The sequence below is a fragment of the Pararhodobacter sp. CCB-MM2 genome (genome assembly GCF_001691415.1).
Lineage (GTDB): Bacteria > Pseudomonadota > Alphaproteobacteria > Rhodobacterales > Rhodobacteraceae > Pararhodobacter.
The window spans coordinates 1-55,874 of the sequence record NZ_LRRR01000027.1; the positions used below are offsets into that span (position 1 = coordinate 1).

Here is a 55,874-nt window from a genome sequence, read left to right on the forward strand (position 1 = left end):
GCTCACCCACGACCTCATCCTCTTTGCCGTCCCCGCCCTTTTCTCATCTTTGCTCTGAAAATATCCCGGGGGCGGCGCACAGCGCCGGCGGGGGCAGCGCCCCCGAGGCGAGAGGTCGGGGCTCAATGCCCCGGACGCTCGCCCCCTTCCCTCCGGAAAAAATCCCTGCCAGACAGACGCCAACACAGGAGGCCACCATGCATTGGGTCTATCTTCTCACCGCGATTTTCTTCGAAACCATCGGCACCACGGCCCTGAAAGCCTCGGAGGGGTTCACCAAGCTGGGCCCCTCGGCACTGGTGGTGGTGTCCTACGCCGCTTCGTTCTGGCTGCTGGCGATGGTGCTGAAGATCATTCCCGTGGGCATCGCCTATGCCATCTGGTCGGGCGCGGGCATCTGCCTGATCGCAGGCATCGGTTATGTCGCCTTCGGGCAGCGGCTGGACCTGCCGGCCATCGCCGGGATCGCGCTGATCATGCTGGGGATCCTCGTCATCAACCTGTTCTCCAACACCACCGCGCATTGATCCGATGAGCCAGACGACCACCGAACCGACCCAACCCGGCAGCGGCCGCCACAGCGCCATTGAGGATGCCCAAGGCATCGCCTTCGGCGCCATCATGGCCGCTTTCGGCATCGCCATCCTGACGCATCTGGGTCTGATCACCGGTCAGACGGCGGGGCTGGCGGTGCTGATCTCGTATCTAACGGGCTGGCCCTTCGGCGTCGTGTTCTTCGTGGTCAACCTGCCCTTCTACGGCTTCGGGCTGAAGCGTTTCGGCTGGACCTTCACGCTGAAGACCTTCGCCGCCGTTGCGCTGCTGTCGGGCCTGAACCTTGTGATGCCGGAGCTGCTGCGCTTCGACTATCTCTCGACCGGCGCGGGCGCCGTGCTGTTCGGGCTGGTCTCCGGCGCAGGCCTGTTGGCGCTGTTTAGACACGGCGCCAGCCTCGGCGGTGTCGGCATCGTCGCGCTTTTCCTGCAAGACCGGCTGGGATGGCGCGCAGGCTGGGTGCAACTCGGCTTTGATGCCGTGCTGTTCGTCGTGGCCCTGCTGGTGCTGGGCGACTGGCGGTTGGTCGCGTGGTCGGCGCTTGGGGCGCTGGTGGTCAACGGGGTGATCGCCATCAACCACCGCCGCGACCGTTATATCGCTACCTGAGGCCCCTTCCCCAGCGGTGCCATTCCCTCTTTGCATGGCGCCCCTTCGCAATCCGCATTGGACAGGCATGCTGCGGCGCGGCACAATAAGGTCATGATTGCTGACCCATCGCCCGACCGCCACTACACCCGCTTCGAGGACATCCAGGGCCTCGTCATCGCCTCGGCGCAAGCCGCGCTGGGGATCCACCTGCTGCGCGCTGCGGGGCTTGTGACAGGCGGCACGGCGGGCTTCGCGCTGATCCTCGCCTATGTCATGGGCTGGAACTTCTCGCTGGTATTCTTCGCGATGAACATCCCGTTCTTCGCGCTGGCCTGGCATGTCCGCGGCCCGGTGTTCTGCGCGAAAAGCCTCGGCACGGTCACGCTGGTCTCGCTCCTCGCCGAAGCGCTGAAGCCCGTCCTGCATGTCGACGCCATCCACCCCGCCGCTGCAGCCCTGCTGTTCGGCGTCTCGGCCGGCGTGGGTCTGCTGGGGCTCTTCCGCCATTCCGGCAGCTTGGGCGGCGTCTCGATCATCGCGCTGATCCTGCAGGACCGCTTCGGCATCCGCGCGGGTGTCACGCAGCTCACCCACGACCTCATCCTCTTTGCCGTCGCCGCCACCCTCTTCCCGCTGGACCGCATCCTGTGGTCGCTTCTGGGCGCCGTGGTGCTGAATGCCGTCATCGCCTTCAATCACAGGCGTGACTGGTATGTCGTAACCTGACTCGCCAAAGACACAAACCTCGTGTATGCGCGGCGGCGCAGCAGACAGGACAGCCCCATGGACCTTCGCAATATCGCGATCATCGCGCACGTCGACCACGGCAAAACCACGCTCGTCGACGAGCTTCTCAAACAATCCGGCGTTTATCGCGAGGGTCAGGCCACGACTGAACGGGCCATGGATTCGAACGATCTGGAACGCGAACGCGGCATCACCATCCTCGCCAAGGCCACCTCGGTGGAATGGAAAGGCTCGCGCATCAACATCGTCGACACGCCCGGCCACGCCGATTTCGGCGGTGAGGTCGAGCGCATCCTGTCGATGGTGGACGGCGTCTGCCTTCTGGTCGATGCGGCCGAGGGCCCGATGCCCCAGACGAAATTCGTGACCTCGAAGGCGCTGGCCCTTGGCCTGAAGCCGATCGTGGTGCTGAACAAGGTCGACAAACCCGCCGCCGAGCCTGACCGCGCGCTGAACGAGGTGTTCGACCTGTTCGCCAACCTCGGCGCCAATGACGAGCAGCTGGACTTCCCGGTCCTCTATGCCTCGGGCATCAACGGCTGGGCCGACAACGAGCTGGATGGCCCGCGCAAGGACATGTCGGCCCTGTTCGAGCTGGTCATGAAGCACGTCGAGGCCCCCAAGCAGACCGCGCAGGCCTCCGAGCCTTTCCGCATGCTGGCCACCACGTTGGGCGCAGACCCCTTCATCGGCCGTCTGCTGACCGGCCGTGTCGAGGCCGGCACGCTGAAAGTCGGCACCACGCTGAAGGCGCTGTCGCGCACCGGCGACCGGGTCGAGCAGTTCCGCGTCACCAAGATCCTCGCCTTCCGCGGCCTGTCGCAGCAGCCGATCGACGAAGCCGTCGCCGGTGACATCGTCTCGCTCGCCGGCATGACCAAGGCGACCGTGGCCGATACGCTGTGTGACCTCTCGGTCGAGACCCCGATCGACGCGCAGCCGATCGATCCGCCGACCATCTCGGTGACCTTCGGCATCAACGACAGCCCGCTGGCCGGCAAGGACGGCAACAAGGTACAGTCGCGCGTGATCCGCGAGCGCCTGATGAAGGAAGCGGAATCGAACGTCGCCATCAAGATCGAAGACACCCCGGGTGGCGAGGCTTTCATCGTCTCGGGCCGTGGCGAACTTCAGATGGGCGTTCTGATCGAGAACATGCGCCGCGAGGGCTTCGAGCTGTCGATCTCGCGTCCGCGCGTGATCTTCCGTGACGAAGGCGGCCAGCGCATGGAGCCGATCGAGGAAGCGATCATCGACGTCGATGACGAATTCTCGGGCGCCGTGATCGAGAAGCTTACCGGCGCACGCAAGGGCGATCTGGTCGAGATGAAACCGGCCGGCGCGGGCAAGACCCGTATCGTCGCCCATGTGCCGTCGCGGGGCCTGATCGGCTATCAGGGCGAGTTCATGACCGACACGCGCGGCACCGGCGTTCTGAACCGCATCTTCCACGAATGGGCGCCCTACAAGGGCCCGATCCAGGGCCGTCGTCAGGGCGTGCTGATCTCGATGGAGAACGGCGTCTCGGTCGCTTACGCGCTGTGGAACCTCGAAGATCGCGGCAAGATGTTCATCGGCGCGCAGGAGCAGGTCTATCAGGGCATGATCATCGGCGAGCACAGCCGTGACAACGACCTCGAAGTGAACCCGCTGAAGGGCAAGAAGCTGACCAACGTCCGCGCCTCGGGCACCGACGAAGCCGTCCGCCTGACGCCCCCGGTAGTGATGTCGCTGGAGCAATCGATCGCCTATATCGACGATGACGAGCTGGTCGAAGTGACGCCGAAGTCGATCCGTCTGCGCAAGCGCTACCTCGATCCGCACGAGCGCAAGCGCATGGCGAAGGTCGAGGGCTGAGGCGCATCGACTCTGGTCTTCGCTCGGGCGGCTAGGTCGCTTGAGTATTTGAGACAAGGTGAGAAGGCGGGGGTTTTGCCCTCGCCTTTTTCGTTGCGCTTTGGCATCAACAAGGGGTGTTAGCGGGAACGGAGGGCGCGCATGCGGTGGGGAATTCTGGGGGCGGCGAAGATCGCCCGCGAACATCTGGCCCCGGCCATCCAACTGGCGCAGGGCGCCGAACTGGCCGCACTGGCGACCTCCTCGGCCGAGAAGGCGGCGCCGTTCTTGTCGCGCCAGCCCAGCCTGCTGGTGCATGACAATTACGAGGCGCTGCTCGCCGATCCCGGCATCGACGCGGTCTACATCCCCTTGCCCAACCATCTGCATGTCGACTGGAGTCTCAAGGCACTGGCAGCCGGCAAGCATGTGCTGTGCGAAAAGCCGCTGGCGCTGAAGGCCGCCCAGATCGACCCGTTGATCGCGGCCCGCGATGCCTCGGGCTTGTTGTGCGCCGAGGGCTTCATGGTCTGCCACCATCCGCAATGGCACCGGGTGCGCCAATTGCTGGCCGATGAGGCAATCGGCACCTTGCGCCATGTCGATGCGGCCTTCGCCTTCAACAACCCCGATCCCGGCAATATCCGCAACCGGCCCGAAACCGGCGGCGGCGCGGTCTATGACATCGGGGTCTATCCCTCTGTCACCACGCGCTTTGCCACCGGGCTGGAGCCGAGGAACATCACTGCCAAGCTGGACCTTGAGAACGGGGTCGACGTCTTCGCGCAGGTCGAGGCCGATTTCGGCGACTTCGGCCTGTCGTTCTATTGTTCGACCCGGATGGCCGGGTATCAGCGCATCACCTTCCACGGATCGACAGGTGTGATCGAACTGCGCGCGCCATGGAATGCGGGCGTCGCGGGGCCGGCCCAGCTGGTCATCACCCGAGGCTACGACGACACAAGGATCGAGCGTTACGAGCCTGTCAACCAATACGCGCTGATGATCGAGGCCTTCGAGCGCAGCGCACGCGAGGGGGTCGCGTTCGACTGTCCGCTGGAATTCTCGCGCGGGAATGCGGTGATGATCGACGCCATCCTCGCCGCTGGCGGTTTGTAAGCTGTCGCAGACAGGCATGGGCACAGGCGGAAGGACGCGCTAGGCTGACACCAAGCTGACACCAATCAGACCTTGGGAGCTGCCCGATGCGCATATACGTCCTTCTTGCCGGCCTCGCCCTGCCCCTCGCGGCGCAGGCTCAGGAACGCGGCATCGCCTTCGTGCAGGCGCCGGAACAATCCTCGGGCATGGCCGTCGGCGCCACGGCCGAAGAAGCCTTTGCCGCCGCCACAGCGCAATGCGTCGAGGGCGGCGCGATGGCCCAGGATTGTTTGCAAACCAACTGGTGTTTGCCGGCCGGATGGTCGATCGACGTATTCGTCCAGCATCAGGAAGGCTTGCATTGGCACGAAACCCTGTGCGGCCTGCCCTCCCGAGAGACCGCGCAGGAGGTGGCCGAGGTGCTCTGCAACCGCAGCGCGCGGCCCTATCTCATCGAATGCGAACTCGTCCAAGTCTTCGACCCGATGGGGACGCCGCAAATCGAATATTGAGCAAAGTTCCGACTTTGCACAATTTCGCACCTTGCAATGTAACAAAACCTTGCAATTTCCTCGCCGCACTGCAGAAATCGGTCTGAAATCCTGACCGGTCAAGGGAGAGACTACGTCATGCCCGCCTTCAAGAAGATCCTCATCGCGAACCGCGGCGAGATCGCGATCCGCATCATGCGCGCCGCGAACGAGCTGGGGAAAAAGACGGTTGCCGTCTATGCCGAGGAGGACAAGCTGGGCCTGCACCGCTTCAAGGCCGACGAGGCTTACCGCATCGGTGAAGGTCTGGGCCCGGTCGCGGCCTATCTCTCGATCCCCGAGATCATCCGCGTGGCCAAGAAGGCCGGCGCCGATGCGATCCATCCGGGCTATGGCCTGCTGTCGGAAAACCCCGCGCTGGTCGACGCCTGCGTCGAGGCCGGCATCACCTTCATCGGCCCCAAGGCCGAGACGATGCGGGCCTTGGGGGACAAGGCCTCGGCCCGCCGCGTGGCGATTGCGGCCGATGTGCCGGTGATCCCCGCGACCGAGGTTCTGGGCGACGACATGGCCGAGGTGAAGCGCATGGCCGAGGCCGTGGGCTATCCCCTCATGCTGAAGGCCTCGCACGGTGGCGGTGGTCGCGGCATGCGGCCGATCATGGGCCCTGACGAGCTGGAGGCGAAGGTGCGCGAGGGCCGCCGCGAGGCCGAAGCCGCCTTCGGCAATGGCGAGGGCTATCTGGAAAAGATGATCCTGCGCGCGCGCCATGTCGAGGTGCAGCTTCTGGGCGACACGTTCGGCAATCTCTACCACCTCTATGAGCGCGACTGCACCGTGCAGCGCCGCAACCAGAAGGTCGTCGAGCGCGCCCCTGCCCCCTATCTGACCGACGCACAGCGCGAGGAAGTCTGCGCGCTGGCACTGAAGATCGGCCAATCGGTCGGCTATCAATGCGCGGGCACCGTCGAATTCCTGATGGATATGGATTCGGGCAAGTTCTACTTCATCGAGGTGAACCCCCGCGTGCAGGTGGAGCACACCGTCACCGAGGAAGTGACCGGCATCGACATCGTCAAGGCGCAGATCCGCGTCTGCGAGGGCGAAACGCTGGCCGAGGCGACCGGCACCCCCTCGCAGGAGGCCGTCACCCTCTCGGGCAACGCACTGCAGTGCCGGATCACCACCGAGGACCCGCTCAACAACTTCATCCCGGATTACGGCCGCCTGACCGCCTATCGTTCGGCGACCGGCATGGGCATCCGCCTCGACGGCGGCACGGCCTATGCGGGCGGGGTCATCACCCGCTACTACGATTCGCTGTTGGTGAAGGTGACGGCTTGGGCCCCCACGCCCTCGGAAGCCATCGCCCGCATGGACCGGGCGCTGCGCGAGTTCCGGATCCGGGGCGTCAGCACCAACATTGCCTTCGTCGAGAACCTGCTGAAGCACCCGACCTTCCTCGCCGATCAGGCGACGACGAAGTTCATCGACACGACGCCCGAGCTCTTCAACTTCGAGACGCGCCGCGACCGTGGCACCAAGGTGCTGACCTATCTCGCCGACATCACGGTTAATGGCCACCCTGAGACCGCCGGTCGCGCCAAGCCCGCCGCCCAGCCGCGCGCGCCCATCGCGCCGCAGATGGTGGTCGCGAACCCGCCCGCCGGGACGAAGACGCTGCTCGACCAGAAGGGCGCGAAGGCCGTCGCGGATTGGATGAAGGATCAGAAAAAGCTCCTGATCACCGACACCACGATGCGCGACGCGCACCAATCGCTGCTGGCCACCCGCATGCGCTCCATCGACATGATCCGCGTGGCCCCGGCCTATGCCGCGAACCTGCCCGAGCTTTTCTCGGTTGAATGCTGGGGCGGTGCCACCTTCGACGTGGCCTATCGCTTCTTGCAGGAATGCCCGTGGCAGCGTCTGCGCGATCTGCGCAAGGCCATGCCGAACCTGCTGACCCAGATGCTGCTGCGCGCCTCCAACGGCGTCGGCTACACCAACTACCCGGACAATGTGGTGCAGGCCTTCGTCAAACAGGCGGCCGAGACCGGGGTCGACGTGTTCCGCGTCTTCGACAGCCTCAACTGGGTCGAGAACATGCGCGTCGCGATGGATGCGGTGATCGAATCCGGCAAGATCTGCGAGGGCACGATCTGCTATACCTCGGACCTTCTGGACCCGGGCCAGCAGAAATACACCGTTGATTACTATGTGAAAATGGCCAAGGCGCTGGAAGCGGCCGGCGCGCAGGTGCTGGGCGTTAAGGACATGGCGGGCGTGTTGAAGGCGCCTGCCGCGAAGGTGCTGTTCTCGGCCCTGAAGGACGCGGTCGACCTGCCGATCCACTTCCACACGCATGACACTTCGGGCGCGGCCATCGCCACGCTGATCGCCGCCGCCGATGCGGGCGTCGATTGCGTCGATGCGGCGATGGACGCCTTCTCGGGCAATACCTCGCAGCCGACCCTCGGCTCGGTCGTCGAGGCCTTCCGCCACACCGACCGCGACACCGGCCTCAGCATGGAGCGGGTGCGCGAGATCTCGGATTACTGGGAGCAGGTTCGCGCCCATTATGGCGCCTTCGAGACCGGCCAGCAGGCGCCCTCGTCCGAGGTCTATCTGCACGAGATGCCGGGCGGTCAGTTCACCAACCTCAAGGCGCAGGCGCGCTCGCTGGGCTTGGAAGAACGCTGGCCGGAAGTGGCCCGCGCCTATGCCGATGCGAACCAGATCTTCGGCGATATCGTCAAGGTGACGCCCTCGTCCAAGGTCGTCGGCGACATGGCGCTGATGATGGTCAGCCAAGGTCTGACCCGCGCCGATGTCGAGGACCCCAAGCGCGACATGTCCTTCCCCGAGTCGGTGATCGACATGCTGAAGGGCAACCTCGGCCAACCCGAGGGCGGCTGGCCCGAGGGCATCACCGCGAAGGCGCTGAAGGGCGAGAAGCCGTCGGTCGAGCGTCCGGGCAAGCATCTGAAGCCCGTCGATCTGGAGGAAATCCGCACGAAGGTCTCGGAACTCTTCGACGGCATGACCATCGATGACGAGGACCTGAACGGCTACCTCATGTATCCCAAGGTCTTCACCGACTACATGGAGCGCCACAACACCTACGGTCCCGTGCGCACGCTGCCGACTTGGAACTTCTTCTACGGCATGGAGCCGGGCGAGGAGATCTCGGCCGAGATCGATCCGGGCAAGACGCTGGAGATCCGCCTGATCGCCACCGGCGAGACGCAGGAGGACGGCGAGGTTCGGGTGTTCTTCGAGCTCAACGGCCAGCCGCGCACGATCCGCGTCCCCAACCGCAAGGCCAAGGCGACGCTGGCGGTCCGGCCCAAGGCGCAGGATGGCAACGAAAGCCATATCGGCGCGCCGATGCCGGGGTCCGTGGCCTCGGTCGGCGTCTCGGTCGGGCAGAAGGTGAACTCGGGCGACCTGTTGCTGACCATCGAGGCGATGAAGATGGAGACCGGCCTGCACGCCGAGCGCGCGGGCACCGTGAAAGCGGTCCATGTCCAGCCCGGCGCCCAGATCGAGGCGCATGACCTGCTGATCGAGCTGGAGTAATCCCGCCGCGACGACACGAAAAAGGGGGCGCCTAGGCGCCCCCTACTCGTATTCTGTTACCTCTTACGGAACTCGTACGAAACTGTCTGCGTCTGATCAGTACTTCGACCAGAAGCGATCCACTTCGGCCTCGGCCTCGTCCTTGGACTTGCCGTAGCGCTCCTGGATCTTGCCGGCCAGCTTGTCCTTGTGGCCCGCGACGACGTCCAGGTCGTCATCGGTGAGCTTGCCCCACTGGATCTTGGCTTCGCCTTTGAGTTGCTTCCATTTGCCTTCGATGGTGTCGCTGTTCATGGAATAGCTCCTTTCGATATTCTCGCGTCTGGTCCGACCGTTCGAACCCGCGATTTGACGAGACAACGTCCGTCCTCGCGCCCCGGTTCCGCCTTCTGGCGAATTTCGCCGAAACGTCGCGGAAAGCCGCCCATCCGACGGAAGGCGGCGATGGCCACCGGACAATCCATCACGATTTCAAGGAATTAAGGGGTTTCGCCGCGCCGCGTCACAAAATTGCAGCCCGGGGTGTTTTTTCCTCTTGCGGGCCGCGCGCGCTTCCCTTAGATCACCGCTTACCGAAACGGAACGCGGGCGTAGCTCAGGGGTAGAGCATAACCTTGCCAAGGTTAGGGTCGTGAGTTCGAATCTCATCGCCCGCTCCATTCGGACCAGAAACGGCGGCCCTCGGGCCGCCGTTCTTGTTTTCCAGCCAAGGCGTTGTCAGGCCAGTTGAAGCTGCCGCCGGCGCTGCCAGAGTTCCAGCACGATCAGGTTGAGCACCCAGCTGCCCCAGGCGGTGATCTCGTAGGTTTCGGTGATCGACCATCCCGAGGCCATCAGCGGCGCCATGATGATCCGCAGGGTCACCGCCGCAAAGGTCAGCGCGATGGAGCGCAGCATCCAGCGGCGATGCGCCGTCAGATCTCCTGCCCGTGCCCGGGCGATGCCCAAGGCGGTGGTTGCGATCCACAGAACGGCCAGCACCCCGAATCCCAACTGCGCGAACCGGCTCCCCTCGAAATGCGGCAGCATGACCAGCGAGGCCAGACCCGCCATCAGGATCGACAGGCCATAGACCCTCCCCATCCAGCGATGCAGCGCGGGACGGCGGCGACGAAGCCCCTGCCATAGCTGGAACGGCGCAAGGCCCAAGGCCAGCGGGCCGCCGATGATATGCGCCCAGGCGGCAAGGCTGACGTCCGGGAAATAGGGCAGCATGGCCGGCATGGCGTCGGCGATCGGTGCGAAGAACACCCGCCATGACATGACAGCTACGCCCAGCGCGCTGAGCCAGAAGAAGACGGTGAACGGGCGGGTCATCGGAGCCTCCTTGACAGTGTAAAGCATGCCGCACCATAGCGGTCAGCTTTACACTGTCAAGCTGCAACTTGACACTGTCAGGGCCGCACGTCACAACGGCGCATGACCCGTGACACACCAAGCACCCGCGACGCCCTGATCGAGGCCGGTCTTTCGCTCCTCATCGAGGGCGGGCCGGAAGGCCTGACCCTGCGCCGCGCCGCCGCGCGCGCCGGCGTCTCGCACGCCGCCCCCGCCCATCATTTCAACGGCTTGCCGGGCTTGCAGACGGCCATCGCCACCCGCGCCTTCGCGCTGTTCACCGAAACGATGATCCGCCACCGCGACGCGGCCGAGCCCACGCCCTTCGCCCGGCTTCTGGCGATCTGCGACGGCTACCTCGATTTCGCCGCCCAGCGCGCGGGGCTGTTCCATGTGATGTTCAATTGCCCCGACCTCGACCATACCGACGCCGCCTTGCAGAGCGAATCCGCCAAGGCCTATGGCGTCCTGCGCGAGGGATGCCTGCCCTTCAGCGGCGGCCCGGATCTGGTGACCGAGGGGCTGGTCTGGTCGAGTGTGCACGGCTACGCGATGCTCGATTTCAAGCAGGACGGCCGGCAAATGGGCGAGGTCCCTCCGCCGTTTCGGAGCCTCCTCGCCCGCCTTGTGGATCCGACGCTCAGCGCGGACCGGTAACCGCGAACCACGCGCCCTGCGGGTCGGTGGCCTGTGCGATGAAGGCACCGCCCGGAACCTCGGCCGGGCCATGCTTGACCTCGCCGCCCGCGCCGGTGATCGCCGCAATCGCCGCATCGACCGAGGGGACGGTGAAATACGGCAGCCAGAACGAGGGCATGCCGGGGATCGGTTGGCGCATCAGCCCGCCCAGCTCGGTCCCGTCAACGGCAAGGATGCGGTAGCTGCCCATCGGCCCCATATCCATCGCCCGCGATTCGGTCAGGCCGAGGTGCTTGGCATAGAACAGGGCCGCGGCATCGGGATCGGTGCTCATCAGCTCATGCCAGGCGCCATGGCCGGCGGTTTGCGGCGCATAGGCCCCGCCGGTCCCGTCCGGCAGCGGTTGCAGCAGCCCGAAATGGCCACCGGCCGGGTCCTGAAGGATCGCGAAGCGTCCGGTGCCGGGAATGTCAGCGGGCCCGGCGACGATCTGTGCGCCGTCCTCCTGCATGCCCGCGACCGAGGCATCGCAATCGGTGACGGCAAAGTAGATCATCCAGTTGGGCGGGATGCCAGGTGCCTGCGGAGCGACCATGCCCGAAACCATCACCTCGCCCATGCTCCCGAGGAAATAGTCAAACCCCTCCATCGGCGCCCGGTTGCAGCTCCAGCCGATGACCGTGCCATAGAAGTCCCCCGCCGCGACAGGATCGGGGGTGGTCAGTTCGTACCAACAGGGAAAGCCGTGAAAATCGCCCATGAGAATGCTCCGTCCAGAAAGGATTGATCCGAATCGTCTTCCGGGATGCTCGCCGCCATGCTTGCAAAAAGCAACTGTGCAATTGTAAGAAGCAAGTGACAGAGCGGGTTGGGAATGGCACGCAAGGGATATGACGAGGGCTGTCTCGCGGCGCATGCGCTGGACCTGATCGGTGACCGGTGGGCACTGCTGGTCCTGCGCGAGCTGATGCTGGGACCCAAGCGTTTCGGCCTGATCCGCGCGGGCTTGCCGGGTATCGCCACCAATGTGCTAACCCAGCGGCTTGAGGATCTGCAGGCCGCCGGACTGCTGCAGCGTCAGGTCCTGCCCCCGCCCTCTCAAGCTGCGGTCTATGCGCTGACCCCGGCCGGCGCCGCAACGCGCCCGATTCTGGCCGCGCTGTGCCTTTGGGGCGTGCAGCAACCCGGCCACGACCCGCGCAAATTCATCTCGCCGACCGCGCTGATGCTGTCGATGAGCTTCCTCGCCCGCGCGAACGAGGCCGCCCCGATCGACGTCGCCTTCACCCTGGGTGTCGAGCCCTTCCTCGCCCGCTTGGGTGCCGACGGTTTCACCCCGGTCAGCACCCCTGCCCCCGTCGCGCCCCTGCATTTCCGGGGTGATGGCAACGGCCTTGCCGCGGTGATCTACGGGCCGGCGCCTTTGGCGATGATGGTGCAATCGGGGATGGTTCAGGTCGACGGGGATCTGACCCTCGGCCAGCGCTTCGTCGATCATTTCGCGCTGCGGTGATTTTTCCGCGCGGGCCCTCTTGCGGGCCCCGAAACCCGGTGCTAAACGGCGCGCATAGAGCGGGCGTAGCTCAGGGGTAGAGCATAACCTTGCCAAGGTTAGGGTCGTGAGTTCGAATCTCATCGCCCGCTCCATAACAAAAAGGCCGGATCCTTCGGGGTCCGGCCTTTTTGCTTTGTCAGCTGGTCAGGACGGCGTTCAGGCTGAAATCCTCGGCCAGATGCACCAGCTCCGCCCGTGCGCCGGGAGCAATGACGCCGCGATCCGTCAGGCCCAGCGCCTTCGCAGGCCGCGACGTCGTCATCGCCAGCGCGATCTCGGGTGCGATGCCCGCCTCCTGCACCATCCAGCGCAGCGCCTCGGGCATCGAGACATCTGCGCCGGCCAACGTGCCGTCTGCGAGGGTCAGGCGCCCGTCGCGCCGGTGGATCTCGCGGTCGTTGAGTGTAAATCGGGTGAGCTCCGTGCCTGCGACGGCCATGGCGTCGGTGACCGCGAAGAGGCGCTCTCCGGCTCCGGCCAGCGCGACGCGAAAGGCCGTGCGCGCGACATGCACGCCATCGGGGATGATGCCGACCGCCACCGAGGCGTCCATGGCGGCCCCGGCCAGCCCCGGCGCGCGATGGGTGAGGGGCGACATGGCGTTGTAGAGATGGGTCACCGCCCCGGCCCCGGCCGCGAAGGCGCCGCGCGCCTCGCCCTCGGTGCAGTCGCTATGGCCGAGCGAGACAAGCACGCCCGCCCCCGCCAGCGCCGCGATCTGCACCGCTGTCGCCGATTCGGGCGCGAGGGTGACCATGAGACGGGGCAACGCGCGCGCCGCCAGCAGCAGGTTCGAAAAATCCGCATCAGTCATCGGCCGGATCAAGGCCGGATCATGTGCCCCCTGCCGCCGAGGATCGAGATGCGGCCCCTCCAGATGCAGCCCGAGGAAGCCCGGCAATCCAGCCTCAGCCGCCCTGACCCCCGCCGCGATCACGGCCTCCGTCGTCCCCGGATCCGCCGTGATCAGTGTCGGCAGCAGCCCCGTGGTCCCGAGCCGCTCATGCGCCTCGCAGATCAGCCGCAGGGCAAGGTCCGGATCGCCCTGCCCCAACAGGACCCCGCCGCCGCCATTCACCTGCAGGTCGATGAAACCCGGCGCGAGGATACCGCCTCCAAGGTCCTCGCCCTCGCCCCGATCCTCGAGCAGCGCTGTGATGCGCCCGTCCTCGCAGACAACCGCCAGACCATCCTGCAACCGCTGGCCGTCAAACACCCGCGCCCCGCGCCAGATCTGCTGCATGTCCGTCTCCTGTCCGTCCGGCGCAGAAGATCACAGCAGAGGGGGAATGTCACAGGGAAGACGCCCGGCCTTGGCGCAGGCGGGAAGCAGATTTGAGTATTTGTGACAAGGTGATGGGGCAATTTGAGTCAAATTGTTCACAACCCTGCGCCGCCCTGCCCTCTCACCTTGTTCCAAATACTCAAGCGACAGCGCCAACCACCCCCCCGCCGGGCCAACTCACACCGTCATCCAGCGGCGCAGCTCGGCCTCGTTGGCGTCGATATCGGACTTCTCGCCGGCCATCACCACCTCGCCCCGGTCGAGGACGACATAGCGGTCGGCCAGGGCCTTCGCGAAGTCGAAATACTGCTCGACCAACACCACGGCCATGCCGAACTGGTCACGCAGATATTCGATGGCGCGGCCGATATCCTTGATGATCGAGGGCTGGATCCCCTCGGTCGGCTCATCAAGAACCAGAAGCCGCGGCTGCATGACCATGGCGCGGCCGATGGCGAGTTGCTGCTGCTGGCCGCCCGAGAGGTCGCCGCCGCGACGGTTCATCATCTGCAACAGCACCGGGAACAGCTCGAACACGGCGTCGGGCGTCTTGCGCTGGCCGCGCGGGAGGGTGGCATAGGCGGCCTCGAGATTCTCGCGCACCGTCAGCAGCGGGAAGATCTCGCGCCCCTGAGGGACATAGGCGATGCCGCGTTTCGCGCGCTCGGGCGGGGTCAGTTTGGCGATATCCTCGCCCAGCCAGATCAGCGAGCCACCCGAGGCCGGGTGCCGCCCGACGATGGCGCGCATGAGCGAGGTCTTTCCGACCCCGTTGCGCCCCAGCACCGTGGTGATCTTGCCTTCCTCGGCCACCAGCGACACGCCCTTCAGCGCCTGCGCGGCGCCGTAATGGAGCGTGAGATCCTTGATTTCCAACATGTCTCAGCGCCCCAGATAGACTTCGATGACATCCTCGCGGGCCGAGACATGGTCCAAGGACCCCTCGGCCAGCACGGAGCCCTGATGCAGGACCGTGACCCGGCAATCGAGCGCGCGGACGAAATCCATGTCGTGCTCGACGACGATCACCGTGCGCTCGCCGGCGATGCTTTTCAGCAATTCGGCGGTCTCCATTGTCTCGGCATCGGTCATGCCGGCGGCGGGTTCGTCGACCAGCAGCAGCTGCGGCTCCTGCGCCAGCAGCATGCCGATCTCTAGCCATTGCTTCTGGCCATGGCTGAGATTGGCGGCTTGCTCGGTACGTAGATGGGTGAGGCGGATGCGGTCCAGAAGCGCCGTGACCTTGGCCTCCTCCGCGACCGACGAGCGGTAGAACAGCGAGGCGAACACCCCGCGCGGGGCTTTCAGCGCGAGGCGGATATTGTCCTCGACCGAATGCGTCTCGAAGACCGTGGGTTTCTGGAACTTGCGGCCGATGCCGAGATTGGCGACCGAGGCCTCGTCCATCCGGGTGAGGTCCGTGGCCATGTTCCACAACACCTCGCCGCCATCGGGCCGCGTCTTCCCGGTGATGATGTCCATCATCGTCGTCTTGCCCGCACCGTTGGGGCCGATCACCGCGCGCAGCTCGCCCTTGTCCACCGACAAGGACAGGCCGTTGATCGCCTTGAAGCCGTCGAAGCTGCGGGTCACCCCGTCGAGATAAAGCTGTGCGGTCATGCGGTTGCCTCCTGCGCGGGTTTCGCCCGGCGCGGCTTGAAGCGGTCGAGAAGGCCCAAGAGGCCATTGGGCAAGGCCAGCGTCACGAGGATGAAGAGCCCGCCCAGCGCGAAGAGCCACAGGTCGGGGAAGGTCGCGGTGAGCCAGGATTTCAGCGCCACGACGACCAGCGCGCCGATGGCCGCGCCGACCAGCGTGCCGCGCCCGCCGAGGGCCACCCAGACGACGATTTCGATGGAGTTGGCCGGGGCAAATTCGCCGGGGTTGATGATGCCGACCTGCGGGACGTAAAGCGCCCCCGCCAGCCCCGCCATCATCGCCGAGACGGTGAAGACGAAGACCGAATAGCTCTCGACCCGGTAGCCCATGAAGCGCGTGCGGCTCTCGGCGTCGCGCACGGCGACCAGCACCTTGCCGGCCTTCGACACGGTGATCGCCTTGGCGATGAGCAGGCAGGCGGCGAGCGAGATTGCCGTCAACACGAAGAGCGCGATGCGGGTCGAGGGGGCCGACAGCGAGAAGCCCAGCACGTCGCGGAAATCGGTGAGGCCGTTATTGCCGCCAAAGCCCATCTCGTTGCGGAAGAAGGCGAGCAGCAGCGCGAAGGTCAGGGCCTGCGTGATGATCGACAGATAGACGCCCGAGACGCGGCTGCGGAAGGCGAACCAGCCGAACACGAAGGCCAAGAGCCCCGGCACCAGCAGCGCCATCACGGCGGCGAAGGGGAAGGAGGAGAAGCCGTACCAGAACCACGGCAGCTCGTCCCAGCCAAGGAAGACCATGAAATCCGGCAGTTCAGGGTTCGCATAGACGCCCCGCGCGCCGATCTCGCGCATCAGGTGCATGCCCATCGCGTAGCCGCCCAGCGCGAAGAAGGCGCCGTGGCCCAGCGACAGGATGCCCGCATAGCCCCAGCAGAGGTCCAGTGCGACGGCGAGCAGCGCGTAGCACAGATACTTGCCCAGCAGCGGGATCAGGTAGCTCGGCATCGCGAAGGTGGAGCCGGCCTGCAGGGTCGAGGCGACGGGCGCCAGCACGGTGACGAGGAACAGCGCAGCGAGGAACAGGCCCATGCGCAGGTCGATGAGTTTTCGCATGGGTCAGCCCTCGGCGGCGCGGCCGCGTTGCGGGAACAGCCCGCGCGGACGCTTCTGGATGAAGAGGATGATGAAGATCAGGATCAGGATCTTGCCCAGCACGGCCCCGGCCCAGGGCTCGAGGAACTTGTTGGCGATGCCCAGTCCCATCGCGGCGGCGAGCGTGCCCCAGAGGTTGCCGACGCCCCCAAAGACCACGACGAGGAAGCTGTCGATGATGTAGCCCTGCCCGAGGTTCGGCGAGACGTTGTCGATCTGGCTGAGCGCCACCCCCGCCAGCCCGGCGATACCGGCGCCGAGGCCGAAGGTCAGCGCATCGACCCGGCCGGTGCGGATGCCGAGATTGGCGGCCATCGGGCGGTTCTGCGTCACCGCGCGCATCTGCAACCCGAAGGCCGAATAGCGCATGGCCAGCAGGAGCCCGAAGAACACGGTCAGCGAGAAGATCACGATGGCGACGCGGGGCCAGGTCACGGTCATCTCACCGAGTTGGAAGGCGCCCGACATCCAGTCCGGCGTGCCGACCTCGCGGTTCGTCGGACCAAAGGCCGTGCGCACCGCCTGCTGCAGGATCAGGCTCACGCCCCAGGTCGCCAGGAGCGTCTCCAAGGGACGGCCGTAGAGATGGCGGACGATGCCGCGCTCGATGGCGACCCCGACGGCCCCGACAAACAGGAAGGCCAGCGGCACGGCGATGGCGAGGGACCATCCGAAATACTCGGGCGCGTTGGTGCGCAGCCATTGCTGGACCACGTAGGTCGTGTAGGCGCCCAGCATCACCAGCTCACCATGCGCGAGGTTGATGACGCCCATCACCCCGAAGGTGATGGCGAGGCCGATGGCGGCGAGCAGCAGCACTGAACCCAGCGACAGGCCGAACCACAGGTTCTGCGCCTGCCCCCACATTGCCTGACGGCGCTCGGCATCGGCGATGGTGTCGGCGACGGCCTCGGCCAAGGCCGGGTCTTCGACGTTGCGATAGGCGTTGAGGGTAGCTTGCACGACCAGCGCCGGGGCCTCGCCGACCACCGCGACGGCGGCGAGTTTGGCTTCGGTCTCGGCGTCCGAGGCGAGGACGGCGGCGGCATGCGCCAGCGCCTGTGCTTGCCGGATGGAAGCGACCTGCTCGGCCGCCATCGCGGCGGCGAGGGCCTCGACCTGCTCGGCATCGGGGGCGCGGAGGGCGGCCTCGGCCGCGGCAAGGCGGCGCGCGGGATCGGGGTCGCGCAGGGTCATCACGCCCATGGCCGAACGGATGGAGCGGCGCAGGCCGTTGTTGACACGGATGGAGGTGGTCGATCGGCGGGCAACGGCGCCCAGATCCTCGCCGGTCAGCACGTCGGTGGCGACCTGATTCGAGCGCGAGCCGGTGACGATGACGATGCGCCCGTCGGCGTTGCGTTCCTCAAGATCGCCTTCGAGAAGGGCCTCGAGCACGGCCAGCGCGCGGGGATCGCCGGTGGCGGCGATCTGGTTCACCACCTCGGCGCGGTCGTTGAAATTGCCGTCGGGCAGCCGTGCGACCAGCTCTTCAAGCGTTTGGGCATGGGCGAGGCTGGGCAGCATCAAGGCCAGGCACAGCGTCAGAAGGCGCAGAAGCATGGGGCCCTCGGGTCTGGGAGTAATCGCCACTCGGGCGAGGAAGGGCAGACGCGCGAGACCCGCGCGCCGCCTCGTTCTCAGTCAGGAAAATCGGGGGGCCGGGAAGGCCGCCCCCCGTTGCCGCAAGCTCACTCCGAGCCGCCGCAGGTCCCGGTTTCGGTGTTGAAGTTGCCGCACGACAGCGGCGCACGCCAATCCGAGATCAGCGGAGCCGAGTCGGCCACAAAATCCGACCATTCGTCGCCCAGCACGAGGCCGGCGGTCTCCCAGACGACTTCGAACTGGCCGTCTTCCTGGATCTCGCCGATCAGCACCGGCTTGGTGATGTGGTGGTTCGCCCCCATCGAGCTGATGCCGCCCGTCAGGTTCGGGACGGCCACACCAACCAGCGCGTCTATGACCGCGTCCGCATCGGTGGTGCCGGCGGCCTCGACGGCTTCGACCCACATGTTGAAGCCGATGTAATGGGCCTCCATCGGGTCGTTGGTCACGCGGTCTTCGCTGCCGATATAGGCGTGCCAGGCGTCGATGAAATCGGCGTTCTCGTCGGTGTCGACCGACATGAAGTAGTTCCACGCGGCAAGGTGACCGACCAGCGGGCCGGTGTCGATGCCGGCGAGTTCCTCTTCACCCACCGAGAAGGCGATGACGGGGATATCCTCGGCCGAGATGCCCTGTGCGGCCAGCTCGTTGTAGAAGGGCACGTTGGCGTCGCCATTGATCGTCGAGACGACGGCGGCCGGACGGCCGGTCGAGCCGAATTCGCGGATCTCCGACACGATCGTCTGCCAGTCGGAATGACCGAAGGGCGTGTAGTTGACGATGATATCCTCGGGCGCGACGCCCTGAGCCTGCAAATAGGCCTCGAGGATCTGGTTCGTGGTGCGCGGGTACACATAGTCGGTGCCGGCGAGGTAGAAACGCTCAACGCCGTTCTCGAGCAGGTAGTCCACCGCCGGGATCGCCTGCTGGTTCGGGGCGGCGCCGGTATAGAACACGTTACGCTGCGATTCCTGACCCTCGTACTGGACCGGGTAGAACAGGATCGAGTTCAGCTCTTCGAAGACCGGCAGCACGGATTTGCGCGACACCGAGGTCCAGCAACCGAACACGGCGGCCACGCCGTCGCCTTCGATCAGCTCGCGCGCCAATTCGGCGAAGCGCGGCCAGTCCGAGGCCGGGTCGACGACCACGGCTTCCAGCGGACGGCCCAGCACGCCGCCGGCTTCGTTCTGCTGTTCGATCAGCATCAGCATCGCGTCGCGCAGCGTGGTCTCCGAGATCGCCATCGTACCCGAGAGCGAGTGCAGGATGCCCACGCGGATCGGCTCGCCTTCCTGCGCCAAGGCGCCGGTCGCGGCGGCCGCGCAGAAGGCGGTCGAGAGCAACAGTTTCTTCATGGAAATTCCCCCTGTCTTCTTTGACATCCGGCGCCTGTCCCCGTCCCGTCTGTCTTGTGCAGAGGATCGAGCGGCGGCGCGGTCTGGCCTTGGGGCGCATCAACTCGCCCCTCTGCACGCTAGGATCGGCTGGGGTCGGAAGACGCGAAAGAAGCGTCGTTTCGCGTCTGTGAACCGCATTTCGCTGCCTAATTAGGCGGCATTTGCGCTGCAATGCAGCAAATACGGGCGCGTGATGCATCTTCACGACGCCGTGTTCCCCGCTGCGACCGGGCCAACAGGGCCACGGATGTCAGAATCATGACGCCCGACGCGCGCCTCTGGCCCCCTTGTCGCCGCCCGCGCTTTGCCCCAGTCTGCGCCGGTCATGAGCCGCGCCTTCACCTTCCTGCATTCCGCCGATCTTCATCTCGGGCGCCGCTTCGGCAACCTGCCCGAGGAGCTGCGCGGCCGCCTCGTCGAGGCCCGCCACCAAGCCATCGCCGGGTTGGCCAAGGCCGCGCGCGACGCGGGCGCTGCCGATATCCTGCTGGCCGGCGACACCTTCGACAGCGAGACCCCGGCCGATGCCGTCTGGCGGCAGGCGTTGCACGCGATGGCCGACGATCCCGCGCTGCGCTGGTGGATCCTGCCCGGCAACCACGATTCGCTGGGGGCCGAGGCGCTGTGGGACAACCTCGGCCGGCATGCCCCTGCCAACGTCACCCTGCTGACCGAGCCGCGCCCGCATCGCATCGCCCCCGGCGTGACGCTGCTGCCCGCCCCCCTGCCCCGCCGCCACGCGGGCTATGACCTGACCGAATGGATGGCGCAGGCGCCCAGCGCCGAAGGGGATCTGCGCCTCGGGCTGGCCCATGGCGGCGTGCAAAGCTTCACCGAGGATGCCCGCGACGAAGGCATCATCCCGCCCGACCGTGCGCAGACGGCGGGGCTGGCCTATCTGGCGCTGGGGGATTGGCACGGGCAGAAGCAGATCGGTCCGCGCACCGCCTATGCCGGCACGCCCGAGTTCGAGGAATTCCGCCATGCCGGACGCGGCGCCTGTCTGGCCGTGACCCTCACGCCCGAGGCCCCGCAGATGACGCGGGTGGAGACCGGGCGCTTCCACTGGTCCGAGCTGTCGCTGTCGCTGGTCCCCGACCAAAGCGCCGCCGACGCCTTCGATGCCCTGCTGCCCGCCGCCGGATCAGGCCGCCGCGATCACCTGCTGCGCATCCGCGCTTCGGGCCGGGCTACTTTGGCCGAACAGCAGGCTCTGCGCGATGCCGCTGCCCGCGCCCTGCCCGATTTCGCCCATTTCCGGCTGCTTGATGCGGCGCTGGAGACCGAGATCGACGCCGCCGATCTGGAGATGCTGGACCATGGCGGCGCGCTGCGTGTCGCGGCCGAGGCCTTGGCGCAGGAGGCCGGTGATCCCACGCGAAGCGAAGACAGCCGTCGCATTGCGGCCGGCGCGCTGAACCGCCTCTATGCCTATCTCAGCGAGGATGCGCGATGAAGCTGCGCGCGGTCACGCTCAAAGACGTCCGGCAATTCACCGACCCCGTGCGCGTGGGCGGCATCGGCGAGGGCGTCAACGTCCTCAGCGCCGCGAATGAAAGCGGCAAGTCGACCCTGTTCGACGCCATCCACTACGCGCTGTTCGTCAAGCATACGACCCGTCCGGGCAACAAGAGCTTCACCCTGACCCCCGATATTGGCGGCAACCCCGAGGTGACGCTGGAACTGGAAGCCGACGGCGCGCAGCTGGAGATCCGCAAGCGTTGGGGCCGGCAGGCCCATGCCGAGGTCTGGCGCGACGGGCGGCTGGTGGCCAAGGCCGACGAGGCCGAAGCGATGATCGCCGCGCTGACCACGCCCCCCGATGAGGGCGGCCCCGCCGGGCTCCTTTGGGTGCGGCAGGGGCTGGTGGAATTCCCCGACAAGGACCCGGCCGGGCAGAAATCGCGCGCCGATCTGATGTCCTCGGTCGGTGCGGAATTCGAGGCCTTGACCAGCGGCAAGCGCATGGACCGGGCGCTGGCCCGCGCGCAGGAGGAACGCGGGGTGCTGATGACCTCGCGCGGGGCTCGTGCCGGCGGTCCGTTGGAGGCCGCGATCCGCGATTGCACCACCCTGTCCGACCGGGTGACCGAGCTGTCGGCCCGCGCCGGCCAGTTGCATACCGCTCTGGAGGCCCGGCGGGCCAAGCGGCGCCAGTTGGATGAGTTGCAGGACCCTGAGGAAGTCGCGCTGCGCAAGGAGGGCCTCGCCCGCGCGCAGGCGGCTTTCGACGCCGCCGACCGCCATGCTGCCCGCCTGCAGGCCGCGGCCGCCAATCGGGACAAGGCCGCGCTGACGCTGGCGCAAATCACCCGCGAGGTCGAAGAGCGTCAACGTACCGAAGCCGCGGTCGCGACCCTCGGCCAGAAAGTGCAGGACGCGCGTGCGCAGGCGGATCAGCGCGCCGACAAGGCCCGCGAGGCCGCCGAGGGACTGGCACAGGCCGAAGCCGCGCTGACCGAGGCGAAGACGCAGACCCAAGCGGCGCAGCAGGCGCTCGAAACGGCCCTTGCCGCCGAGGCTCGGCGCGGCGAGGTCGAGCGACGGGCGCAACTGGCCGTCGCCCTAGAGCAGGCCGAGGCGCTTGCCGCCACCCTGCCCGAGCTGCGCCGCAAGGCCGAAACGGGCCCCGAACCCGCGCAGCTTGATGCGATCGACAAGGCCGCGCGCGATCTGTCCGTGGCCGAGGAACTGGCCGCCTCCGCCGCGCCGCATCTGTCGCTCGACGCGCTGCCGGACGCGCCGCCGGTGTTGCTGGCGGGCACGCCCCTCGACCCCACCCCGCGCGCGGTGCCTGAGGCCGTGACGCTGGACTTGCCCGGCCTTGGCCGCCTGCACCTGACGCCGGGCGCGGGCGACACCGCCCCCCGCCTCACGCAGGCCCGCGCCGCGTTGACACAGGCCCTCGCCCGCGCCGGTGCCGACGCCCCGGAGACCGCCCGCGCCGCCGCCCGTGCCCGGATCGACGCCGGCCAAGCCCTGCGCGAGGCCCTCGACACCTTGCGCCGCCTCGCACCCGAAGGGATCGACGCGCTGAAAGCCGAGCTGTCGCGTCTGGCCGAGGCCGCGCCGCTCGCCGCCCCCGCCCTGCCCGATGCGCAGACCGCCCTGTCCGCCGCCCGCAGCGCCGAGGCCGAGACCGAGGCCCGCCTCAGCGGCCTGCGTGCCACCGCGACCACCACGCGTGAGGCCGCGCTCGGCGCGCGCCACGACGCGCAATCCCTCGGCCAACGGCTGGAGGAAGCGCAGGCCCGCCTGACCGAATTGCGCCCCGCCGAAACCCTGACGACCGCCCGCACCGAAGCCGAAGCCACCCACACCGCCGCCCGTGCCGAGCATGACGCGCTGGCCGAGGCCGCCCCCGATCTCGACGCCTGCCGTGCCGCCCTGTCGCGCGCGCAATCCGTCGCCCGCGGGGCCGAGGACGAGATCAACGCCCTGAAGATCGCGCTGGGTGGGCTGGATGCGACCGTCGCCAACCTCTCGGGCGAGGGCGTGGAGGAAGAGCTGGCTGATGCCCGTGCCCGCCTCGCCCGGGCCGAGGAAACCCGCACGGCGCTGGAGCGCGAGGTCGCCGTGCTGGACCGGCTGATCGCTGCCCTGTCCGAGGCCCAGAAGGCCGCCCGCGACCGTTATTTCGAACCGGTCCTGACCGAATTGCGGCCGATGCTGCGACTGCTCTGGCCCGGCGCCGAGCTCAGCTTCGACGGCGACAGCCTGCTGCCCGACGCCCTGACCCGCGACGGCAAGACCGAGGCAATCGGCAGCCTATCCGGCGGCACCCGCGAGCAGATCTCTCTGCTGGTGCGGCTGGCCTTTGCCCGGCTCTTGGCGAAGTCCGGGCGGCATGCGCCGGTGATCCTCGACGATGCGCTGGTCTATACCGACGACGCTCGGATGGAGACGATGTTCAACGCCTTGCATCAGCAGGCGGGCGATCTGCAGATCATCGTGCTCTCCTGCCGCAACCGCGCCCTGCGCCAGCTGGGGGGCAACAAGCTGGCCATCGAGAGCCTCGCTGCGCCCGCATAAACCCTTGCTACACTGCAAAAAATCAGACCACCCGCTGCAACGGGCTTGACTTGGCATGGCAATTCGGCTGATTTTAATCAGGCGATTAATTAAGGGAGGATCGCGTGACCGGCGCTGCCCGATCCGAGGCCAGAGCAGACCCGCGCCCCGAACGCGGCGAGGCGCAGGAGGCGATCCTGAACGCCGCCGAACTGGTCTTCGCCGAGAACGGCTTCCACGGCGCCACCACCCGCGCCATCGCCGAACGCGCGCAGGCCAATGCCGCGCTGATCCACTATTACTTCGGCTCGAAAGAGGCGCTCTACGAGGCGGTCATCGCCCGCCGCTCGGGCGCGATCAATGACGAGCGCCGCGCCCGCGTGGCCGAACTGCACGCCTCGGGCGCGATGACGCTGGAAACCCTGCTCGACGCGCTCCTGCGCCCGACGATCACCTTGGGTCGTGATGCTTCGGGCGGTGGCGCGGCCTATGCCCGGCTTCTGGGCCATGCGGCGGCGGGCACGGATGAACGCTCGCACCGCGTGACCTCCAGCTATTACGACGCCATCGCCCGGCTGTTCATCTCTGAGCTCGCCGCCGTCGTCCCCGGCCTAAGCCGCAACGACGCGGTGCGCGGCTACATGAACGCGATCAGCATCGGCATCTCGCTCATGGCCCCCACCGGCCGCATCAACGACCTGTCGGACGGGCAAATCGCCGATGATGATCTGGAGGAGATCATCATCGGTGCCGTTCGCTTCATCGCCGCGGGCATCCGTGCCCTCGGAGACAGCAACCCCCGTCACGGGGCGTAAGTGACACCCCGGCGGGAGGCCGGGCCAACGAGGAGGAAAGACATGACCAGCACGATCCGCCGGCTTCTGGCCGGGACTGCCCTTGCGACCGCGCTCGCCGCCCCGGCCATGGCCGAGGTGATCCCGGTGACCGTGGTGAACGGCCACCCGCCGATCTTCCTGTGGGTGAAGCACCTGACCGAGACCTTCATCCCGACCGTCAACGCGGCGCTCGAAGGCACCGATTACAGCATCGACTGGACCGAGGCCTATGGCGGCTCGCTGGCCGCGGTGGGCGGTGAGCTTGACGCCATCGAGGACGGCTTGGCCGAGGTCGGCGTGGTGCCAACCGTGTTCCTGCCGACCAAGCTGATCTTGCAGAACGTCACCTACAACACGCCCTTCGGCCCCTCGGATCCGCAGCAGGTCATGGACGCGATGGAGACGCTTTACGCGACCATCCCCGGCATGGGCGAAAGCTGGAATGAATATGATGCCGAATATCTCGGCGGCGGCTTCGCGCTGGACAACTACCTCTTGATGACCAACTTCCCGGTCAACTCGATCGACGATCTGGCCGGCCACCGCATCGCCGCCCCGGGGCCGGCGGTGAACTGGCTGGAAGGCACGGGCGCCGTGGGCGTCGCGGGCAACCTGACGACCTACTACAACGACCTGCAGACGGGTGTGTTCGACGGCGTCATCGTCTTCCCGACCGCCGCCGCCCCGGCCCGCCTGCACGAGGTCGCGCCCTATGTCACGGTGACCAATTTCGGTGCGCAATCGGCGGGCGGCGTGATCGCCAACCAGACCTGGCTGCATGACCAGCCGCAAGAGGTGCAGGACGCCCTTCGTGCCGGCGCCGTGGCGTACCAAGAGGCCTATATCGCCGAGCAATCGCAGCGCGTGGCCGCCGCCATGGCCACCATCGCCCCCGATGCCGATCACCTGACCGAACTGTCGGCAGAAGAGCGTCAGCGTTGGGCCGCCGCCCTGCCCGACATCGCCGGGACCTGGGCTGCTGCGGCCGATGAGGCAGGCCTTGCCGGGACCGAGGTTCTGAACGCCTATGTCCACGCCCTGCAGGAAGCGGGTGCGGATCTGGGTCGCGACTGGACCATGCGCTGACGCCCAAACGGGGACCGGTCCGCCGGTCCCCAACCTTCCCTGAGAGCTTCCGATGATCCGAACCGGCCTTGCCCCTTTCGATGCCGTCACACGCCTTGTCGACCGGCTGACAGCGCTGATGTCGGCGCTGGGAACCGCGCTGATCCTTGGTGTGATGGCGCTGATCTCGGTCGATGTGATCGGGCGCTTCTTCTTCGCCCATCCCATCGCCGGCGTGCCCGAAATGGTGGCCATGTCGATCCTCGCCATCGTCTTCCTGCAGGTCGCGAACACGCTGGCGCAGGGGAAACTCACCCGCTCGGACGCCCTGCTCGGCGCCCTTCGCAACCGCAGCCCGAGGCTGGGTGACGCGCTCGACGCACTGCTGCACCTCGCCGGGATGCTGCTGCTGGGCGCGCTGGTCTCGGCCTTCTACCCACAATTCCTGCGCAGCTATGGGCGGGGCGAGATGGTTGGCACGGTCGGCCAGTTCCTCGCGCCGATCTGGCCGGTGCATGGCATCGTGCTGCTGGGCGCCGCGACGATGACGCTGGTCTTCGCCCTGCGCGCGCTGGCGCTGGCGATCCGTGCGATCCGGGGGGCACAGGCATGAGCGGCGTCGAGATCGGGCTCTGGTCCCTCGTCGGCATTCTGGGCCTGATCTGGCTGGGGATGCATGTCTCGATCGCGCTGGCGCTGACCTCTTTCGTCGGCATCTGGGCGCTGAGGGACAACCCGCAATACGCCTCGCGCATGCTGTCCTTGGCGACGCGCGAGAGCATCTCGTCCTACCTCTTCGGCGTCGTGCCGCTCTTCGTGCTGATGGGCCTCGTTGTCTCCCGCGCGGACATTGGCCGCGACACGTTCGACGTGGCGAACCGGGCCTTGGGACGCCTCAAGGGGGGCCTCGGCATGGCCACGGTGGGGGCGAATGCGATCTTCGCGGCGATCACCGGCATCTCCATCGCCTCGGCCGCCGTCTTCACCAAGGTCGCCGTGCCCGAGATGATGCGCATCGGCCATACCGCGCGCTTCGCGACCGGGGTCGTCGCGGGCTCGTCCGTGCTGGGGATGCTGATCCCGCCGTCCTTGCTGCTCATCCTCTACGGCATTATCGCCGAGCAATCCGTGGGCCTGCTGTTCGTTGCCGGCATCGGGCCGGGGATCGTGCTGACCGTGGCCTATATCGTCGGCATTGCCCTGATGGTGCGCTTCTGGCCCAGCTTCACCGGCACACCGCAACCCGCCCCCGAAATCACCTATGAGGGCTCGCTCGCCCGTGACACGGCCTCGAAACTCGCCCCCATCGCCGCGCTGATCGCGCTGGTGCTGGGCGGGATCTACGGCGGGGTCTTCACCCCGACCGAGGCCGGGGCCATCGGCGCGCTCGGCGCCATCGTCATCGCCGCCGCCAAACGCCGGATCGGCTGGCGGGTCCTGTGGCAGGTGACGCTGGAGACCGGGCATATCACCGCCTCGATCTGCTTCCTGATCGTCGCTGCCACGATGTATTCGCGCTTCCTGTCGCTCTCGGGCCTGCCCGGCTTCGTCACCGAATGGGCCATCGCGCAGGACCTCGGGCCTACCGGCTTCATCCTGCTCTTCTGCCTGATCTTGATCGTGTTGGGGACGATCCTCGATTCATCGTCCATCCTGCTGATCACCCTCCCCCTCGTGCTGCCCATCGCCGAGGCAATGCAGATCAACCTCATCTGGTTCGGCATCATCACCGTGCTCGCGGTCGAGATCGGCCTGCTGACGCCGCCGCTCGGCCTCTCGGTCTATGTGATCAAGGGCTCGCTCGACGATCCCTCGATCACCTTGGGCGACGTGTTCAAGGGCGCGCTGCCCTTCGCCGCGATCATGGTGCTGGTGCTGCTTCTCCTCATCTTCCTGCCCGGCCTCTCCATCGGCCTCCTCTGAAAGGACCTCCCATGCGGATCATCGACCTCTCGGTTGCGCTTGAAACCGGCATTGCCTCGGACCCGCCGATGATGGAGCCGAAGATCCAGTATCAGGGCCATAAGGACACGCAGGAGCAGATCACCGGCTTCTTCCCCGGAATGACGAACGACGACCTGCCGGACGGCGATGGCTGGGCGGTGGAATGGGTGCAACTGTCGACGCATAACGGCACCCATCTCGACGCGCCCTATCACCACCATTCCACCATGGACCGCGCACTGGTCCCCGGTGGACGGCCCGCGATCACTATTGACGAGGTGCCGCTGGAATGGTGCTTCCAGCCCGGCGTGAAGCTGGATTTCCGGCATTTCCCTGATGGTTATGTCGTCACGCCCGAGGATGTCGAGGCCGAGCTTGCCCGCATCGGCCACACGCTCAGCCCGTTGGAGATCGTCGTCGTCAACACTTCGGCTGGAGCGGCCTATGGGCGGCCGGACTATGTCGCCAAGGGCTGCGGTATGGGCAAGGCCGCGACGCTGTATCTGCTGGAGCGCGGCGTACGGGTGACCGGCACCGATTCCTGGTCCTGGGACGCGCCCTTCATCCACACAGCGCAGAAATACGCCGAGACCCATGACGCGGGCCTGATCTGGGAAGGGCACCGCGCCTCGATGGAGATCGGCTATTGCCATATGGAGAAGCTGGCGAACTTGGACCAGTTGCCGGCCACGGGCTTCAAGGTCTCGTGCTTCCCGTTCAAGATCAAGAAGGCCTCGGCGGGCTTTACCCGCTGCGTGGCGATTTTGGACTGATGGAACAGGCCATCGTCCAGTTCAACGCCGAGGGCACAGCCACCGGCAAGATGCGCAACGATCTGAGCATCTCAATGTCCCAACCCTTTGCCGAGGGGCCCTGGGAGATGGCGACCGACGAGGGCAGCTTCCACGGCGGCGACGGCTCGGCCCCGCCCCCCCTGGCGCTGTTCGTGGGCGGGCTCACCGGCTGCATCATGACCCAGATCCGCGCCTTCGCGAAACGGATGGGCGTCAGCCTGAGCGACCTGAGGGTCGAGACCCGCGTGCAATGGAACTGGGAGGCCAAGGGCCGCGTCTACGAGACGGCGCCCAAGTCCTTCGAGATTGACGTGCTGATGGAGAGCCCCAATTCGAAAGCCGAGGTCACAGCCCTGATCGAGGCCGCGAAGAAGGGCTGTTTCATCGAACAGACATTGGGCCGGGGCAATACGATCCGGCACCGCTTGAAAACACCCGAGGGTTGGGTGGACGTCTGAGCCCCCGGGCTCGGACCGGCTCCGGGGCGCAGGAGGGGCGCACCGGAGCCGCTAATCACAGGGGGAGTTGCCATGCGCAATCCGATTGACGGCTTCACTGTCTCGCGCGAGGACCTGTTCTTCGTCGGCGAGGATCTGCAACGTCCGGAATGCATTCTGGCCGAGCCCGACGGCTCGCTCTGGTCCGCCGATGCGCGGGGCGGCGTGGTGCATATCCGCCCGGACGGCACGCAGGAACTGATCGCGCAGGCGCTCGACACCCGCTTCGGCGCCACGATGGACGAGGCCGACCGTTTCACCCAAGGTACCCTGCCGAACGGGCTGGCGTTTGATGTGGACGGCTCGATCCTGATCTCCAATTTCGGCACCGACCGGCTGGAGCGGATGACCCGCGAGGGGCGCACGACGGTGATGCTGGACACGATCGACGGCACGCCCATCGGCAAGGTGAATTTCGTCCTGCGGGACTCGAAGGGCCGGATCTGGCTGACGATTTCCACCAAGATCACCAATTGGATGGCCGCCGTCAGCCCGAATATCGCGGACGGCTACGTCGCCGTGCTGGATGACAACGGCGCGCGCATCGTCGCTGACGGCTTCATGTTCACCAACGAAATCCGCTTCGACGCCGCCGAGGAATGGCTCTATGTCGTCGAGACCTCGGGCCGTCGGGTGACGCGCCTGCGGATCGACGAGAACACGCAGGTCACCGCCCGCGAGGTCTTCGGCCCTGCGGATACCGGCGGCTTCATCGACGGCATTGCCTTCGACAGCTTCGGCAACCTCTGGGGCACGCATGTGATGTCGGACCGGATCTTCGCGATCACCCCGGACGGCGATTTCCGGGTGATCCTCGATGACGACAACCCCGAACCCTCGCGCGCGCTGTATGAAGCCTTCGCGCGGGACGCCGTCACCCCCAACCACATGCTGGCCTGCGGCGGCACCATCGCGCCGTGGTTTGCCTCGGTCACCTTCGGGGCTGCGGACCTGAAGACGGTCTATATCGGCTCGCTGCGCGGCACCCGCATCCCCGCCTTCCGCAGCCCCGTCGCGGGCCTGCCAATGGCCCATTGGCGCTAAGATCAGCGCACAGGCAGCATCGGAAATCCGTGATTTTTCAACGCGCAGGGAAGAAAGTTTCCTTGCGCACCAAGGGGTTTCGCCGCGCTGCGGCGAAAAGGGTTGAAGCCCCGGCCGTGAACGCTAACCTCTAAGGCAATCCTGCGGTTGGCCTTTTGCCGCCTGCTTCACCTGCGCGCGACGCCCCCTGTGCGGCGTCTATCGCCCTGCCCTTCGCCGCCTTCATGGCGGACCCTTCCGGGCGCGCGTGACCTGACAATGCGTTCTGACACCCGAACTTCCAAGGGAGTTCCCGATGAAGGATACTGTGCCTCACACCGCCCCCTCCACCCCGTATCACCGCCTCGCCGTGCTGGGCGCCGGCAGCTGGGGCACCGCCCTTGCCACCGTGCTCGCCCGCAACGGCCGCTCCGTTCGCCTCTGGGCCCGCCGGCCCGATCAGGCCGAGCGCATCAATGCCTCGGGCGAGAATGCCGACTACCTGCCCGGCGTCATGCTGCCCGGGGGCTTGAGTGCCACGGCGGACCTTGCCTCGGCCTTGAAGGACGTGGAGGCGGTGCTGATCGTCACGCCGTCTTCCACCCTGCGCCAGATGTGCCGCGCGATGGCGCCGCATCTGCCCGCCGGCGTGCCCATCGCGCTGGCCTGTAAAGGGGTGGAGCGCGACACCGGCTACCTGTTGTCCGAGGTTGTGGCCGAAGAACTGCCCGGCCATGTCGTCGGCGCCGTCTCAGGCCCGACCTTCGCGCGGGAGACCGCGCTCGACCATCCGACCGCCGCGACCGTGGCATTTCCCTTCGGCTACAAGGACCGCCTCAATCCCGGCACCAGCCCCGCCGCGCGATTGGCGCTGTCGCTCTCGGGCGGCGGGTTCCGGCCCTACGTCTCGGATGACCTCGTGGGCGTCGAGGTCGGCGGCGCGGTGAAGAACGTGATCGCCATCGCCTGCGGAATGATGTCGGGCGCGGGCTTTGCCGAGAATACGCGCGCCGCCCTCATCACCCGCGGCATCGACGAGATGAAGCTGCTCGCCCAGACCCTCGGCGGGCGTCGCGAGACGGTCACCGGGCTGTCCGGCGCGGGCGATCTGACGCTGACCTGCTCGTCCACCACCTCGCGCAACATGAGCCTTGGGCATCAGCTGGGTCAGGGTATCCCCCGCCCCTCGTGTTTCGAAGGCCGGCCTGTCGTCGTCGAGGGCGAGGTCAACGCGGTCTCTGTGACCGATCTGGCCCATCGCATCCGCGTGCCGATGCCGATCTGCGAGACGGTGAACGCCGTCCTGCACAAGGGCGCCAACCTGCAGGAGGCGTTCAACGCCCTCTGGGCCCGCCCGATCGAAGCCGAACCCTTCGCGCTGGACCTGTCGCTGGACCACCCCGCGCCCGATACCCGTCTGCAATTCGCCAGTCTCGATGGAGGCCTGACCGCATGAACGTGCACGCCACCCCCCGCCCCGCCATTGCCGCCCGCCGCTTCACGCTGGCGACCGACCTTGACGGCACCTTCCTCGGCGGCACGGACAAAGACCGCGCCCGCCTGTATGGCTGGATCGAGGAGAACCGCGACTCTATCGGCCTGATCTTCGTCACCGGCCGCGATCCTGAGTTCATCATGCAGATGTGCCGCGAACGGGGCCTGCCGTGGCCCGAGTACGTCGTCGGCGATGTTGGCACCACGATTGCCGAGGTCCTGCCCGACGGCTCCATCGCGCCCATCGTGCCCCTTGAGGACGACATCGCCCGGCGCTGGGACGACAAAGGGGCTGCGGTGCGCGCGGCGCTGGACGGCCATCCCGGCCTGCAGCTGCAGCCCACGCCCTTCCGCTACCGCGTGAGCTACGACCTGACGCCGACGTCGTATGACGCGACCGCCGAGGCACGGGTCGAGGCGCTGGGTCTCGATTGGCTGATCTCGGACAACCGCTTCTTCGACGTCTTGCCCGCGGGCGTCTCCAAGGGCCCGTCGATCCGCCGCCTCGTCGAGCATCTGGGCATCGCGCCCGAGCGCGTGCTCTGCGCGGGCGACACGCTGAACGATTTGTCGATGCTGGCCTCGGGCCTGCCCGCCGTGGCCGTCGGCAATTCCGAACCGCTCCTCACGCACCAGCTTGAGGGCATCGAGACGGTCTACCACGCCCGCGCCCATGGCGCGGCGGGGATCCTCGAAGCCATCGCCGCGTTGGAGCTTCACACCATTCCGCAGGAGGCCTGAGCCCATGCCGTCCAATCTGGTCATCGTCTATCACCGCCAACCCTATGAAGAGGTCGAGATCGACGGGAAGATCGAGTTCCGCGAGAACCGCAGCCCGAACGGCATCGTCCCCACGCTGAAAAGCTTCTTCGGCCGCGTCGACAAGGGCGCGTGGATTGCGTGGAAACATGCCGACGATCCCTCGAACCCGGATTTCGAACGGGTCGTTGAGATCGACGATCAATACGGAAAATACACCGTCTCGCGCCTGCCGCTGACGCCCGAACAGGTCACCAGCTTCTACCATATCTCCTCGAAAGAGGCCTTCTGGCCGATCCTGCACGGCTTCAAGGAGCGCTACAATTACGACCCCGTCGACTGGCCGACCTTCCGCGAAGTGAACTGGGCCTTCGCCGAGGCTGCCGCCGCCGAAGCCGCCGAGGGCGCCGTGGTCTGGGTGCATGACTACAACCTGTGGCTGGTGCCCGGCTATCTGCGCACCCTGCGACCCGATGTGAAGATCAGCTTCTTCCACCACACGCCCTTCCCGAACGCCGACCTGTTCAACGTCCTGCCTTGGCGCAAGGAGATCCTGGAAAGCCTGCTCTCTTGCGATGTCGTGGGCTTCCATATCCCGCGCTATGCCAACAACTTCGTCTCCGCCGCGCGCTCGCTTCTGGAGGTGGACACGCTGAAGCGTGAGAAGGTGCATGACGAACTCTCGGCGCAAACCACCGCGCTGTCCGAGCAATCGGTCGTCACCCATGTCGGCTATGACGGGCGGGTGATCCGGCTGCAGGCCAGCCCGGTCGGCGTGGACGTGGGCTTCATCGAGGAGGTCGCGGCCCGCCCGGAAACCGCCGAGAAGCTCGCGCATATCAAGGAGGAGCTGGGCGACCGGAAGCTCATCCTCTCGGTCGGGCGCACGGATTACACCAAGGGCGGCATCGAGCAGCTGCAAAGCTTCGAGCGTATTCTGGAAAGCCGTCCCGACCTGCGCGGCAAGGTGCGCCTGATGCATGTTTCGGCCGCCGCGAATTCGAACATGACCGCCTATGAGGAGATCCAGCAGCAGCTGGAACAGCTCGCCGGCAAGATCAACGGGCGCTATGGCAGCTTCGATTGGCAGCCGATCTCTCTGATCTCGCGGCCCGTGCCGTTCGCCGAACTGGTGGCCTATTACCAAGCGGCGCATGTCGCGTGGATCACGCCGCTCGCGGACGGGATGAACCTTGTGTGCAAGGAATATTGCGCGGCACGGTCGGATAACGACGGGGTGCTGGTGCTGTCCGAATTCGCCGGCGCGGCGGTGGAGCTGGGCTTTTCCGTCCACACCAACCCCTTCTCGCACAAGTCGATGGATCAGGCGATCCAATACGCCCTGTCCCTGCCCGAGACCGAACGCCACGGCCGCATGAAGGCCAACCGCGAGGTCGTCCGGCGCCATGACATCCGCTATTGGGCCGAGGACCAGATGCAGGCCTTCGGCAGCGAGACCTTGGCCGGATTATCCTCTGAACCCGTCTGACGTCTTGCCTGACGCCCTGAGAAGAACAAAACGCCCCGGCCTTTCGGTCGGGGCGCTTTTCTTTGGCTTGGGCCGGGATCAGCCGATACGGCCGGTGATATAGGCCTCGGTCTGCTTTTCCTTCGGGTTGACGAAGATCTGCTCCGTCTCGCCGTATTCGATCAGCTTGCCCAGATGGAAGAAGGCGGTCTTCTGGCTGACGCGCGCCGCCTGCTGCATCGAGTGGGTCACGATGATGATCGTGTACTGCTCTTTCAGCTCGTGGATCAGGTCCTCGACAATCGAGGTCGCGATCGGGTCCAGCGCCGAGCAAGGCTCGTCCATCAAGATGACCTCGGGGCCGGTGGCGATGGTGCGCGCGATGCACAGACGCTGCTGCTGGCCGCCCGAGAGGCCGGTGCCCGGCGCGTCGAGACGGTCGTGCACTTCCTTCCACAGACCCGCCTTCTTCAGCGAGCTTTCGACCAGCTCATCGGTCTCGGCCTTGTTCTTCACGAGGCCATGGATGCGCGGGCCATAGGCGATGTTGTCGTAGATCGACTTGGGGAACGGGTTCGGCTTCTGGAACACCATGCCGACGCGGGCGCGCAGCTCCACCACGTCCAGCGAGGGGTCATAGATATCCTCGCCGTCGATGGTGATCTTGCCGCCGACCTTGCAGCCCTCGATGGTGTCGTTCATGCGGTTGAAGCAACGCAGGAAGGTCGACTTGCCGCAGCCCGAGGGGCCGATGAAGGCGGTGACCGACTTCTCGGGCACTTCCATCGACACGCCGAAGATCGCCTGCTTCTCGCCGTAATGGACGGTCACGTCCTTGGCCGAGATGCGGCTGACCGCGCTGGCGGCCGAGGCGGGGGCCGAGGGGACGATACGGTTGCCGCCCATCGGGCCGCTGTTGTTGGTCGCGTTCATCTCAAGCTTTCCTTTCCAGGCGGCTACGCAGCCAGATGGCCAGCGCGTTGAGCAGGATCATCAGCGCCAGAAGGACGATGATGGCCGCGAAGGTGCGTTCTTCAAAGAAGTTCCGGTTCTCGTTGCCCTGCCACAGATAGATCTGCACGGGCAAGGCGGCGGATTGGTCAAGCGGCGTGGCCGGGATGTTGGCCACGAAGGCGTTCATGCCGATCAGAAGCAGCGGCGCGGTCTCGCCCAAAGCCTGCGCGACGCCGAGGATCGAGGCCGTCAGGATGCCCGGATAGGTGACCGGCAGGACGTGGTGGAAGACCATCTGCGTCTTCGAGGCGCCGATCCCCAGCGCAGCCTGCCGCAAGGACGGCGGGACGGCGCGCAGCGACGAGCGGGTGGCGATGATCACCGTGGGCAGCGTCATCAGGGTCAGCACCAGACCGCCCACCAGAGGCGCGGACAGCGGCAGGTGGAAGATGTTGATGAAGACCGCAGCGCCGAGCAGACCGAACACGATTGAGGGCACGGCCGCGAGGTTGTTGATGTTCACCTCGATCAGGTCGGTCACGCGGTTTTTCGGCGCGAATTCCTCAAGGTAGATGGCCGAAGCCACACCGATCGGCACCGCCAGCAGAAGCACCACCAACATCATGTAGAACGAGCCCATGAAGGCCCCCGCAAGGCCGGCCGAGGCGGGCGACGAGCGGCTGTCGACATTGGTGAAGATGTGCCAGGCGAAGCTGCGGTGGACCGAGCCGCTTTCCATCAGCGCATCGATCACGTCGCGGGCCGGGCGGCTGAGCTGCTGACGCTCGTCCGGCAGGTTGCGTGACAACTTTTCCTTGGCCCAGTTGTCGCCATCGGCCGACAAGAGCAGGTTCAGGCGGCGGGTCTGACCGATGATCGAGGGATCGGCGATGACCATGTCACGCAGCACGAAGCGCGCGCCCGAGTCGATGATCGATTGCGCCGAGCGGGCGTCGATCTCGGTGGTGACACCGTCCTCGGCCATGGCGCTTTCGACGCCGGCGATCAGCAGGCGGTTCCAGTTGACCATCGCCAGACGGCGCTGCCAGCCCAGCATCTCGGCCTGATAATCGGCATCCGATTGGCCGGCCTGACGGACCGGGCGGTCGGGGACGTTGATGACCTCGGGGTCGAAGGTGATCTCCGTTTCCAGCGTGAATTGCCAGAAGGCCGGCAGACCGTTCGAGAGGATGTTGCCGAACAGGATCGCTACGAAGGCCATCGCCGCCAGCACCGAGCCGAGGCCCAGCATCTTGAAACGGGTTTCCGCGCGGTTGCGGCGGGCCAGCGAGCGACGCACCTGGGCGCGGCGGCGGGCATTGGCCTCGGCCTCGTTGGCGGGGGCGCCGGTAGCGGTTTGCGCCAGATCGGTCATTCGTATTGCTCCCGGTATTTCCGCACGATCGCCAGCGCGCCGATGTTGAGCAGCAGCGTGATGACGAACAGGGTCAGGCCCAGCGCAAAGGCGACGAGCGATTGCGGCGAGGCGAAATCGGCGTCCCCGGTCAGGGCGGTGACGATGGTCACGGTGAAGGTCGAAGTCGGCTCGGTCGGATCAAAGCGCAGGATCGGCGCGTTGCCGGCGGCCAGCACCACGATCATCGTCTCGCCGATGGCCCGGCTGACGGCCAGCAGGATGGCGCCGACGATGCCCGGCAGCGCGGCGGGGACGATGACCATGCGGATCGTCTCGGCCTTGGTGGCGCCGAGGCCCAAGGAGCCGTCGCGCATCGTGCGCGGCACCTGGCGGATGATGTCATCGCTGAGCGAGCTGATGAAGGGGATGATCATGATCCCCATGACGATGCCCGCGGTCAGCGCCGAGGTGGCGTTGATGCCGAAGCCCAGCACATCGCCCAGACCCGACAGGGCCGGACCCACGGTCACGAGGGCGAAGAAGCCGTAGACGATGGTCGGGATCCCCGCGAGGATCTCGATCACCGGCTTGATCGCGTTGCGCAGCTTGGGGTTGGCGTATTGCGTCAGCCAGATTGCCGACATCAGACCGACCGGCAAAGCGACCAGCATCGCGATGAGCGAGATCATCACTGTGCCGACCAGCAGCGGCAGCATGCCGTAGCTGCCCGAAGCCTCGTTCGAGGTGGTCGAATAGCCGGGGTTCCAGACGGTGCCGAAGAAGAACTCGAAGGGCGAGACGAAGGTGAAGAAGCGCACGGTCTCGGTGACCAGCGAGACGACGATGCCGACGGTGGTCAGGATCGCCACGACCGAGCAGAAGATCAGCGCGGCCTTGATGAAGGCCTCGACATGATTGCGCGCGCGGGTGCGGGCGGTCAGGCGGCTGCGCATGTACAGCATGCCCACGACCCCCAGCACCGCGCCCAGCGCGACGATGGCCAGCATCAGCACGGTGTTGAACTGCGCCAGCGCGGCACCGGCGGTAGCTTCCCACTCGGCGGCTTCGCCGGCAACGCCGAAGCCCGAGGCGATGTTGCGCAGGCGGGCGGCGGCCGAGGCGTATTCCGTGGTGCCCGGCAGGATCTCGACCGGCAGCTGGCTGGCGATGTACCAGTCCTGCGCCATGCCCGAGGCCAGAAGCCAGACGAGAAGAAGAACGAGGAGCGGCAGAACAGCCCAAAGGGCCACCAGCGCACCGTGGTATTGGGGCCGGCTGTGCAGGCGGGTCTGCCCGGCCAGCAGGCGGCTGCGCGAGACGCCCTGGCTATAGGCGATACCCAACAAGGCCAGGACGAGGACGGCAATCAGGACGCTGGTCATGCGCGCGGCTTCATCTTTGAGACATGGGTGTGGCGCCCCGGTGGATCCGGAGCGCCACGATCTTTTTCAGCGGATTACTGAGCGACGCTCACGCCGTTGGTGAAGTTCTCCAGAACTTCGGCGCGCTCGGCGTCCGGCGCCGGGATCAGGCCGGCTTCTTCCAGACGGCCGCCCATGCCGGTCATCATGTCCGACATGAAGAACTGGACGTATTCTTCGATGCCCGGGATGACGCCGATGTGCTCGCCCTTCACATAGAAGAACAGCGGGCGCGAGACCGGGTATTCGCCCGAGGCCACGGTTTCCAGCGACGGGGTGACGCCTTCCATGGTGGCGACGCGCAGGGTGTCGGTGTTCTGCTCGTAGAACGACAGACCGAAGACGCCCATGGTGTCGGTGTCGGCGGCGAGACGCGCGAGGGTCTCGGTGTAGTCGCCGGCGATTTCGGTCACGTTGTCCTGACGCAGTTCGCCGCAGACTTCGTGGTCGGTGTCTTCGCCCATGACGGCTTCACAGCCCGGGAAGATCACTTTTTCTTCGAAGACTTCACGGGTGCCGTGGTTCGAAGCCGGGATCGCCATGACGATGCGCTGCTCAGGCAGCGACGGATCGATGTCCGACCACATCGTCGGCTGGGCCATGCCTTCCGGCAGGTTGGCAGCGATCGCCTGGTAGACGAAGCGCGGCTCGAGGGCGAACTCGGCGCCGTCAGCCGACGACGCGAAGACGATGCCGTCATAGCCGATGCGGATTTCGCGGATGTCGGTCACGCCGGCAGCGGCACAGGCTTCGATTTCCGAGGTCTTGATCGGGCGCGAGGCGTTGGCGATGTCGATGGTCTCGGCGCCGACGCCGGCGCAGAACTGGCGCAGGCCGCCCGACGAACCGCCCGAGGCGACGACCGGGGTGTCGAATTCCGGGAAGGCCTGACCGAATTCTTCAGCGACGATCGACGCGAAGGGCAGAACGGTCGACGAACCGGCGATCTGCAGGTTGGTGCGCGACTGGGCAACAGCGGGAGCGGCCAGCAGCATGCCGGCGGCAGCGGCGATCGCGATACGGCTCGTGGTCTTGGCGAACATGGATTTCTCCTGTTTCTGTTCGGGTGGTTCGGTTCGGGGTCCAGCCCCTCTCTCGTGAGGCTGTGCACCGGGTACCCCCGTTGCATGACGCTTCTGTCACGCTTGCATGACAGTTTTGTAACGCTCAGTGTAACACAGGCCGGAATGTCGAACCCCCGCATCGGGGGGATGCGGGGGCTCTAAGGGTAAGTTCTTGTCTGGCTTACATTTCGCTGGGCCAAGGGGGGTTCGCCCCTGCCCGGCTGACGGTGACAGCCGCCGCTGCAGCCCCCAGTTGCAAGGCCGCACGCAGGGTCGAATCATCCAGATCGCGCAGGGAATCGCGACTCAGTCTGTCGCAGGCGTTAAGGCTGGCCAGCACGCCGGCGTTGAACGTATCGCCCGCGCCAACGGTATCGACGACATTGACCTTGCGCGCCGGCTCGAACAGCCGCCCGCGCGGAGTCACGCCGGTCGCCCCGACGCCGCCATCGGTCAGCAGCACCAGCGAGACACCCCGGTCCAGCATCGCCTGCACGAAGGCTTCGTCCTTGCCCCCCGACAGCCACGCCAGATCCTCGAGCGACAGCTTCACGATGTCAGCGAGCCCGATCATCCGGTTGATGCGCGCGCGATAGGCGGCCTCGTCGGTGATGAAGCCCGGCCGGATGTTGGGGTCGAGCATCGTCACCTTGCCCGCCGCCCACGCCCGTCCCATCAGCGCCTCGTAAGTCGCGCCACAGGGATCGACGACCAATGAGATGCCGCCGAAGAAATAGGCGTCCTCGGTGATCGCGGGCAGATCGGCCTCGGTCAGCATGCGGCCGGCGGTGTTCTCGTCGTAGAAGGCATAGGTCGCCTGCCCCTCCACCAGCTTGACGAAGGCCAGCGTCGAGGGCCGGGGCGCCATCACGCAGGCGCTGGTATCAACCTTCGATTCCGCCAGCGTGTCGCGCAGGATGTCGCCGAGGAAATCGGCGGCGATGCCGGCGAAGAAGCCGGTGGGCGCGCCCAGCCGGCCCAGCGCGATGGCAGTGTTGAACACCGCGCCGCCGGCATGGGGTGCAAAGGCGGGGCCCGCCCCCGGTCCGGGGACCGGCAGCATGTCGATCAGGGCTTCGCCGCAACACAGGATCATCGGGAACTCCTCAGGCCGCTTCCGCGGGCAGTTTGGCGCCGGTCATATAGGCCACGGCGTCGGACATGGTATGGTCGCGCGGGTTGATCACGCACAGCCGCCGGCCCAGCCGGTGGACATGGATGCGATCCGCGACCTCGAAGACATGGGGCATGTTGTGGCTGATCAGGATGATCGGCACGCCCCGCGCACGCACATCCTGGATGAGCTCCAGCACCTTGCGGCTTTCCTTGACGCCCAGCGCCGCCGTCGGCTCGTCGAGGATCACCACCTTCGAGCCAAAGGCCGCCGCCCGCGCCACCGCCACGCCCTGCCGCTGACCGCCCGAGAGCGTCTCGACCGGCTGGTCGATGTTCTGGATGGTCATCAGGCCCAGCTCGTTGAGTTTCTCACGGGCGAAGGCGCGCATCGCCGGCCGGTCCAGCATCCGCAGGAACTGACCTGCCGGGCCGGGACGACGCAATTCGCGGCCGATGAACATGTTCTCGACGATCGACAGCGCCGGCGAGAGGGCGAGGTTCTGGTAGACCGTCTCGATCCCTGCGTCGCGCGCTTCCAAGGGCGAGTTGAAGCTGACCTTCTGGCCCTCCAGCTCGACCGTTCCCTCGTCGAGGTAGACCGCACCGGACAGCGCCTTGATCAGGCTCGACTTGCCGGCACCGTTGTCGCCGATCACGGCCAGGATCTCGCCGGGGTAAAGGTCGAAGTCGCAATGATCGAGGGCGGTGACACGACCATAGCGCTTCACAAGGCCACGGGCTTTCAGGATGGGTTGCACACTCATGCCGAGACCTTTCTGATCCACTGGTCGATCGCGACCGCGATGATGACGAGCCAGCCGATGGCGAAGAGCTGCCACAGCACATCCACCTGAACAAGGCGCAGGCCCGAGTTGAAGACGCCGACGATTAGCGCGCCGAACAGGGCGCCGAGGATCGAGCCCCGCCCACCGAACAGCGAGATGCCTCCCACCACGACGGCGGTGATCGAGTGAAGGTTGCCCTCGTAGAACGAGGTGGGTGAGATCGAGCCGACGCGCCCGATGGCGGCCCAGGCGGCCAACGCACAGACGAGGCCTGCCAGCGCATAGACCGAGATCAGCGTGCGGTCGGTGCGGATGCCGGCCAGTTCGGCCGCGTCCTTGTCATCGCCCACGGCATAGACATGGCGACCCCACGCGGTCTTGTTCAGCATGTACCACAGCACGCCGAACACCACGACCATCAGCACCGAGCCGTAAGTGATGTTCGCGCCGCCGATCTGGAAGCCGTTGCCGAACCATTTCAGCATCGGCGCGGCGGCATCGATATCCTGCGAGCGCATGGATTGCGCGCCCGAGAACCACAGCGTCAGCGCGTAGAAGATGTTCCAGGTGCCCAGCGTGACGATGAAGGGCGGCAGTTTGATCTTGGTGACGAGGAAGCCGTTGAGCAGCCCGGCCCCCGCCCCCATGCCGAAGATCATCAGGATCGCCATCGGCGCGGGCACACCGGATTCGACGGCCAGTTTGCCGGCCAGCACCGACATCAACGCCATGATCGCCGCGACCGACAGGTCGATGCCCGCGGTCAGGATGATCAGCGATTGTGCGGCGGCGAGGATGCCGATGATCGAGACCTGCTGCAGGATCAGCGACAGGTTGAAGGCCGAGAAAAAGCGTCCGCCAGCCAGCGCGCCGAAGACGATCAGCGACAGCACCAGCACGATGACGGGCACCATGGTCGGGTTGGAATGCAGGAAGTGCTGCACATGGCCGAGCGGCGTGCGCCGGGGGGCCTCGAACTGGGCGACTTTCGTGTCTGCCCCGCCGAGTGCCGCTTCATAGCCCTCGGGTGTCTGTCTGGTTGCGCTTGTCATGGGACCCATTCCGCTGACGGCGACCGGCCCGAGGGGGCTGCGGCGGCCGAAGGGGGGAAGAAAAAGGACCGGGCAGAGGACCTGCCCGGTCCGTGGAGGACCCCGGCGCGAGTGTTCAGGGGAGATGCGCCGGGGCGAGGGGTTCAGTCAGGCCCGAGGGCTTTGGCCGGGGCTCAGCCCCAGCAGCGGCCGAGGCCTTCTTCCGAGGTGATCGACTCGATGCCGTCGACCGGCTGGTCGGTGATCAGCTGCACACCGGTGTTGTAGAAATCCAGACCGTCCGAGTTCGACGGGCGGGTGCCGTCGGTGGCGAAGGCATGGATCGCCTCGATACCCAGCGAGGCCATCAGCAGCGGGAACTGCATCGAGGTCGCGCCGATCACGCCATCGCGGACGTTGGCGACGCCGGGGCAGCCACCGTCGACCGAGACGATCAGCACATCATCCTGACGGCCCATCGAGCGCAGCGCCTCATAGGCACCGGCGGCGGCGGGCTCGTTGATCGTGTAGACGACGTTGATCGAAGGATCGATCTGCAGCAGGTTCTCCATGGCGGTGCGGCCGCCATCCTCGTTGCCGTTGGTCACGTCATGGCCGACGATGCGCGGGTCGGTCTCGTCGCCGATGTCGGTCGGGTCCATGATGTCGATGCCGAAGCCCTGCAGGAAGCCGCCGTCGCGCAGATAATCGACCGAGATTTCCGAGGCATTGAGGTCCAGAAGCGCGATGCGCGCGTTGGCGGCCTCGTCACCCAGCTGGGCGGCGGCCCATTGGCCGATCAGCACGCCGGCCTGGAAGTTGTCGGTGGCGAAGGTGGCATCGGCCACATCGGCGGGCTCGAACGGCGTGTCCAGTGCGATGACCAGCAGACCGGCCTCGCGGGCCTGGGTGATGACCGGGGTCAGCGCGCGGCTGTCGGACGGGGTGATCAGGATGCCCGAGGCGCCCGAGGCGATGCAGGTCTCGACCGCAGCGATCTGGGTTTCGACGTCACCGTCGATGCGGCCGGCGAAGGTCTGCAGGTTGATGCCCATCGAAGCCGCGGCCTCGGTCGCGCCTTCGCGCATCTTCACGAAGAACGGGTTGGTGTCCGTCTTGGTGATCAGGCAGGCGCCGATCTCGTCGGCGGCGGCAGGCGATGCCAGCAGGGCGCCGGCAGCAGCAGCGGACCACAGGGCGGCCTTCAGGGTGCGTTTCGTCATTGGGTTCTCTCCTCCCGAAAAATCGTCCGGTCCCGGAGCCGCCTCTCCTGCAGCCCCTTCCCTCTCCGGATGCCCTTAGAAATCGCGAATCGTGGCTCCGTGTCAATAAATAAATCACTCTGATTTAATATTGACAGTACAACGGCGCTGCCTCACGCTGGGCTGCGGGAGAGGACCAACATGCGCAAGACAGCCCCAGACAGCGTCGAGGATCGTGGCCAGGCCCCGTCCCTGCGCGGCACGAACCAGACCGGAATGCGTCAATGGAATGAGCGGCTTGTGCTGTCGCTGGTCCGCGCGCGCCGGTCCCTGCCCAAGGCCGAGATCGCCCGCCAGACCGGCCTGTCCGCGCAGACCGTCTCGGTCATCATGCGGGCGCTGGAACAAGACGGGCTGCTGGAGCGCGGCGAGCCGGTGCGTGGCCGCGTGGGCCAACCCTCGGTGCCGATGTCGCTGGCGGCGGAGGGGGCGTTCTTCCTCGGGCTGAAGATCGGGCGGCGCTCGTCCGAGATGGTGCTGGTGGATTTCCACGGCAAGCTGCGTGGTCGCCGGATCCGCCGGCACGACTGGCCGACCCCCTCGGCCGCGCTAACCTTTGCAGACCTCGCCGCGCGCGAGCTGATCGACCAATTGCCGCCCGCCCTGCATCACCGGGTCGCCGGGCTGGGCGTGGCGACGCCGTTCCGGCTGTGGGACTGGGCCGGCAGCCTCGGCGCGCCGCAATCCGAGATGGACGCCTGGCGCGATCTCGACTTCCGGGCGGCCTTGAGCGCGCGGCACCCCTACCCCGTGTTTCTGGAGAACGACGCGACGGCGGCTTGCGGGGCCGAGCTGATCTTCGGCAAGGCGATGCAGCTGCCCTCGGATTTCGTGCATGTCTATGTCGGCTTCTTTGTCGGCGGCGGCGTGGTCCTGAACGGCGCGCTTTATCCGGGCCGGCACGGAAACGCCGGGGCCTTGGGCTCGATGCCCGTGACCGACGCGGCCGGGCGCCGCGTGCAGTTGATCGACGTCGCCTCGACCTCGGGGCTGGAGGCGGCCTTGGTCGCAGCAGGACGCTCGGCGGACGAGATCTGGGCGACACCCGATCACTGGACCATCGACGAGGCGATCCTCGCCCCCTGGATCGCGCAGGCGGCAGAGGGGCTGGCGCAGGCCACCGTCGCCGCGCTGTCGGTCTTCGATTTCGAGGCGCTGGTGCTGGACGGCTGGATGCCGCGCGCGGTGCGTCAGCGCATGGTCGCGGCGACCCGCGCGGCGCTGGCCCGGCAGAATTTCGCGGGGCTGGAGGTGCCGGATGTCATCGAAGGCACGCTGGGCGCCGACGCGCGCGCGATGGGCGCCGCCGCCCTGCCCCTGACCGACCGTTTCCTCGTGGATCGGGGCACCGGCGCGCTGTCCTAACCCGTGCGGATCACCAGATCCGCCGGACGCGAGCCCGCCAGAACCTGCCGTGCATTGGGCAGATCATTGGCCTCGACCCGCGCTTCGGCCTGCTCAGGCGTGTGGTCATGGTCCAGCCAACGCTGCATCAGGCGGGCTTTCAACACCGGCTCGGGCACCTCCAGCGCGACGCTCGCGTCCCAGAAGCGGCCCAGCGCATCCCAAGGCGCCTCATCCAGCAGAAGGTAATTGCCTTCGACCAGCACCAGGCGCGTCTGTGGCCCGATCTCGCGTGCGGCGGCGCGGGACAGGTCCAGCGAGCGGTCAAAGACCGGCACCAGAACCGCGCCGTCATCGGCGGCGAGCCGCTGCAGATCGCGCGCCAGCCCGCCCACATCGAAGGTCCAAGGCGCGCCCTTGCGGGGCCGGTCGCCCCGCGCATCGAGCACCGCATTGTCGAGGTGATAGCCATCCATCGGCAAGACCGCCGCCACGGGGCCAAGCGCCGCCAGCAAGGCCTCGACCAGAGTCGATTTGCCCGCACCCGGCGGTCCGGCCAAGGCGACGATCTGCCGAGGGCCGTCAGGACGGGGGGACAGCCGGGCAATCAGAGCCGCGGCCAGCGCGGCGGGATCGGAGAAAGTCTCAGGCATGGGCGGGTTCCGGCGGGGCGTTCAGGCCGGCGCGTTGCCGACATAGCGGCGCAGCGATTGGTCGAGGATCTGACGCCACAGCCGGCTGCGGCGGTTGACCTGATCCTCGGGCACCGGGCCGATCGCCTGATGCACCAGCGTGAGCCGCGTGCCGTCCTCGCGGTCGGTCAGGTCGAATTGCACGCGCCCGGCGACGATGCCCGCGATCCCGAACCAGCCGTTGAACGACAGCCGGCGATCCGGCGCGATGGCCTCGACCTGCGCCAGCATGATCCGGTGGCCGTCATCATTGCTTTCGATCAGGTAGGCACCGAGGTCTGCGGTCAGGGAGATCCGGCTGTCGGCGCCCAGAACGCGCGCCTCTGCGGGCCACCAAGCGTCGAGGCCGATGGTAAGCGCAGCGAACAACACAGCTGCGCTGGCACTGAAATCATGCTCTTGCCGGATATCGATACCCGGCACGCCATGTCCGATCACGGGACCTCCTACCCCGTCTGCGAGTGGCTGTCGCAAACGGTGATGCTTCCGCTACCATAACCAACAATTGCAGGGGATGAAGAAATGACAAGCCTTGACTCAATCGAAGGCGTAATCCGAGGTCAAGATCACCGGGTCATTTTCCGAGCAGAACGCGTAAAATAATACCTCCGCGTCGCATGATTTCCGCAGATCCGAGGGTTCCGGCCCCCACCGCGCCGGGATCGCGCTGTGCCTGCTGCAACAAACCTTTGGCCCGCCACGCCGCCCGAAGCGCCGGCCGGACAGCTTTCGGCGCCTTCCGCAGGCCCGAATCAGCCCCACGCAGTCGGCGCAGCCCCTCGGCTGCCAAGGCCACGACCTGTTCGGGCCGTCCGTCGGGCAGTGGATGGCGGCCCGCGCCCTCCAGCGCCGGGATTGCCATCAGATAGTTGGCCAGCCCCTGCGCCGTGCCCAGCGCCATCGCCGGCTCCGACAGCGCGGCCCCGCCGCCCAGCGCGGCGACCGTCGCCTGCATCAGAGCACCGCCGGTGCCCTCCAGATAGGCCCAGAGCGCTGCCTCATCGTCGAACGGGGCCGAGGTGCCGATCTCGACCTCGCGCGCGTCGATCATCGCGGCCAAGGGCGCGACCGGCAGGCCGTTCTTCACCAGTTCTTGCAGGGGCGCGGCAACCTCGTGCGCCTTGAATTCCTCCAGCGCGACCACGTCGCGCCAGAACTGCAACCGCATCTGCGCGATCAACGGCTCCTTGGTCACCCAAGGCGCGCGCGCCAATTCGAGGTTGAAGGCATAGAGGGTGAAAAGCGCGCCGCGCACATCGACCGGCGCGGCCATCGCCGCAAGAAACCGGTCGGGATCGCCGTTTTCGACGAGGGCGGCACAGGCATTGATCTGACTTGCATCCATGCCCCGCCCCATAGCGCGGGCGCGGAGCGGAAGCCAGTGCGTCAATCGCTGCGCAGGAAGGACAAGATCAGTCGCAGCGTCTCAGGATCGTCAACCACCGACAGATGCGTGGCCCCGGTCAGGGCATAGGTGCCGCGCGCCGTCAGGTCGCTGAACGTCGGCTCATACTGTGCGGCGACGAAGGCTTCGTCCTCGCGCCCGGCAACCAGCAAAAAGTCCGGGAGTGCTCCGATATCGGCCTGCCAGTTGCGGCGGGGCGCGAAGCCGGTGTTCAGCCGGAAGGAATACGCCCGCGTCGCCGTGTGGCCGAGCGGTCCGTCCAGCACGGCGTCGGGAAAGCGGAACTGGATCACCGGAAGGTGGTTCAGCGCGGTGATCCGCGCCATGTTCAGCATCGACAGCCCGATGATCCGCCGGGTCATCACCCGCGCCCAGCCGCCCGACGCGGGCCGTGCGGTCGGCGCGTCATGCTGCACGAAGGGCGCGAGCAGGATCGCCCGGTCGATCAGCGCGCCGTGGTCGCCCCCGGCGAAGCGGATCACCAGCCCCCCGCCCGAGGAATGGCCCAGCATCACCACTTCCTGCCCGTCCTGCGCCTGCTGACCGATCAGATCGGCGAGGTCATCCTCGAACTGGCCGATGTAATCGACATCGCCGCGACGCTGCGGGTCCGGCCCATGGCCGCGCAGATCCGGGGCGATGACGTCGAACCCGGCCTCGGACAGCCCTTCGCCCAATCGCGCGAACTGCGCCCCGTGCCAGCCCGAGCCATGCACCGCCACCACCAGCGGCGCACCCTCGCGCCCGGCCTCCCAGCGACGGTAGCCCAGAACTGCGCCGTCCCGGGCTTCATAGTGCTGCAGCTCCGGCAGCTCGGCCCCGGACAGGACCGAGAAATCCAGCCCCTCCCCGTCGGCCCGCAGATCAGCGACAGGCCGATCCGAGACAATGAGCCCCAGCGCAATGGCCGTGGGAATGGCCACCGTCAGGGCGGCGGAAATCGCAAGCGTCGACCACAGGCTCATACAGGCTCCACCACCACGAGGCGATAGTCGTAGCTGTCGCCATAGAGCTTCCAGCAGGCGATCTCGGCGCGGAAGGCCTCGACCAGGGCCGTGTCCTTTTCGTCTGCCAGCATGGCTTCCAGCGGGTCGTAGTAATTGGCCCAGCCGGCCCGCCCGATCCATCGCGCACCGATGACCCGCCAGCCGGCGGCGGTGATCTCGGCCTCCAGCGCCTCGGCCCCGGTGAGGGTCAGCCCCTCGCCCGCCCAATGCGCCACGGCGCCCTCGGCCGGGGTATCGGTGGTCCAGCGCAGGTCCGAGAACGCCACCCGCCCGCCCGGTGCCAGATGCGGCCGCCAGGCGTTCAGCGCCTCGGTCACGCCGATGTTGTAGACCGCGCCTGCGGACCAGATCAGGTCCCACGGGCCGCTCGGAGGATGGCGCATGTCGCCCTCAACCGCCCGCGCTGCCGGGAACTTGGTACGCACGACGGACACGAAGGGCTCGGCCGCATCCAGCGCAGTGACTTGGGCCTCCGGGATTGCCGCCAGCAGATCACCGGTATCGGCGCCGGTGCCGCAGCCCGCGTCCAGCACACGAGCGCCCGGCGGCGTCCCCGCCACATCCAGCGCCCAGCGCAAACTTTCGACATCCCCCGGACCGGCGCGGTCCAGGGTCAGGAACAGGTCAAGAATACTCATGCCCTTGGGCTAAAGCCCCCTGACCTTTGGGTCAACCGTTGAGAACAGGTTCCGCGCCGTCCTTGACCAGCTTCCAGTGGATCGCGTCCAGCAGCGCGCTGAACGAGGCATCGACGATGTTCGGGCTCACCCCCACGGTCGACCAACGCCGGCCCTGCCCGTCCTCGCTGTCGATGATCACGCGCGTGACGGCCTCGGTGCCGCCCTGCGTGATGCGCACCTTGAAATCCACCAGCTTCATGTCGTCGATCGAGGCCTGATACGGCCCCAGATCCTTGCCCAAGGCCTTCGACAGCGCGTTGACCGGGCCGCGATCGGTGCCGCTGCCATCGCTGCTTTCGCTGACCGACAAGACTTTCTGATCGCCGATCTTCACCACGACCACGGCTTCCGAGACGCTGACCATCTGGTCGTAGCGGTTCTTGCGCCGCTCGACCGTGACGCGGTAGCGCTTGACCTCAAAGAACCGCGGCAGCAGGCCCAAGGTCTCGCGCGCCAGCAACTCGAACGAGGCCTGCGCGCCGTCATAAGCATAGCCCTGATCCTCGCGCAGCTTCACCTCGTCGAGGATCTGCATCAGCCGAGGATCCCCCGCCGCAATCTCGATCCCGGCCGAGGCCAGACGCGCCCGCAGGTTCGACTGCCCCGCCTGATTGGACATCGGAATGACGCGCGCATTGCCCACGGTGGCCGGGTCGATATGTTCGTAGGTCGTTGGGTCCTTCAGGATCGCGCTGGCATGCAGCCCCGCCTTATGCGCGAAGGCCGAGGCGCCGACATAAGGCGCGCTGCGCAAAGGCACCCGGTTCAGGATGTCGTCCAATTGCCGCGACAGTTTGACCATGCCGTTCAGCGCGGCATGGGGAATGCCGGTCTCGTAGCGGCTGGCATAGGGCTGCTTCAGCAGCAGCGTCGGGATCATCGTCGTCAGGTTCGCATTGCCGCAACGCTCACCGAGACCGTTCAGCGTGCCCTGAATCTGCCGCACACCCGCATCGACGGCGGCCAGCGAACAGGCCACGGCGTTGCCGGTGTCGTCATGACAATGGATGCCCAGATGATCGCCGGGAATGCCCGCCGCAATCACGTCGCGCACGATCCGCCCGACCTCGGCCGGCAGCGTGCCGCCGTTGGTGTCACAGAGCACCAGCCACCGCGCACCCGCCTCATAAGCCGCCTTCAAGGCCGCCAGCGCATACTCGGGGTTGGCCTTGTAGCCGTCGAAGAAATGCTCGGCGTCGAACAAGGCCTCGCGCCCCTGCGCGACCATATGCGCGACCGACTCGCGGATGTTGACGAGGTTCTCGTCCAGCGTGATGCCAAGCGCCGTCGTCACATGGAAATCATGCGTCTTGCCGACCAGACAAACCGCCGGCGTGCCCGCATTCATCACCCCGGCCAAAACCTCGTCATTCCCGGCCGAGCGCCCGACACGCTTGGTCATGCCAAAGGCGGTGAAGGTCGCCCGCGTTTGCGGCCGCGTCTCGAAGAACTCGCTGTCGGTCGGGTTCGCCCCGGGCCAGCCGCCCTCGATGTAGTCGATCCCCAGCGCATCCAGCGCCTTGGCGATCGCGACCTTCTCGGCCGTGGCGAATTGCACGCCCTGCGTCTGCTGCCCATCACGCAGCGTGGTGTCATAGAGATAGAGCCGCTCGGTCACGCCGCGCCCCCTTTCCGATCAAGAAACAGGCCCGCAGCCTCGCCACAATGCGCAGCAATCATGATTGACGACGCACCCCGAAAACCGCGCGCATCTTTGTGCTCCAAATATCCCACGGGGGTCCGGGGGTGTGAAACCCCCGGTCCTGCCGGAGCCGCAAGCGCCAAAGAGACGTTCATCTCACAACCCATCCAGCTTCGCGGCATCGAAGCCCGCGCCGGGCACCAGCTCGACCCCGGCCTTCGACATCCGCACCTCGACCCCCGCCGCGATCAGCGCGGATTTCAGCGCATCGACCGAGGCGAAATTCTTGGTCTCCATCGCCGCCGCGCGCAGAGCGGCCAGTTTTTCCGCCAAGGCATTCAGATCAAAGCCCTTTTTCTCAATCCACTCGTGTTCGGGAGAGATTGGGCCTTCGAAATTAATGAAGCCAAGCAGCGCCATTGTATCTGCGAGAGTCCGAGCATCGCCCATCTGCTCTGCTTTTTTGTGCTCTGCGTCTAGTGTGGCGAGCGCAAGGTGAGTGTTCAGATCATCAGCAAGTGCTTCGATAACGTGAGCGCTAGCTCGCGACGAATCCGGGATGTATCCGGCCGCGAAGCGCTCACATGTTCTACTGTATGCGAGCAGCTTTAGAGTCGCTTGTTCCGCCTTCTCCGCCGTCCAGTCCATCGGCTTGCGGTAATGCGTCGACAGCATCACGAAGCGCACGACCTCGCCGGGATAGCCCTGCTCCAAGAGTTCGCGCACGGTGAAGAAGTTGCCCAAAGACTTGGACATCTTCTTCCCCTCGACGAGCAGCATCTCGTTATGCATCCAGACCCGCGCGAAATCCGACCCCGGATGGGCGCAGCAGGACTGGGCGATCTCGTTCTCGTGGTGCGGGAATTGCAGGTCGATGCCGCCGCCATGGATGTCGAAGGAGGTCCCCAGCAGCTCGAACGACATGGCCGAGCATTCGATATGCCAGCCCGGACGCCCCCGGCCCCAGGGCGAGTCCCAGCCCGGCAGCGAGGCATCCGAGGGCTTCCACAGCACGAAATCCATCGGATCGCGCTTATAGGGCGCGACCTCGACCCGCGCTCCGGCGATCATGTCGTCGACCGAGCGCCCTGAGAGCCGCCCGTATTCGGGATACGAGCGCACGTCGAACAACACGTGGCCCGAGACCTCATAGGCATGGCCCTTGTCGATCAGCCCCTGGATCATCGCGACCATCGCACCGATATACTCGGTCGCGCGCGGCTCGGCGGTCGGGCGCATCGCCCCCAAGGCATCCATATCGGCGTGATACCAACCGATCGTCTCCTCGGTCCGCTGGTGGATCAGATCCTCCAACGTGCCCTCGGCCCCCGCTTCCTTGCGGGCGACGGCGGTGGCGTTGATCTTGTCGTCGACGTCGGTGAAATTGCGCACATAGCGGACGTGATCCGCGCCATAGACATGCCGCAAGAGCCGGAACAGCGTGTCGAACACCAGCACCGGCCGGGCATTGCCCAGGTGCGCGCGGTCATAGACCGTCGGCCCGCAGACATACATCCGCACATCCATCGCATCGAACGGCACGAAGTCTTCCTTCGTGCGCGTGCGGGTGTTGTAAAGCCGGATCCCGGTCATGTCCTGTCCCCCAAATCGCACCACAACTAACACCCCGGCGCGCGGGGTGGGCTGCGAGTTTTCCTTTGGGGAAAAGACGGCGCCCCGCGCGAGCCTCAGCTCACCGGGTAATGCAGCAGGTAATGATGCACAGCGTCGTCATGGGCTTGCGGATAGCACCGCCCGCCCCGTGGCGCAAGCGCCACCGCAGTCCCTTAGCGCAGAGCCGGCGCGGGTTGCGAGATCTCGACCAGCCGCCGCCGGCCATTCACCACCTCGCGCCAGGTCATCAGCAGCCCTCCCGCCATGACCACAACCGCGCCGGTGATGCTGACCGCATCCGGCCACAGATCGAAGACGGCGATGTCGTAGAAAGCTGCCCAGACCAGCGTCAGGTAGAAGAACGGCGCGACGAAGCTGGCATCGGCCAGCCGGTTCGCGGTCAACAAAAGGATCTGCGCCGTGACCATCACCAGCCCCATGGCGATGAGGGCCGTCCACACCGCGCCGTTCTGGGGCCAGGTGAAGAAGAACGTGCCCACAACGGCGGCCAGCACCGCGCCCATGCCGTTGTTGATCAACATCGTCCGGCCCGGAGGCTCGGTCGTGGCCAGCCGCTTGATGACGATCGCCTCCAACCCCATGCACACAGCCGAGGCCAGCGCCAGCAGCGCCGCCGGCTGGATTACCCCGGCCCCCGGCCTCAACAGCACCAAGGCCCCCAACATAGCGATGACCGCCGCAGCCCAACGCCAGGGCCCGACCTTCTCGCCCAAAAGGATCATCGCGAAGAACATCGTCGCCACCGGGCTGGTAAAGCTGAGCGCATTGGCATCGGCCAACGGCAGCTGTGCCGAGGCCGCGAACATCAGCCCGCCGCCCGACCAACCCAACAACGTGCGCAGGGCGTGGAAGGCCCAATGCGGCGCGCGCGTGCCCGGCGCCTCAACCCAGGCCGCCCGGCCCGAGGCCTTGCGCAGCCCCAGCACCAGCGCGACGCCGGCGAAACCAAAGACGAACCGCGCCATCGACACCATCAGCGGATGGATCGTCTGCCCCAAAGCCCCCGTCCCCATCATCTTGGCCAACAGGGTCGTACCCGCCACGAGAAGCGTACAGCCCAACATGGACAGCACGGCGATAAGGAGCGTTGAACGCATGTCAGGAAGGTCCGTCACAGGAATGAACGGGACGGTAGGCGCTTAACAGGCGAAAGGAAAGGTCCCCTCGCGCGACAATTTTGCAGCATTCCTCGCCCGGAACGCGATTTGATCTCAATCAAGGTAAAGGGCTTCAGCAAAATGTAACCCTTCCACGCATGAATGAGATGGACCGAGTATCAACGGAGTGACCCGATGCGCCTGACGACCCGTACGAACCTTGCCCTGCGGACACTGATGGTCTGCGCCGTCAATGCAGACCGCATCGTGCGCAAGGCGGACGTGGCGCAGGCGATCAACGCTTCCGAGAACCATCTTGCGCAGGTGGTCAACCAGCTGGGGCAATCGGGCTTCATCACCACCCTGCGCGGGCGTCACGGCGGCTTCACCCTTGCCCGCCCGGCAGAAGAGATCTCGGTCGGCTCGGTGTTCCGCGAATTCGAGGCTGATCTGCCCTTCATCGAATGCTTCGGCGCCGACAACACCTGCCCGCTGAAAGGCGTCTGCCGCATGTCCGGCCATCTGACCCGCGCGGTCGAGGCGTTCTATACCTCGCTGGACCCTGTCACGCTGGGCGAACTGGTCGAGTGCAACGACGGGCTGGAAGCGATCCTCGCCTTGGACGAAGGCACGCGGATGGCCTCGGCCGCCCATTGCGCCAAGCGGAACGTGCCGGTTCTGGCGTAAACGGCCCCTCGGACCGGCGTCTCGGTCAGAACGTGATCCGCAACCGGTCGCGCATGATCTCGATGCGCGAGAACCGCTCCAGATAGCCCATCCCCAGCAGCGAGCCATGCAGCTCGCCCTCATTCACCAAGGCCCTGACATCGCTGGACAGGTGGTTCTCCAAGGCCACCCGGTCCAAACGGACGGGCGCGGTCCGCGTCACGCCGTTCGCCGTGCTGGCAATGCCAATGAAGCTCAGCGACTCGCGGTCAAACCCAAGTTTGGCCGCGTCCTGCCGGGTCAGCACCATCTCCGAGGCGCCGGTGTCGACGATGAAGCGGATCGGCGTCGGCACACCGTTGGGCCCGGTGATCTCCAGATCCAAATGGTATTGCCCGTCGATACTGCGGCGCAGGATCAACCCGTCGCCGCCTTCGGTCTGCACCACGGCCGCCTGAAACTGCAGCCCGTCCCACAGCGCCCAGGCCGAGGCGGCCCCGACGAAGATCACCGCCCAGAGCAGCAGGTGCCGCAAGGTCGTGAAGATGCGCCCCCGCGTGGCCACGACCGCATAGCTGCCAATCGAAACGATCAGCAACGTCAGATAGACAAGCCGGGCGATCTGGTCATCGGTCAACTGGTCGAGGGCGGGCATGCGTCTCTCTGGCCGGGGGTGTCCTCTTAGAGATAGGCCACCCGTCCCGCTGCCGGAAGGGTGCCGCGCGTCACAGCCCCGTCAGATGCGCCATCAGTTCAAGGTGATGATGCCCGCGCCCTGCGCGCCGTTCAGCACGAACTGCACCGCCAGCGCCGACAGCAGCATGCCCAGAAGCCGGGTGATGACCATCTCACCGGTCCGGCCCAGAAGACGCTCAATCGGGGTGGCCATCAGGAAGAAGATGAAGGCCGAGACGATCACTGCCAACATCACCAGATGCACGGCCAATGTGCCGGCCCAGCCGTCGGTCTGGTTGACCAGCAGGATCATCGAGGTCATCGCCCCCGGCCCCGCCAGCAACGGCATCGCCAAGGGAAAGACCGAGGGGTCCGGGCGCTGTGCGGCATGCCCTTCGCGCCGGGGCTGGCGGCGGTCGAACAGCATGTCGAGAGCGGTCAGGAACAGCAGGATCCCGCCCGAGATCTGGAAGGCCGGCATCGAGATGCCGATGGTCGTGAGGATCTTCTCGCCCGCCAGCCCGAAGACCGTCAGCAGCGCCGCCGCGATGATGCAGGCGCGCAGGCCGACCGTGCGGCGCTGGCGCGAATCCATCCCGGCTGTGAGAGGGATGAACAACGGTGCCAGCCCGATCGGATCGATGATCACGAACAGGGTGACAAAAGCCGTGGCGAGGAAGGCAAGATCGAGCATGGCCCCAGAATTGCCGAGCCCGAGGGAAAGTCAATCTCCCTCGGGCCCCGGAACGCGCACAAAATGTCAGGCAATCAATTGCCTTACATTCCTATTTCTCAGCCTGTTCAAGTGCTTCCGACGCTTTCATCCAAAGCGCTTCGGCCCGGTCCAGACCTTCCATCACTTCGGCATACTTCCGGTTCCAAACCGCCAGATCGCCCTTGCGGTCATCCTCGTAAAGCGCGGGATCGGCCAGCTTGGCGGCCAGCTTTTCGCGCATCTCTTCCAGCTTCTCGACCCGCTGCTCGCATTTGCGAACATCAGAACGCAGCGCAAGCACTTGTTCGCGCGAAGCTTTTGCCTTGGCGGGCTTTTCGGCCTTGGGCTTCTTCTCGCTCTCATCCCCGCCCAGCAGCAGCGCGCGGTAGGCGTCGAGGTCTTCCTCATAGGGCGCGACGCCGCCGTCCTTCACCAGCCACAACCGGTCCGCAACCAGCGACAGCAGATGCATGTCGTGGCTGACCAGCACCACGGCACCGGAATAGGCAGTCAACGCCTCGACCAGCGCCTCGCGGCTCTCGATATCGAGGTGGTTGGTCGGTTCGTCGAGGATCAACAGATGCGGCGCGTCGATGGTGGCCAACAGCAGCGACAGGCGCGCCTTCTGGCCACCGGACAGCCGTCCCACCACCGTTTCGGCCTGATCGGCCATCAGGCCGAAGCCTGCCAGACGTGCGCGCAGACGCGGCTCGCCCTCGGTCGGGCGCAGACGGCGGACGTGCTGCACCGGCGTCTCATCGAGGAACAGCTCGTCAACCTGATGCTGCGCGAAATAGCCGACGCGCAGCTTGGACGAGACCGTCATCGAGCCGGCCATCTTCTCAAGTTTACCCGCTAACAGCTTGGAAAGCGTGGATTTCCCCTCGCCGTTACGGCCCAGCAGCGCGATCCGGTCGTCCTGATCGATGCGCAGGGACAGCTTCTTCAGGATCACCGTCTCGCCGTAGCCGACGGACACGCCTTCCATGGCGATGATCGGCGGCGACAGCTCCTCGGGCGTCGGGAAGGTGAAGACGTGCTTCGCTGCCTCATGCGGCGCGGTGATCGGCGTCATCTTCTCCAGCTGCTTCACCCGGCTCTGAGCCTGCCGCGCCTTCGAGGCCTTGGCCTTGAAGCGGTCGACGAAGGCCTGCAGATGCGCGCGCCGCACGTCCTGCTTCTTGGCCTCGGCCACCAGCACCGCACGCTGTTCGGCCCGGGTCTTGGCGAAAGTATCGTAGCCGCCGGAATAAAGCGTGAGCTTCTTGTCCTCGAGATGCAGGATCGCGTTCACGGCGCGGTTCAAGAGCCCGCGGTCGTGCGAGATCACGATCACCGTATGCGGATATTTGGCGAGATAGGCCTCCAGCCACAGCGCGCCTTCGAGGTCGAGATAGTTCGTCGGCTCGTCGAGCAGCAGCAGGTCCGGCTGCGAGAACAGCACCCCCGCCAGCGCCACGCGCATCCGCCAGCCGCCCGAGAAATCCGAGCACGGCATCAGCTGCTCCTCGGCGGTGAAGCCGAGGCCCTTGAGGATCGCCGAGGCGCGCCCCTCGGCCGACCAGGCGTCGATATCGGCAAGCCGCGCCTGCACCTCGGCGATGCGGGTCGGGTCAGTGGCCGTCTCGGCCTCGGCCATCAGGCTGGCGCGCTCGGTATCGGCGGCCAGAACCGTGTCCAGAAGCGAGGTGGACGACGAAGGCACTTCCTGCGCCACGCCGCCGATGCGGGCGCGGTTCGGCAGGCTGATCGAGCCCCCCTCGGACACGAGCTCGCCGCGGATGAGACGGAACAAAGTGGTCTTGCCCGAGCCGTTGCGGCCCACGAGGCCCACCTTGTGGCCGGTCGGAATACGGGCCGAGGCCCCCACGAGGAGGGGCTTGCCGTCGACGGAATAGCTGAGGTCATTGATGGTCAACATGCGCCGCCGCTTATCAGATGCCACGGCCCTGCA

The 55,874-nt window shown here is 66.5% G+C and carries 51 protein-coding genes and 2 tRNA genes; 25 read left to right on the forward strand and 28 right to left on the reverse strand.

The window, feature by feature from the left end; all coding sequences use genetic code 11:
- The first annotated feature begins 197 nt into the window (after positions 1-197).
- The 7 genes from BCY78_RS19175 to BCY78_RS19205 all read left to right on the forward strand — a co-directional run bounded on the left by BCY78_RS19175 (position 198) and on the right by BCY78_RS19205 (position 8,903).
- A complete protein-coding gene (locus BCY78_RS19175) occupies positions 198-527 on the forward strand; it encodes a multidrug efflux SMR transporter (RefSeq protein WP_068305074.1) in 330 nt (109 codons plus the stop codon).
- Positions 528-531: 4 nt separating this feature from the next.
- A complete protein-coding gene (locus BCY78_RS19180; protein ID WP_068305078.1) occupies positions 532-1,164 on the forward strand; it encodes a YitT family protein in 633 nt (210 codons plus the stop codon).
- 93 nt (positions 1,165-1,257) lie between these two features.
- Positions 1,258-1,872 carry a YitT family protein gene (locus tag BCY78_RS19185; protein ID WP_083195161.1) on the forward strand — a complete coding sequence of 205 codons (615 nt, stop codon included), beginning with the start codon at positions 1,258-1,260 and terminating at the stop codon, positions 1,870-1,872.
- Positions 1,873-1,929: 57 nt separating this feature from the next.
- On the forward strand, positions 1,930-3,750 hold the full coding sequence (gene typA / locus BCY78_RS19190; RefSeq protein ID WP_068305080.1) for a translational GTPase TypA: 1,821 nt from the start codon (positions 1,930-1,932) through the stop codon (positions 3,748-3,750).
- Between the two features lie 141 nt (positions 3,751-3,891).
- A complete protein-coding gene (locus BCY78_RS19195) occupies positions 3,892-4,848 on the forward strand; it encodes a Gfo/Idh/MocA family protein (protein ID WP_068305082.1) in 957 nt (318 codons plus the stop codon).
- 86 nt (positions 4,849-4,934) lie between these two features.
- Entirely contained in the window at positions 4,935-5,342 is a 408-nt protein-coding gene (locus BCY78_RS19200) for a hypothetical protein (RefSeq protein WP_068305084.1), read from the forward strand.
- Between the two features lie 117 nt (positions 5,343-5,459).
- Positions 5,460-8,903, forward strand: coding sequence for a pyruvate carboxylase (locus tag BCY78_RS19205; RefSeq protein WP_068305086.1), 3,444 nt, complete (start codon positions 5,460-5,462; stop codon positions 8,901-8,903).
- A gap of 96 nt (positions 8,904-8,999) precedes the next feature.
- Here BCY78_RS19205 and BCY78_RS19210 read toward each other — a convergent pair whose 3' ends face one another.
- Entirely contained in the window at positions 9,000-9,197 is a 198-nt protein-coding gene (locus BCY78_RS19210; protein WP_068305089.1) for a CsbD family protein, read from the reverse strand.
- A gap of 290 nt (positions 9,198-9,487) precedes the next feature.
- Here BCY78_RS19210 and BCY78_RS19215 point away from each other — a divergent pair.
- A tRNA-Gly gene (locus BCY78_RS19215) sits at positions 9,488-9,562 on the forward strand.
- Between the two features lie 58 nt (positions 9,563-9,620).
- Here the strand turns inward: BCY78_RS19215 and BCY78_RS19220 are convergent.
- On the reverse strand, positions 9,621-10,220 hold the full coding sequence (locus tag BCY78_RS19220; protein WP_158515961.1) for a DUF2306 domain-containing protein: 600 nt from the start codon (positions 10,218-10,220) through the stop codon (positions 9,621-9,623).
- A 102-nt stretch (positions 10,221-10,322) separates the two neighbouring features.
- Here BCY78_RS19220 and BCY78_RS19225 point away from each other — a divergent pair, with 102 nt between their 5' ends.
- A complete protein-coding gene (locus BCY78_RS19225; protein ID WP_068305093.1) occupies positions 10,323-10,898 on the forward strand; it encodes a TetR/AcrR family transcriptional regulator in 576 nt (191 codons plus the stop codon).
- Here the strand turns inward: BCY78_RS19225 and BCY78_RS19230 are convergent.
- A complete protein-coding gene (locus tag BCY78_RS19230; protein WP_068305095.1) occupies positions 10,882-11,640 on the reverse strand; it encodes a VOC family protein in 759 nt (252 codons plus the stop codon). The genes BCY78_RS19225 and BCY78_RS19230 overlap by 17 nt on opposite strands.
- A gap of 114 nt (positions 11,641-11,754) precedes the next feature.
- Between BCY78_RS19230 and BCY78_RS19235 the strand changes: the two genes are divergently transcribed.
- Together BCY78_RS19235 and BCY78_RS19240 are read left to right on the forward strand one after the other, a co-directional pair.
- Complete coding sequence (locus BCY78_RS19235) at positions 11,755-12,393, forward strand: helix-turn-helix domain-containing protein (RefSeq protein WP_068305097.1); 639 nt, start codon at positions 11,755-11,757, stop codon at positions 12,391-12,393.
- Between the two features lie 59 nt (positions 12,394-12,452).
- Positions 12,453-12,527, forward strand: a tRNA-Gly gene (locus BCY78_RS19240).
- 44 nt (positions 12,528-12,571) lie between these two features.
- On the opposite strand, the gene nagA is transcribed toward BCY78_RS19240, so the two are convergent.
- The 6 genes from nagA to urtA form a co-directional block, all read right to left on the reverse strand.
- Positions 12,572-13,678 (reverse strand): N-acetylglucosamine-6-phosphate deacetylase, encoded by a 1,107-nt coding sequence (nagA, locus tag BCY78_RS19245; protein ID WP_068305099.1) that lies wholly within the window; start codon positions 13,676-13,678, stop codon positions 12,572-12,574.
- A gap of 219 nt (positions 13,679-13,897) precedes the next feature.
- Entirely contained in the window at positions 13,898-14,599 is a 702-nt protein-coding gene (urtE, locus tag BCY78_RS19250; protein ID WP_068305101.1) for an urea ABC transporter ATP-binding subunit UrtE, read from the reverse strand.
- Between the two features lie 3 nt (positions 14,600-14,602).
- Positions 14,603-15,340, reverse strand: coding sequence for an urea ABC transporter ATP-binding protein UrtD (gene urtD, locus BCY78_RS19255; protein ID WP_068305103.1), 738 nt, complete (start codon positions 15,338-15,340; stop codon positions 14,603-14,605).
- The gene (gene urtC, locus BCY78_RS19260; protein WP_068305105.1) at positions 15,337-16,437 is read right to left on the reverse strand and encodes an urea ABC transporter permease subunit UrtC; all 1,101 of its coding nucleotides are present in this window, start codon (positions 16,435-16,437) and stop codon (positions 15,337-15,339) included. Before urtC ends, urtD begins: the two co-directional genes overlap by 4 nt.
- A gap of 3 nt (positions 16,438-16,440) precedes the next feature.
- Entirely contained in the window at positions 16,441-18,039 is a 1,599-nt protein-coding gene (urtB, locus tag BCY78_RS26270) for an urea ABC transporter permease subunit UrtB (RefSeq protein WP_068305107.1), read from the reverse strand.
- A gap of 128 nt (positions 18,040-18,167) precedes the next feature.
- On the reverse strand, positions 18,168-19,439 hold the full coding sequence (gene urtA / locus BCY78_RS19270; protein ID WP_068305110.1) for an urea ABC transporter substrate-binding protein: 1,272 nt from the start codon (positions 19,437-19,439) through the stop codon (positions 18,168-18,170).
- Positions 19,440-19,806: 367 nt separating this feature from the next.
- Between urtA and BCY78_RS19275 the strand changes: the two genes are divergently transcribed.
- The 12 genes from BCY78_RS19275 (at position 19,807) to ggpS (ending at position 33,393) form a co-directional block, all read left to right on the forward strand.
- The gene (locus BCY78_RS19275; RefSeq protein ID WP_068305112.1) at positions 19,807-20,937 is read left to right on the forward strand and encodes a metallophosphoesterase; all 1,131 of its coding nucleotides are present in this window, start codon (positions 19,807-19,809) and stop codon (positions 20,935-20,937) included.
- Positions 20,934-23,513 carry an AAA family ATPase gene (locus BCY78_RS19280; RefSeq protein ID WP_068305114.1) on the forward strand — a complete coding sequence of 860 codons (2,580 nt, stop codon included), beginning with the start codon at positions 20,934-20,936 and terminating at the stop codon, positions 23,511-23,513. Before BCY78_RS19275 ends, BCY78_RS19280 begins: the two co-directional genes overlap by 4 nt.
- A 104-nt stretch (positions 23,514-23,617) precedes the next feature.
- Complete coding sequence (locus BCY78_RS19285; protein WP_083195162.1) at positions 23,618-24,307, forward strand: TetR/AcrR family transcriptional regulator; 690 nt, start codon at positions 23,618-23,620, stop codon at positions 24,305-24,307.
- Between the two features lie 42 nt (positions 24,308-24,349).
- Positions 24,350-25,414 carry a C4-dicarboxylate TRAP transporter substrate-binding protein gene (locus BCY78_RS19290; RefSeq protein ID WP_068305115.1) on the forward strand — a complete coding sequence of 355 codons (1,065 nt, stop codon included), beginning with the start codon at positions 24,350-24,352 and terminating at the stop codon, positions 25,412-25,414.
- A 52-nt stretch (positions 25,415-25,466) separates the two neighbouring features.
- Positions 25,467-26,006, forward strand: coding sequence for a TRAP transporter small permease subunit (locus BCY78_RS19295; protein WP_068305117.1), 540 nt, complete (start codon positions 25,467-25,469; stop codon positions 26,004-26,006).
- Entirely contained in the window at positions 26,003-27,316 is a 1,314-nt protein-coding gene (locus BCY78_RS19300) for a TRAP transporter large permease (protein WP_068305119.1), read from the forward strand. The genes BCY78_RS19295 and BCY78_RS19300 overlap by 4 nt, the downstream gene beginning before the upstream one ends.
- Positions 27,317-27,327: 11 nt before the next feature.
- Complete coding sequence (locus tag BCY78_RS19305; RefSeq protein ID WP_068305121.1) at positions 27,328-28,110, forward strand: cyclase family protein; 783 nt, start codon at positions 27,328-27,330, stop codon at positions 28,108-28,110.
- Positions 28,110-28,589: an OsmC family protein gene (locus BCY78_RS19310; protein ID WP_068305123.1), complete on the forward strand. Its 480-nt coding sequence runs from the start codon at positions 28,110-28,112 to the stop codon at positions 28,587-28,589. The genes BCY78_RS19305 and BCY78_RS19310 overlap by 1 nt, the downstream gene beginning before the upstream one ends.
- Positions 28,590-28,661: 72 nt before the next feature.
- Positions 28,662-29,672, forward strand: coding sequence for an SMP-30/gluconolactonase/LRE family protein (locus BCY78_RS19315; RefSeq protein WP_068305125.1), 1,011 nt, complete (start codon positions 28,662-28,664; stop codon positions 29,670-29,672).
- A 295-nt stretch (positions 29,673-29,967) separates the two neighbouring features.
- Positions 29,968-31,107, forward strand: a complete 1,140-nt coding sequence (locus BCY78_RS19320) for an NAD(P)H-dependent glycerol-3-phosphate dehydrogenase (protein ID WP_083195163.1) — start codon at positions 29,968-29,970, stop codon at positions 31,105-31,107.
- Positions 31,104-31,886: an HAD family hydrolase gene (locus BCY78_RS19325; protein ID WP_068305127.1), complete on the forward strand. Its 783-nt coding sequence runs from the start codon at positions 31,104-31,106 to the stop codon at positions 31,884-31,886. Before BCY78_RS19320 ends, BCY78_RS19325 begins: the two co-directional genes overlap by 4 nt.
- A 4-nt stretch (positions 31,887-31,890) precedes the next feature.
- Entirely contained in the window at positions 31,891-33,393 is a 1,503-nt protein-coding gene (gene ggpS, locus BCY78_RS19330) for a glucosylglycerol-phosphate synthase (protein ID WP_068305129.1), read from the forward strand.
- Between the two features lie 78 nt (positions 33,394-33,471).
- Here the strand turns inward: ggpS and pstB are convergent, their stop codons facing one another.
- The 8 genes from pstB to BCY78_RS19370 form a co-directional block, all read right to left on the reverse strand.
- Positions 33,472-34,278, reverse strand: coding sequence for a phosphate ABC transporter ATP-binding protein PstB (gene pstB, locus BCY78_RS19335; RefSeq protein WP_068305181.1), 807 nt, complete (start codon positions 34,276-34,278; stop codon positions 33,472-33,474).
- Between the two features lie 28 nt (positions 34,279-34,306).
- Positions 34,307-35,701: a phosphate ABC transporter permease PstA gene (gene pstA, locus BCY78_RS19340; RefSeq protein ID WP_083195164.1), complete on the reverse strand. Its 1,395-nt coding sequence runs from the start codon at positions 35,699-35,701 to the stop codon at positions 34,307-34,309.
- Entirely contained in the window at positions 35,698-37,065 is a 1,368-nt protein-coding gene (gene pstC, locus BCY78_RS19345) for a phosphate ABC transporter permease subunit PstC (RefSeq protein WP_068305131.1), read from the reverse strand. Before pstC ends, pstA begins: the two co-directional genes overlap by 4 nt.
- Positions 37,066-37,139: 74 nt before the next feature.
- Positions 37,140-38,147 carry a PstS family phosphate ABC transporter substrate-binding protein gene (locus BCY78_RS19350; RefSeq protein ID WP_068305133.1) on the reverse strand — a complete coding sequence of 336 codons (1,008 nt, stop codon included), beginning with the start codon at positions 38,145-38,147 and terminating at the stop codon, positions 37,140-37,142.
- Between the two features lie 202 nt (positions 38,148-38,349).
- Positions 38,350-39,264, reverse strand: a complete 915-nt coding sequence (locus tag BCY78_RS19355) for a carbohydrate kinase (RefSeq protein WP_068305135.1) — start codon at positions 39,262-39,264, stop codon at positions 38,350-38,352.
- A 10-nt stretch (positions 39,265-39,274) separates the two neighbouring features.
- Positions 39,275-40,048: an ATP-binding cassette domain-containing protein gene (locus BCY78_RS19360; protein ID WP_068305137.1), complete on the reverse strand. Its 774-nt coding sequence runs from the start codon at positions 40,046-40,048 to the stop codon at positions 39,275-39,277.
- Positions 40,045-41,121 (reverse strand): ABC transporter permease, encoded by a 1,077-nt coding sequence (locus BCY78_RS19365; RefSeq protein ID WP_199523180.1) that lies wholly within the window; start codon positions 41,119-41,121, stop codon positions 40,045-40,047. The genes BCY78_RS19360 and BCY78_RS19365 overlap by 4 nt, the downstream gene beginning before the upstream one ends.
- Before the next feature lie 173 nt (positions 41,122-41,294).
- Entirely contained in the window at positions 41,295-42,323 is a 1,029-nt protein-coding gene (locus tag BCY78_RS19370) for a sugar ABC transporter substrate-binding protein (RefSeq protein ID WP_068305140.1), read from the reverse strand.
- Positions 42,324-42,503: 180 nt separating this feature from the next.
- On the opposite strand from BCY78_RS19370, the gene BCY78_RS19375 reads away from it, so the two are divergent.
- Positions 42,504-43,727: an ROK family transcriptional regulator gene (locus tag BCY78_RS19375; RefSeq protein WP_068305142.1), complete on the forward strand. Its 1,224-nt coding sequence runs from the start codon at positions 42,504-42,506 to the stop codon at positions 43,725-43,727.
- Here BCY78_RS19375 and BCY78_RS19380 read toward each other — a convergent pair.
- The 8 genes from BCY78_RS19380 to BCY78_RS19415 all read right to left on the reverse strand — a co-directional run bounded on the left by BCY78_RS19380 (position 43,724) and on the right by BCY78_RS19415 (position 51,864).
- The gene (locus BCY78_RS19380) at positions 43,724-44,359 is read right to left on the reverse strand and encodes a nucleoside triphosphate hydrolase (RefSeq protein ID WP_068305144.1); all 636 of its coding nucleotides are present in this window, start codon (positions 44,357-44,359) and stop codon (positions 43,724-43,726) included. The genes BCY78_RS19375 and BCY78_RS19380 overlap by 4 nt on opposite strands.
- A gap of 21 nt (positions 44,360-44,380) precedes the next feature.
- A complete protein-coding gene (locus BCY78_RS19385; protein WP_068305146.1) occupies positions 44,381-44,836 on the reverse strand; it encodes an SRPBCC domain-containing protein in 456 nt (151 codons plus the stop codon).
- Between the two features lie 136 nt (positions 44,837-44,972).
- Entirely contained in the window at positions 44,973-45,743 is a 771-nt protein-coding gene (locus BCY78_RS19390; RefSeq protein ID WP_068305147.1) for a squalene/phytoene synthase family protein, read from the reverse strand.
- A 41-nt stretch (positions 45,744-45,784) separates the two neighbouring features.
- The gene (locus BCY78_RS19395; protein ID WP_199523181.1) at positions 45,785-46,768 is read right to left on the reverse strand and encodes an alpha/beta hydrolase; all 984 of its coding nucleotides are present in this window, start codon (positions 46,766-46,768) and stop codon (positions 45,785-45,787) included.
- Positions 46,765-47,448, reverse strand: a complete 684-nt coding sequence (locus tag BCY78_RS19400; protein WP_068305149.1) for a trans-aconitate 2-methyltransferase — start codon at positions 47,446-47,448, stop codon at positions 46,765-46,767. Before BCY78_RS19400 ends, BCY78_RS19395 begins: the two co-directional genes overlap by 4 nt.
- Before the next feature lie 31 nt (positions 47,449-47,479).
- Positions 47,480-49,108 (reverse strand): citramalate synthase, encoded by a 1,629-nt coding sequence (gene cimA, locus BCY78_RS19405; protein ID WP_068305150.1) that lies wholly within the window; start codon positions 49,106-49,108, stop codon positions 47,480-47,482.
- A 180-nt stretch (positions 49,109-49,288) separates the two neighbouring features.
- Positions 49,289-50,725, reverse strand: coding sequence for a cysteine--tRNA ligase (cysS, locus tag BCY78_RS19410; RefSeq protein WP_068305152.1), 1,437 nt, complete (start codon positions 50,723-50,725; stop codon positions 49,289-49,291).
- 194 nt (positions 50,726-50,919) lie between these two features.
- Positions 50,920-51,864: a DMT family transporter gene (locus BCY78_RS19415; protein ID WP_068305154.1), complete on the reverse strand. Its 945-nt coding sequence runs from the start codon at positions 51,862-51,864 to the stop codon at positions 50,920-50,922.
- Between the two features lie 195 nt (positions 51,865-52,059).
- Between BCY78_RS19415 and BCY78_RS19420 the strand changes: the two genes are divergently transcribed.
- Positions 52,060-52,551: an Rrf2 family transcriptional regulator gene (locus tag BCY78_RS19420; RefSeq protein ID WP_068305157.1), complete on the forward strand. Its 492-nt coding sequence runs from the start codon at positions 52,060-52,062 to the stop codon at positions 52,549-52,551.
- A 25-nt stretch (positions 52,552-52,576) separates the two neighbouring features.
- Here the strand turns inward: BCY78_RS19420 and BCY78_RS19425 are convergent, their stop codons facing one another.
- The 3 genes from BCY78_RS19425 to BCY78_RS19435 all read right to left on the reverse strand — a co-directional run bounded on the left by BCY78_RS19425 (position 52,577) and on the right by BCY78_RS19435 (position 55,841).
- A complete protein-coding gene (locus tag BCY78_RS19425; protein ID WP_083195166.1) occupies positions 52,577-53,185 on the reverse strand; it encodes a TIGR02281 family clan AA aspartic protease in 609 nt (202 codons plus the stop codon).
- A gap of 93 nt (positions 53,186-53,278) precedes the next feature.
- A complete protein-coding gene (locus BCY78_RS19430) occupies positions 53,279-53,899 on the reverse strand; it encodes a MarC family protein (RefSeq protein WP_068305159.1) in 621 nt (206 codons plus the stop codon).
- 91 nt (positions 53,900-53,990) lie between these two features.
- On the reverse strand, positions 53,991-55,841 hold the full coding sequence (locus BCY78_RS19435; protein WP_068305161.1) for an ABC-F family ATP-binding cassette domain-containing protein: 1,851 nt from the start codon (positions 55,839-55,841) through the stop codon (positions 53,991-53,993).
- Positions 55,842-55,874: the final 33 nt, after the last annotated feature.

What these genes read in the sequence shown, in the direction of transcription:
- BCY78_RS19315 (WP_068305125.1), top strand. Translation starts at nt 28,662, where the DNA reads ATGCGCAATCCGATTGACGGCTTCACTGTCTCGCGCGAGGACCTGTTC.
- urtD (WP_068305103.1), bottom strand. Translation starts at nt 15,340, where the DNA reads ATGACCGCACAGCTTTATCTCGACGGGGTGACCCGCAGCTTCGACGGC.
- BCY78_RS19395 (WP_199523181.1), bottom strand. Translation starts at nt 46,768, where the DNA reads ATGAGCCTGTGGTCGACGCTTGCGATTTCCGCCGCCCTGACGGTGGCC.
- BCY78_RS19310 (WP_068305123.1), top strand. Translation starts at nt 28,110, where the DNA reads ATGGAACAGGCCATCGTCCAGTTCAACGCCGAGGGCACAGCCACCGGC.
- BCY78_RS19225 (WP_068305093.1), top strand. Translation starts at nt 10,323, where the DNA reads ATGACCCGTGACACACCAAGCACCCGCGACGCCCTGATCGAGGCCGGT.
- ggpS (WP_068305129.1), top strand. Translation starts at nt 31,891, where the DNA reads ATGCCGTCCAATCTGGTCATCGTCTATCACCGCCAACCCTATGAAGAG.
- nagA (WP_068305099.1), bottom strand. Translation starts at nt 13,678, where the DNA reads ATGCAGCAGATCTGGCGCGGGGCGCGGGTGTTTGACGGCCAGCGGTTG.
- BCY78_RS19355 (WP_068305135.1), bottom strand. Translation starts at nt 39,264, where the DNA reads ATGATCCTGTGTTGCGGCGAAGCCCTGATCGACATGCTGCCGGTCCCC.
- BCY78_RS19300 (WP_068305119.1), top strand. Translation starts at nt 26,003, where the DNA reads ATGAGCGGCGTCGAGATCGGGCTCTGGTCCCTCGTCGGCATTCTGGGC.
- BCY78_RS19275 (WP_068305112.1), top strand. Translation starts at nt 19,807, where the DNA reads ATGAGCCGCGCCTTCACCTTCCTGCATTCCGCCGATCTTCATCTCGGG.
- BCY78_RS19205 (WP_068305086.1), top strand. Translation starts at nt 5,460, where the DNA reads ATGCCCGCCTTCAAGAAGATCCTCATCGCGAACCGCGGCGAGATCGCG.
- BCY78_RS19370 (WP_068305140.1), bottom strand. Translation starts at nt 42,323, where the DNA reads ATGACGAAACGCACCCTGAAGGCCGCCCTGTGGTCCGCTGCTGCTGCC.
- pstC (WP_068305131.1), bottom strand. Translation starts at nt 37,065, where the DNA reads ATGACCAGCGTCCTGATTGCCGTCCTCGTCCTGGCCTTGTTGGGTATC.
- BCY78_RS19200 (WP_068305084.1), top strand. Translation starts at nt 4,935, where the DNA reads ATGCGCATATACGTCCTTCTTGCCGGCCTCGCCCTGCCCCTCGCGGCG.
- BCY78_RS19210 (WP_068305089.1), bottom strand. Translation starts at nt 9,197, where the DNA reads ATGAACAGCGACACCATCGAAGGCAAATGGAAGCAACTCAAAGGCGAA.
- BCY78_RS19180 (WP_068305078.1), top strand. Translation starts at nt 532, where the DNA reads ATGAGCCAGACGACCACCGAACCGACCCAACCCGGCAGCGGCCGCCAC.
- BCY78_RS19175 (WP_068305074.1), top strand. Translation starts at nt 198, where the DNA reads ATGCATTGGGTCTATCTTCTCACCGCGATTTTCTTCGAAACCATCGGC.
- BCY78_RS19400 (WP_068305149.1), bottom strand. Translation starts at nt 47,448, where the DNA reads ATGAGTATTCTTGACCTGTTCCTGACCCTGGACCGCGCCGGTCCGGGG.
- BCY78_RS19280 (WP_068305114.1), top strand. Translation starts at nt 20,934, where the DNA reads ATGAAGCTGCGCGCGGTCACGCTCAAAGACGTCCGGCAATTCACCGAC.
- BCY78_RS19185 (WP_083195161.1), top strand. Translation starts at nt 1,258, where the DNA reads ATGATTGCTGACCCATCGCCCGACCGCCACTACACCCGCTTCGAGGAC.
- BCY78_RS19235 (WP_068305097.1), top strand. Translation starts at nt 11,755, where the DNA reads ATGGCACGCAAGGGATATGACGAGGGCTGTCTCGCGGCGCATGCGCTG.
- BCY78_RS19420 (WP_068305157.1), top strand. Translation starts at nt 52,060, where the DNA reads ATGCGCCTGACGACCCGTACGAACCTTGCCCTGCGGACACTGATGGTC.
- BCY78_RS19230 (WP_068305095.1), bottom strand. Translation starts at nt 11,640, where the DNA reads ATGGGCGATTTTCACGGCTTTCCCTGTTGGTACGAACTGACCACCCCC.
- BCY78_RS19415 (WP_068305154.1), bottom strand. Translation starts at nt 51,864, where the DNA reads ATGCGTTCAACGCTCCTTATCGCCGTGCTGTCCATGTTGGGCTGTACG.
- BCY78_RS19195 (WP_068305082.1), top strand. Translation starts at nt 3,892, where the DNA reads ATGCGGTGGGGAATTCTGGGGGCGGCGAAGATCGCCCGCGAACATCTG.
- BCY78_RS19320 (WP_083195163.1), top strand. Translation starts at nt 29,968, where the DNA reads ATGAAGGATACTGTGCCTCACACCGCCCCCTCCACCCCGTATCACCGC.
- BCY78_RS19350 (WP_068305133.1), bottom strand. Translation starts at nt 38,147, where the DNA reads ATGTTCGCCAAGACCACGAGCCGTATCGCGATCGCCGCTGCCGCCGGC.
- BCY78_RS19325 (WP_068305127.1), top strand. Translation starts at nt 31,104, where the DNA reads ATGAACGTGCACGCCACCCCCCGCCCCGCCATTGCCGCCCGCCGCTTC.
- typA (WP_068305080.1), top strand. Translation starts at nt 1,930, where the DNA reads ATGGACCTTCGCAATATCGCGATCATCGCGCACGTCGACCACGGCAAA.
- urtB (WP_068305107.1), bottom strand. Translation starts at nt 18,039, where the DNA reads ATGCTTCTGCGCCTTCTGACGCTGTGCCTGGCCTTGATGCTGCCCAGC.
- BCY78_RS19435 (WP_068305161.1), bottom strand. Translation starts at nt 55,841, where the DNA reads ATGTTGACCATCAATGACCTCAGCTATTCCGTCGACGGCAAGCCCCTC.
- urtC (WP_068305105.1), bottom strand. Translation starts at nt 16,437, where the DNA reads ATGCGAAAACTCATCGACCTGCGCATGGGCCTGTTCCTCGCTGCGCTG.
- BCY78_RS19375 (WP_068305142.1), top strand. Translation starts at nt 42,504, where the DNA reads ATGCGCAAGACAGCCCCAGACAGCGTCGAGGATCGTGGCCAGGCCCCG.
- BCY78_RS19360 (WP_068305137.1), bottom strand. Translation starts at nt 40,048, where the DNA reads ATGAGTGTGCAACCCATCCTGAAAGCCCGTGGCCTTGTGAAGCGCTAT.
- BCY78_RS19290 (WP_068305115.1), top strand. Translation starts at nt 24,350, where the DNA reads ATGACCAGCACGATCCGCCGGCTTCTGGCCGGGACTGCCCTTGCGACC.
- pstA (WP_083195164.1), bottom strand. Translation starts at nt 35,701, where the DNA reads ATGACCGATCTGGCGCAAACCGCTACCGGCGCCCCCGCCAACGAGGCC.
- BCY78_RS19390 (WP_068305147.1), bottom strand. Translation starts at nt 45,743, where the DNA reads ATGGATGCAAGTCAGATCAATGCCTGTGCCGCCCTCGTCGAAAACGGC.
- BCY78_RS19380 (WP_068305144.1), bottom strand. Translation starts at nt 44,359, where the DNA reads ATGCCTGAGACTTTCTCCGATCCCGCCGCGCTGGCCGCGGCTCTGATT.
- cysS (WP_068305152.1), bottom strand. Translation starts at nt 50,725, where the DNA reads ATGACCGGGATCCGGCTTTACAACACCCGCACGCGCACGAAGGAAGAC.
- BCY78_RS19295 (WP_068305117.1), top strand. Translation starts at nt 25,467, where the DNA reads ATGATCCGAACCGGCCTTGCCCCTTTCGATGCCGTCACACGCCTTGTC.
- pstB (WP_068305181.1), bottom strand. Translation starts at nt 34,278, where the DNA reads ATGGGCGGCAACCGTATCGTCCCCTCGGCCCCCGCCTCGGCCGCCAGC.
- urtA (WP_068305110.1), bottom strand. Translation starts at nt 19,439, where the DNA reads ATGAAGAAACTGTTGCTCTCGACCGCCTTCTGCGCGGCCGCCGCGACC.
- BCY78_RS19220 (WP_158515961.1), bottom strand. Translation starts at nt 10,220, where the DNA reads ATGACCCGCCCGTTCACCGTCTTCTTCTGGCTCAGCGCGCTGGGCGTA.
- BCY78_RS19305 (WP_068305121.1), top strand. Translation starts at nt 27,328, where the DNA reads ATGCGGATCATCGACCTCTCGGTTGCGCTTGAAACCGGCATTGCCTCG.
- BCY78_RS19430 (WP_068305159.1), bottom strand. Translation starts at nt 53,899, where the DNA reads ATGCTCGATCTTGCCTTCCTCGCCACGGCTTTTGTCACCCTGTTCGTG.
- urtE (WP_068305101.1), bottom strand. Translation starts at nt 14,599, where the DNA reads ATGTTGGAAATCAAGGATCTCACGCTCCATTACGGCGCCGCGCAGGCG.
- BCY78_RS19365 (WP_199523180.1), bottom strand. Translation starts at nt 41,121, where the DNA reads ATGACAAGCGCAACCAGACAGACACCCGAGGGCTATGAAGCGGCACTC.
- BCY78_RS19425 (WP_083195166.1), bottom strand. Translation starts at nt 53,185, where the DNA reads ATGCCCGCCCTCGACCAGTTGACCGATGACCAGATCGCCCGGCTTGTC.